This window comes from Ruegeria sp. AE4, from assembly GCF_056542185.1.
On the sequence record NZ_JBQFZK010000005.1, the window covers coordinates 112,044 to 168,290 of the forward strand.

The 56,247-nt window shown below is 59.9% G+C and carries 56 protein-coding genes and 1 riboswitch (2 of these 57 running past the window's edge); of the genes, 35 read left to right on the plus strand and 21 right to left on the minus strand.

From position 1 onward, the window contains the following. The 4 genes from nthB to ACR0EK_RS09660 all read left to right on the plus strand — a co-directional run. Nucleotides 1–504 carry the 3' portion of a nitrile hydratase subunit beta gene (gene nthB, locus ACR0EK_RS09645; protein WP_480967769.1) on the plus strand. Its footprint begins 174 nt before the window's first position, so the window shows 504 of its 678 coding nt (coding positions 175–678); its start codon lies off the left edge, out of view; it ends in the stop codon at nt 502–504. Next, on the plus strand, nt 501–830 hold the full coding sequence (locus ACR0EK_RS09650) for a nitrile hydratase accessory protein (protein WP_480481538.1): 330 nt from the start codon (nt 501–503) through the stop codon (nt 828–830). The genes nthB and ACR0EK_RS09650 overlap by 4 nt, the downstream gene beginning before the upstream one ends. A gap of 223 nt (nt 831–1,053) precedes the next feature. Further along, on the plus strand, nt 1,054–2,349 hold the full coding sequence (locus ACR0EK_RS09655) for an adenylosuccinate synthase (RefSeq protein WP_209504287.1): 1,296 nt from the start codon (nt 1,054–1,056) through the stop codon (nt 2,347–2,349). After that, entirely contained in the window at nt 2,349–2,585 is a 237-nt protein-coding gene (locus ACR0EK_RS09660) for a DUF2842 domain-containing protein (protein WP_480476464.1), read from the plus strand. The genes ACR0EK_RS09655 and ACR0EK_RS09660 overlap by 1 nt, the downstream gene beginning before the upstream one ends. Before the next feature lie 200 nt (nt 2,586–2,785). Here ACR0EK_RS09660 and ACR0EK_RS09665 read toward each other — a convergent pair whose 3' ends face one another. Further along, nucleotides 2,786–4,489, minus strand: coding sequence for a hypothetical protein (locus ACR0EK_RS09665; protein WP_480967770.1), 1,704 nt, complete (start codon nt 4,487–4,489; stop codon nt 2,786–2,788). Nucleotides 4,490–4,612: 123 nt separating this feature from the next. Here ACR0EK_RS09665 and ACR0EK_RS09670 point away from each other — a divergent pair, with 123 nt between their 5' ends. After that, nucleotides 4,613–5,320, plus strand: coding sequence for a thiamine diphosphokinase (locus tag ACR0EK_RS09670; protein WP_480967771.1), 708 nt, complete (start codon nt 4,613–4,615; stop codon nt 5,318–5,320). Here ACR0EK_RS09670 and ACR0EK_RS09675 read toward each other — a convergent pair. The 4 genes from ACR0EK_RS09675 to ACR0EK_RS09690 are packed head-to-tail and all read right to left on the minus strand — an operon-like array spanning nt 5,265 to nt 8,738. Beyond that, the gene (locus ACR0EK_RS09675) at nt 5,265–6,179 is read right to left on the minus strand and encodes a DMT family transporter (protein ID WP_480831746.1); all 915 of its coding nucleotides are present in this window, start codon (nt 6,177–6,179) and stop codon (nt 5,265–5,267) included. The genes ACR0EK_RS09670 and ACR0EK_RS09675 overlap by 56 nt on opposite strands. Before the next feature lie 45 nt (nt 6,180–6,224). Beyond that, the gene (locus ACR0EK_RS09680; RefSeq protein ID WP_480899602.1) at nt 6,225–6,641 is read right to left on the minus strand and encodes a GFA family protein; all 417 of its coding nucleotides are present in this window, start codon (nt 6,639–6,641) and stop codon (nt 6,225–6,227) included. Nucleotides 6,642–6,661: 20 nt separating this feature from the next. Then, nucleotides 6,662–8,035, minus strand: coding sequence for an L-serine ammonia-lyase (locus tag ACR0EK_RS09685; protein WP_480537543.1), 1,374 nt, complete (start codon nt 8,033–8,035; stop codon nt 6,662–6,664). A gap of 1 nt (nt 8,036) precedes the next feature. Next, nucleotides 8,037–8,738: a glutathione S-transferase family protein gene (locus ACR0EK_RS09690; RefSeq protein WP_480486041.1), complete on the minus strand. Its 702-nt coding sequence runs from the start codon at nt 8,736–8,738 to the stop codon at nt 8,037–8,039. Between the two features lie 167 nt (nt 8,739–8,905). Here ACR0EK_RS09690 and rpiA point away from each other — a divergent pair, with 167 nt between their 5' ends. The 6 genes from rpiA (at nt 8,906) to ACR0EK_RS09720 (ending at nt 15,107) form a co-directional block, all read left to right on the plus strand. Next, nucleotides 8,906–9,694, plus strand: coding sequence for a ribose-5-phosphate isomerase RpiA (rpiA, locus tag ACR0EK_RS09695; protein WP_480899604.1), 789 nt, complete (start codon nt 8,906–8,908; stop codon nt 9,692–9,694). Between the two features lie 124 nt (nt 9,695–9,818). After that, nucleotides 9,819–11,177, plus strand: a complete 1,359-nt coding sequence (gor, locus tag ACR0EK_RS09700; protein WP_480773611.1) for a glutathione-disulfide reductase — start codon at nt 9,819–9,821, stop codon at nt 11,175–11,177. Nucleotides 11,178–11,249: 72 nt separating this feature from the next. Further along, nucleotides 11,250–12,392, plus strand: coding sequence for an FtsH protease activity modulator HflK (gene hflK / locus ACR0EK_RS09705; protein WP_267363979.1), 1,143 nt, complete (start codon nt 11,250–11,252; stop codon nt 12,390–12,392). A gap of 3 nt (nt 12,393–12,395) precedes the next feature. Then, nucleotides 12,396–13,292 (plus strand): protease modulator HflC, encoded by an 897-nt coding sequence (gene hflC, locus ACR0EK_RS09710; protein WP_480919412.1) that lies wholly within the window; start codon nt 12,396–12,398, stop codon nt 13,290–13,292. Next, nucleotides 13,292–13,486 carry a DUF2065 domain-containing protein gene (locus tag ACR0EK_RS09715; RefSeq protein ID WP_480913984.1) on the plus strand — a complete coding sequence of 65 codons (195 nt, stop codon included), beginning with the start codon at nt 13,292–13,294 and terminating at the stop codon, nt 13,484–13,486. The genes hflC and ACR0EK_RS09715 overlap by 1 nt, the downstream gene beginning before the upstream one ends. Before the next feature lie 127 nt (nt 13,487–13,613). Next, the gene (locus ACR0EK_RS09720; protein WP_480913933.1) at nt 13,614–15,107 is read left to right on the plus strand and encodes a Do family serine endopeptidase; all 1,494 of its coding nucleotides are present in this window, start codon (nt 13,614–13,616) and stop codon (nt 15,105–15,107) included. 218 nt (nt 15,108–15,325) lie between these two features. Here ACR0EK_RS09720 and ACR0EK_RS09725 read toward each other — a convergent pair whose 3' ends face one another. The 5 genes from ACR0EK_RS09725 to ACR0EK_RS09745 all read right to left on the minus strand — a co-directional run bounded on the left by ACR0EK_RS09725 (nt 15,326) and on the right by ACR0EK_RS09745 (nt 19,561). Then, nucleotides 15,326–15,994 (minus strand): Crp/Fnr family transcriptional regulator, encoded by a 669-nt coding sequence (locus tag ACR0EK_RS09725; protein WP_480481510.1) that lies wholly within the window; start codon nt 15,992–15,994, stop codon nt 15,326–15,328. Nucleotides 15,995–16,108: 114 nt separating this feature from the next. Beyond that, complete coding sequence (locus ACR0EK_RS09730; RefSeq protein WP_267363984.1) at nt 16,109–16,714, minus strand: inner membrane-spanning protein YciB; 606 nt, start codon at nt 16,712–16,714, stop codon at nt 16,109–16,111. A gap of 16 nt (nt 16,715–16,730) precedes the next feature. Next, nucleotides 16,731–17,633, minus strand: a complete 903-nt coding sequence (locus ACR0EK_RS09735) for an EamA family transporter (RefSeq protein ID WP_267363986.1) — start codon at nt 17,631–17,633, stop codon at nt 16,731–16,733. 88 nt (nt 17,634–17,721) lie between these two features. Then, nucleotides 17,722–18,864: a signal recognition particle-docking protein FtsY gene (gene ftsY / locus ACR0EK_RS09740; RefSeq protein WP_480481504.1), complete on the minus strand. Its 1,143-nt coding sequence runs from the start codon at nt 18,862–18,864 to the stop codon at nt 17,722–17,724. A 58-nt stretch (nt 18,865–18,922) separates the two neighbouring features. Further along, on the minus strand, nt 18,923–19,561 hold the full coding sequence (locus ACR0EK_RS09745; RefSeq protein WP_480967772.1) for a lysoplasmalogenase family protein: 639 nt from the start codon (nt 19,559–19,561) through the stop codon (nt 18,923–18,925). A gap of 155 nt (nt 19,562–19,716) precedes the next feature. Between ACR0EK_RS09745 and ACR0EK_RS09750 the strand changes: the two genes are divergently transcribed. Continuing rightward, on the plus strand, nt 19,717–20,097 hold the full coding sequence (locus ACR0EK_RS09750) for a hypothetical protein (protein ID WP_267363991.1): 381 nt from the start codon (nt 19,717–19,719) through the stop codon (nt 20,095–20,097). Here the strand turns inward: ACR0EK_RS09750 and ACR0EK_RS09755 are convergent, their stop codons facing one another. Both ACR0EK_RS09755 and xseA read right to left on the minus strand, forming a co-directional pair. Further along, complete coding sequence (locus ACR0EK_RS09755) at nt 20,098–20,739, minus strand: glutathione S-transferase family protein (RefSeq protein ID WP_480773578.1); 642 nt, start codon at nt 20,737–20,739, stop codon at nt 20,098–20,100. A gap of 3 nt (nt 20,740–20,742) precedes the next feature. Continuing rightward, nucleotides 20,743–22,227, minus strand: coding sequence for an exodeoxyribonuclease VII large subunit (xseA, locus tag ACR0EK_RS09760; RefSeq protein WP_480913939.1), 1,485 nt, complete (start codon nt 22,225–22,227; stop codon nt 20,743–20,745). A gap of 76 nt (nt 22,228–22,303) precedes the next feature. Between xseA and purD the strand changes: the two genes are divergently transcribed. After that, entirely contained in the window at nt 22,304–23,572 is a 1,269-nt protein-coding gene (purD, locus tag ACR0EK_RS09765; RefSeq protein WP_480967773.1) for a phosphoribosylamine--glycine ligase, read from the plus strand. Nucleotides 23,573–23,707: 135 nt separating this feature from the next. Here purD and ACR0EK_RS09770 read toward each other — a convergent pair whose 3' ends face one another. Both ACR0EK_RS09770 and ACR0EK_RS09775 read right to left on the minus strand, forming a co-directional pair. Further along, on the minus strand, nt 23,708–24,451 hold the full coding sequence (locus ACR0EK_RS09770; protein WP_480967774.1) for an FG-GAP repeat domain-containing protein: 744 nt from the start codon (nt 24,449–24,451) through the stop codon (nt 23,708–23,710). Next, on the minus strand, nt 24,451–24,774 hold the full coding sequence (locus ACR0EK_RS09775; protein WP_209504265.1) for a 2Fe-2S iron-sulfur cluster-binding protein: 324 nt from the start codon (nt 24,772–24,774) through the stop codon (nt 24,451–24,453). Before ACR0EK_RS09775 ends, ACR0EK_RS09770 begins: the two co-directional genes overlap by 1 nt. Before the next feature lie 127 nt (nt 24,775–24,901). Here ACR0EK_RS09775 and ACR0EK_RS09780 point away from each other — a divergent pair, with 127 nt between their 5' ends. Beyond that, a complete protein-coding gene (locus tag ACR0EK_RS09780) occupies nt 24,902–25,273 on the plus strand; it encodes an OB-fold nucleic acid binding domain-containing protein (RefSeq protein ID WP_480967775.1) in 372 nt (123 codons plus the stop codon). A gap of 240 nt (nt 25,274–25,513) precedes the next feature. Next, on the plus strand, nt 25,514–26,011 hold the full coding sequence (locus ACR0EK_RS09785) for a hypothetical protein (protein ID WP_480967776.1): 498 nt from the start codon (nt 25,514–25,516) through the stop codon (nt 26,009–26,011). A gap of 149 nt (nt 26,012–26,160) precedes the next feature. On the opposite strand, the gene ACR0EK_RS09790 is transcribed toward ACR0EK_RS09785, so the two are convergent. Further along, a complete protein-coding gene (locus ACR0EK_RS09790; RefSeq protein ID WP_480899620.1) occupies nt 26,161–27,117 on the minus strand; it encodes a calcium/sodium antiporter in 957 nt (318 codons plus the stop codon). 132 nt (nt 27,118–27,249) lie between these two features. Then, complete coding sequence (locus tag ACR0EK_RS09795; protein ID WP_480899622.1) at nt 27,250–27,948, minus strand: glutathione S-transferase N-terminal domain-containing protein; 699 nt, start codon at nt 27,946–27,948, stop codon at nt 27,250–27,252. A 123-nt stretch (nt 27,949–28,071) separates the two neighbouring features. Then, nucleotides 28,072–28,149: riboswitch (SAM riboswitch) on the plus strand. A gap of 61 nt (nt 28,150–28,210) precedes the next feature. On the opposite strand from ACR0EK_RS09795, the gene metZ reads away from it, so the two are divergent. The 5 genes from metZ to ACR0EK_RS09820 all read left to right on the plus strand — a co-directional run bounded on the left by metZ (nt 28,211) and on the right by ACR0EK_RS09820 (nt 34,750). Continuing rightward, nucleotides 28,211–29,401, plus strand: a complete 1,191-nt coding sequence (gene metZ, locus ACR0EK_RS09800) for an O-succinylhomoserine sulfhydrylase (protein ID WP_480557305.1) — start codon at nt 28,211–28,213, stop codon at nt 29,399–29,401. A 241-nt stretch (nt 29,402–29,642) separates the two neighbouring features. Continuing rightward, the gene (gene folE2, locus ACR0EK_RS09805; RefSeq protein WP_480481445.1) at nt 29,643–30,746 is read left to right on the plus strand and encodes a GTP cyclohydrolase FolE2; all 1,104 of its coding nucleotides are present in this window, start codon (nt 29,643–29,645) and stop codon (nt 30,744–30,746) included. A 283-nt stretch (nt 30,747–31,029) separates the two neighbouring features. Beyond that, on the plus strand, nt 31,030–31,668 hold the full coding sequence (locus ACR0EK_RS09810) for a hypothetical protein (protein ID WP_480537566.1): 639 nt from the start codon (nt 31,030–31,032) through the stop codon (nt 31,666–31,668). Between the two features lie 59 nt (nt 31,669–31,727). Then, entirely contained in the window at nt 31,728–33,176 is a 1,449-nt protein-coding gene (locus ACR0EK_RS09815; protein ID WP_480773586.1) for a TrkH family potassium uptake protein, read from the plus strand. Continuing rightward, nucleotides 33,176–34,750: a thiamine pyrophosphate-binding protein gene (locus tag ACR0EK_RS09820; protein WP_480967777.1), complete on the plus strand. Its 1,575-nt coding sequence runs from the start codon at nt 33,176–33,178 to the stop codon at nt 34,748–34,750. The genes ACR0EK_RS09815 and ACR0EK_RS09820 overlap by 1 nt, the downstream gene beginning before the upstream one ends. Before the next feature lie 67 nt (nt 34,751–34,817). On the opposite strand, the gene ACR0EK_RS09825 is transcribed toward ACR0EK_RS09820, so the two are convergent. After that, nucleotides 34,818–36,557, minus strand: a complete 1,740-nt coding sequence (locus ACR0EK_RS09825) for a serine protease (RefSeq protein WP_480967778.1) — start codon at nt 36,555–36,557, stop codon at nt 34,818–34,820. Nucleotides 36,558–36,763: 206 nt separating this feature from the next. On the opposite strand from ACR0EK_RS09825, the gene ACR0EK_RS09830 reads away from it, so the two are divergent. Beyond that, nucleotides 36,764–37,696: a glycine--tRNA ligase subunit alpha gene (locus ACR0EK_RS09830; RefSeq protein WP_480967779.1), complete on the plus strand. Its 933-nt coding sequence runs from the start codon at nt 36,764–36,766 to the stop codon at nt 37,694–37,696. Nucleotides 37,697–37,701: 5 nt separating this feature from the next. On the opposite strand, the gene ACR0EK_RS09835 is transcribed toward ACR0EK_RS09830, so the two are convergent. Beyond that, nucleotides 37,702–38,334 carry a MarC family protein gene (locus tag ACR0EK_RS09835; protein ID WP_480481435.1) on the minus strand — a complete coding sequence of 211 codons (633 nt, stop codon included), beginning with the start codon at nt 38,332–38,334 and terminating at the stop codon, nt 37,702–37,704. Nucleotides 38,335–38,412: 78 nt separating this feature from the next. Here ACR0EK_RS09835 and ACR0EK_RS09840 point away from each other — a divergent pair, with 78 nt between their 5' ends. The 9 genes from ACR0EK_RS09840 to glmM all read left to right on the plus strand — a co-directional run bounded on the left by ACR0EK_RS09840 (nt 38,413) and on the right by glmM (nt 50,685). Next, nucleotides 38,413–38,934 carry a DUF6446 family protein gene (locus tag ACR0EK_RS09840; protein WP_480481433.1) on the plus strand — a complete coding sequence of 174 codons (522 nt, stop codon included), beginning with the start codon at nt 38,413–38,415 and terminating at the stop codon, nt 38,932–38,934. Further along, nucleotides 38,910–40,157, plus strand: a complete 1,248-nt coding sequence (gltS, locus tag ACR0EK_RS09845; RefSeq protein ID WP_480899628.1) for a sodium/glutamate symporter — start codon at nt 38,910–38,912, stop codon at nt 40,155–40,157. The genes ACR0EK_RS09840 and gltS overlap by 25 nt, the downstream gene beginning before the upstream one ends. Nucleotides 40,158–40,166: 9 nt before the next feature. Next, the gene (glyS, locus tag ACR0EK_RS09850; protein ID WP_480899630.1) at nt 40,167–42,386 is read left to right on the plus strand and encodes a glycine--tRNA ligase subunit beta; all 2,220 of its coding nucleotides are present in this window, start codon (nt 40,167–40,169) and stop codon (nt 42,384–42,386) included. 89 nt (nt 42,387–42,475) lie between these two features. Beyond that, on the plus strand, nt 42,476–45,016 hold the full coding sequence (locus ACR0EK_RS09855; protein WP_480899659.1) for a putative PEP-binding protein: 2,541 nt from the start codon (nt 42,476–42,478) through the stop codon (nt 45,014–45,016). Between the two features lie 187 nt (nt 45,017–45,203). Further along, nucleotides 45,204–45,845, plus strand: a complete 642-nt coding sequence (locus tag ACR0EK_RS09860) for a cell wall hydrolase (RefSeq protein ID WP_480485995.1) — start codon at nt 45,204–45,206, stop codon at nt 45,843–45,845. Nucleotides 45,846–45,918: 73 nt separating this feature from the next. Then, entirely contained in the window at nt 45,919–47,292 is a 1,374-nt protein-coding gene (locus ACR0EK_RS09865; RefSeq protein WP_480899632.1) for a multicopper oxidase family protein, read from the plus strand. Between the two features lie 100 nt (nt 47,293–47,392). Beyond that, nucleotides 47,393–48,313, plus strand: a complete 921-nt coding sequence (locus ACR0EK_RS09870) for a dihydroneopterin aldolase (protein WP_480870275.1) — start codon at nt 47,393–47,395, stop codon at nt 48,311–48,313. Next, nucleotides 48,310–49,308: a dihydropteroate synthase gene (gene folP / locus ACR0EK_RS09875; RefSeq protein ID WP_480967780.1), complete on the plus strand. Its 999-nt coding sequence runs from the start codon at nt 48,310–48,312 to the stop codon at nt 49,306–49,308. Before ACR0EK_RS09870 ends, folP begins: the two co-directional genes overlap by 4 nt. Before the next feature lie 33 nt (nt 49,309–49,341). Next, nucleotides 49,342–50,685, plus strand: coding sequence for a phosphoglucosamine mutase (gene glmM, locus ACR0EK_RS09880; protein WP_480899634.1), 1,344 nt, complete (start codon nt 49,342–49,344; stop codon nt 50,683–50,685). Here the strand turns inward: glmM and ACR0EK_RS09885 are convergent. After that, nucleotides 50,682–51,584 carry a DMT family transporter gene (locus ACR0EK_RS09885; RefSeq protein ID WP_480967781.1) on the minus strand — a complete coding sequence of 301 codons (903 nt, stop codon included), beginning with the start codon at nt 51,582–51,584 and terminating at the stop codon, nt 50,682–50,684. The two genes, glmM and ACR0EK_RS09885, sit on opposite strands and share 4 nt — an antisense overlap. 90 nt (nt 51,585–51,674) lie before the next feature. On the opposite strand from ACR0EK_RS09885, the gene ACR0EK_RS09890 reads away from it, so the two are divergent. Both ACR0EK_RS09890 and ACR0EK_RS09895 read left to right on the plus strand, forming a co-directional pair. Next, nucleotides 51,675–51,974, plus strand: coding sequence for an ArsR/SmtB family transcription factor (locus tag ACR0EK_RS09890; RefSeq protein ID WP_480967782.1), 300 nt, complete (start codon nt 51,675–51,677; stop codon nt 51,972–51,974). Beyond that, nucleotides 51,971–52,420, plus strand: coding sequence for an SRPBCC domain-containing protein (locus tag ACR0EK_RS09895; protein ID WP_480967783.1), 450 nt, complete (start codon nt 51,971–51,973; stop codon nt 52,418–52,420). The genes ACR0EK_RS09890 and ACR0EK_RS09895 overlap by 4 nt, the downstream gene beginning before the upstream one ends. A gap of 52 nt (nt 52,421–52,472) precedes the next feature. On the opposite strand, the gene ilvC is transcribed toward ACR0EK_RS09895, so the two are convergent. Continuing rightward, nucleotides 52,473–53,495, minus strand: a complete 1,023-nt coding sequence (gene ilvC / locus ACR0EK_RS09900) for a ketol-acid reductoisomerase (protein WP_480967784.1) — start codon at nt 53,493–53,495, stop codon at nt 52,473–52,475. 131 nt (nt 53,496–53,626) lie between these two features. On the opposite strand from ilvC, the gene ACR0EK_RS09905 reads away from it, so the two are divergent. After that, entirely contained in the window at nt 53,627–54,082 is a 456-nt protein-coding gene (locus tag ACR0EK_RS09905) for an Lrp/AsnC family transcriptional regulator (RefSeq protein WP_267363387.1), read from the plus strand. Beyond that, entirely contained in the window at nt 54,079–54,537 is a 459-nt protein-coding gene (locus ACR0EK_RS09910; RefSeq protein WP_209504239.1) for an Lrp/AsnC family transcriptional regulator, read from the plus strand. The genes ACR0EK_RS09905 and ACR0EK_RS09910 overlap by 4 nt, the downstream gene beginning before the upstream one ends. Nucleotides 54,538–54,543: 6 nt before the next feature. On the opposite strand, the gene ACR0EK_RS09915 is transcribed toward ACR0EK_RS09910, so the two are convergent. Then, on the minus strand, nt 54,544–55,245 hold the full coding sequence (locus ACR0EK_RS09915) for a GntR family transcriptional regulator (protein WP_209595877.1): 702 nt from the start codon (nt 55,243–55,245) through the stop codon (nt 54,544–54,546). A gap of 230 nt (nt 55,246–55,475) precedes the next feature. Between ACR0EK_RS09915 and ACR0EK_RS09920 the strand changes: the two genes are divergently transcribed. After that, a protein-coding gene (locus ACR0EK_RS09920) for an aminotransferase class V-fold PLP-dependent enzyme (RefSeq protein ID WP_480831836.1) crosses the window boundary here: on the plus strand, nt 55,476–56,247 show its 5' portion. Its footprint extends 356 nt past the window's final position; the window shows 772 of its 1,128 coding nt (coding positions 1–772); it begins with the start codon at nt 55,476–55,478; its stop codon lies off the right edge, out of view.

Sequence of the window (56,247 nt, forward strand, 5' to 3'; positions counted from 1 at the left end):
CTGTCCCCGAAGGATTACACCCGGTTATCCTATTATGAGAAATGGATATCCGGTCTGACCGATCTGCTGGTCGAAAAGGGTGTTCTGACATTGGATGATCTGCGTGGCGTGAGCGGCGACGAACCGCACCCCTTGGCGGACAGAGCACTCAAGGCGGAAGCGGTGTCCGCTGCGCTGGCCAAAGGCGGGCCTGCGGACAGGCCTTCCAATGTCGCGGCGCTGTATTCTGTGGGGCAAGAGGTTGTCACGGTCCGACCGGCGGCAAATCGCCTCGTGGATGGAGGTCACACGCGCCTGCCTGTCTATGCATCCGGTGCCAGGGGCCGAATCCTGCGCCTGCACGGAACCCATGTTCTGCCCGATTCCAATGCGCATGGGTTGGGTGAGGCGCCAGAGCCGATTTATGCAGTGGTCTTTGCGGCATCAGAACTCTGGGCCGCCCCCGAACATCCCGCTGACCAGGTGGTTCTGGACCTCTGGCAAAGCTACCTGCAACCGGAATGAACGACTGCATCACATACGGAGCCCCCGAGCCGGTTTTTGCTGAGCCCTGGCACGCTCAGGTCTTTGCCGTCACAGTCGCGCTGAACGAGGCCGGGCGGTTCGAATGGGCGGATTGGGCGGCGCGTTTTTCAGCGACATTGAAACGCAACGGGCTTGCCCGGGAACTGGATGGCGGTGACGATTACTTCCACGCATGGCTGGAAACGCTTGAGGCATTGCTGGTCGAACAGGGCGCTGCCATGCCGAAAGATGTGCAGGATCTGCATAAGGCCTGGGAAGAGGCTTACCTGACCACTCCGCACGGACAACCTGTCCACTTACGATGACAGGGTAGGGGGCTCTGCCCCCGCCGCCCGTTCCGGGCGCCTCCCCCGGGATATTTAAAGCCAGATGAAGCAGGGGATCCGCTCTTCATCTGGCTACAAATATCCCCGCCGGAGGCATCGCGCGCCTGCGCGATTTTCCTCTGCGGCGAAATATCGGTTTCCCTGCCGTTTTTGCCCCGCTATATGAGCCGGGTTTGATCACTCAGCACGAAAAGGACCGGATATGGCCAACGTGGTTGTTGTCGGCGCCCAATGGGGCGACGAAGGAAAAGGCAAGATTGTCGACTGGCTCAGCGAAAGGGCGGACGTAATCGCGCGTTTTCAGGGCGGTCACAATGCCGGTCATACGCTGGTGATCGACGGCGAGGTCTATAAGCTGCACGCGCTTCCTTCGGGTGTGGTACGCGGCGGCAAGTTGAGCGTTATTGGCAATGGGGTGGTTCTGGACCCCTGGCATCTGGTCAATGAGATCGCAACCATCCGGGCGCAGGGTGTTGAGATTACGCCCGACACGCTGATGATTGCCGAAAACACACCGTTGATTCTACCGATTCACGGCGAGTTGGATCGTGCGCGCGAGGAAGCTGCGAGCAAAGGCACCAAGATCGGAACAACCGGTCGTGGAATTGGCCCGGCCTATGAAGACAAGGTTGGGCGGCGTTCCGTTCGCGTTGCCGATCTGGCGGACGAAGCCACGCTGGAGGCCCGCGTGGACCGCGCATTGCAACATCACGATCCGTTGCGCAAGGGTCTGGGTATCGAACCGGTTGACCGCGACGCGCTGATTGCCCAGCTCAAAGAGATCGCGCAACAAATTCTGCCGTTTGCGGCACCTGTCTGGAAAGTGCTGAACGAAAAGCGCAAGGCCGGGAAACGCATCCTGTTTGAAGGGGCGCAGGGCGCGCTGCTGGATATCGATTTTGGCACCTATCCCTTTGTGACGTCGTCGAACGTGATTGCGGGGCAGGCGGCAACCGGTGTTGGAATCGGACCGGGCTCGATCAATTTCGTGCTTGGCATTGTTAAGGCCTATACCACCCGCGTTGGAGAAGGGCCGTTCCCGACCGAGTTGGAAGACGCAGACGGTCAGCGTCTGGGTGAACGCGGGCACGAATTCGGCACGACAACCGGCCGCAAGCGCCGCTGCGGCTGGTTCGACGCCTGTCTGGTGCGCCAGACCTGCGCCACCAGCGGCGTGAACGGCATTTCGCTGACAAAGCTGGATGTTCTGGACGGGTTTGAGACCCTTAAGATCTGCACCGGGTATGAGCTGGATGGCGAGCGTTTGGATTACCTTCCGACCGCAGCTGATCAGCAAGCCCGCTGTACCCCGATTTACGAAGAAATGCCGGGGTGGAGCGAATCGACCGAGGGCGCGCGCAGCTGGGCGGATTTACCTGCAAATGCGATCAAATATGTACGTCGGGTCGAAGAACTGATCGAGTGCCCGGTAGCGCTTTTGTCCACCAGCCCGGAGCGGGATGACACCATTCTGGTGACAGACCCCTTTGCCGACTGATGCGCGAGAAACAGAAGACAGGGTTGAGTTACAAGGCACGCCGGCGCTGGTCGCTGGTGATCCTTGTGCTTGGCCTTCCGCTGTACATCATCGCTGTTGTGACGATCGTGAACTTGCTGGGGCGTCCTCCGATTTGGATTGAGTTACTGGTTTATATCGTGCTGGGCATCCTTTGGGCCCTGCCGTTCAAGTTTGTGTTTCGCGGCGTCGGTAAAGAAGACCCCGATCAGTCCTAGCGCTCGTCAGGTACGTGTAAATGACCGGGCCTGCTGAGCACTGCGCAGGATTACGCGCGGTCCTCGGAGGTATTTTGTCGGCTGTCTGGTATCAGTCGAAACGCTCGGGCTTTGTCATTCAGGGCAGGAGTATGGTCCAACGGCAAAAAGCAAAAAGGCCGGGGGTAAACCCGGCCTCGCTTGTGAACCTTCCAGTGTGATCAGCCAACGGCACGCTCGTCATCGGGGCGAAAACCGATCAGGTTGGACGCCGCGAAACGCCCGCCTCCGGCTTTCTCGATCTTGCCATCGCGCAGCAACTGTCCAAAAGAACGCAGGCTTTCTTCGCGATTGAACTCGTCCTGTTTCAGTGAACGCACCTTGTTCATCAGCTGCGGGCGCGAAAACTGCTCCTGACCTTCGATGAAGGACAGATATGCGGCAGCCGCTTCCAGAAGATCAGGCAGCGATTGCGCACCCTGTTCCTGTGCAAACTGTGCGAAACCGCCTTCCTCGGACCCGGTTGCGTCCTGGTCTGCGGTGACACGACGTGGCGAGACCGGGCTTGCGGATGTTCCGTGTTCATCCACCCGCTGCTCGGCCACCAGCTTGAGCGGCGCCGGAGCTTCCGGTGCCGGACGCATGCTGGTTACCTTGATTTCGGGTCGCCGTGGGCTGACCACGGATGCCAGATCGCCGCGATATTCCCGGTCGGCCGCCTCATCCGAGCGTGCCTGACCGTCGCGGTCGGCTTCGGTGGCTGCGACGGCGGTGCGCAGGTGCGAATAGGTTTCGCGCGCATCGCTGCTGCTGGGGTCATCCATATGCTCACCGGTCTTTGCCATCAGGCGCGACATATCCTGATCGGGATCCGCATCGTCCGCCAGTTTTTGGCTCGAACGGCCGGACAGGTGCTGTTCGATCTCGGAAATTTCGGTCAACAGGTGCATTTCGTCGTCTGCCGTCAAAACACCCTGCGCCAGATCGTCCTCGACCGGTTCATCGTCGGATTCAATTGCGACGTCTTCTACGTTGAGGATGTTGGGGGCATCCTCTTCGTCGAAATCGTCTTCGGCAACGTCTGCAAGATCAGCGAACAGAGGCTCGGCGGCGGTCTGATCCGGCACCGGTGTGTCTTCGATCTCGTCGATTTGCAAGGGCTGGGGGGTCAGGGGCGCCTGCAGGTCAACGTCTTCTTCGATCTGAGTTTCAGCAACTTCGGGGATCAGCGCATCAGCTGTCTCAGCCGCTTGTGGTTCCGCGGCCTCCTCGTCAAGCGCCTCGTCAACCGCAGGTGCCGCCAATTCTTCGGTTTCCTGGGCTTCAGGCTCTTTGGGTTCGGCAAAGTCATCCGCGCTGAGAGCACCAGCCTCAAACGCGGCGGCCACAGCATCTACCGGAGGAGCGGATTTGGCCATCAGAGACGAGTCTTCGTCTTCGGAATACTCGGCAGCGGGCACATCGGAATGAGAGACGACCGCGCGAATACGCTGCAGTTTCGCCGCGATGCTGTCAGCAGCCGGGGGCGGGGTGTCTGCGACAGGTTCTGCCTCGGCGAACCCGGTCTGCGCAGGGGTCGGTTGTGGCTGAACATGAGCGGGAGTTTCGGCCACATTGACCGCGGCCGTGTGCGGGGCCGGTTTTTCAGCAGCAACTGGCGCTTCGGTTGTCTGAGTGGCACGCAGCAACAGGCCGGATTCGTTCTGACGGGCTTCGACGCGCTGTGATGCATCACGCCGGGCGATGCGGGTCAGCATTTCGGCATCAGGTTGCGGGGGTTCCGAACCGAAGTACCGGTCATCCGCTGCGAGATCGCGGAAATACTCGGCGATGGCTTTCATCGTTTCAAAGGAATCATCAAATCCTTCCAAAGTGCAGGAGAAGGTTCCATATGAAACGGTTAATACCTTGTTATTCTGTACCATCAGACGCACGTCCTTTACAAACTACGAGAGCCCACTTACCCGGAATCGGGAGCACACGAAGGCTCTGAACTTTATGCATGAACCTATCATTTTGTGGTCTTAATGTGTCCAAATCCGGGAAAAATGGCCAATCTTAGGAAAATCGAGCCAATTGTACGCTCTATCGATCCAATCGGGCTGTTCGGAGGGGGATTTATCGGATCTGGAGACCTGAATCTGGTGCTGAATCGCGTCAATTCGGTCGTTGCCGCCGATGGCGGAGCGGACATTTTGACAGAATCAGGCCGGATTCCCGATGCGGTGATTGGTGACTTCGATTCGCTGAGCAAAGCGACGCAAGCTAAAATTCCCACGGATCGCCTGTTTGCCATCCGCGAACAGGACAGCACCGATTTCGACAAGGCCCTGCGCAATCTGCACGCTCCTCTGGTTCTGGGGGCTGGGTTTCTTGGCGGGCGACTTGATCATCAACTGGCCGTTCTGAACGTTCTGGTCCGGCGGCAGGATCAGGCCTGCATATTGCTGGGCGAACGTGAACTGGTTTTTCATGCGCCGCCAGAGATCAAGCTGCCGGTTGCGCCCGGCGATGTGGTCTCGCTGTTTCCGATGCAGCCGGTGACGGGGCGCAGTACCGGGCTGGAATGGCCGATTGATAATCTGGCCTTTCAGCCGGACGGGCAGGTGGGAACATCCAACCGTGCACTGGCGCCTGTCGAGCTGAACATGGATGGGCCGGGCCTGCTGGTGATGATCCCGCGCGCGGCACTCGATCCGCTTATGCAGGTGTTTCTGTCGGGGCGGACCGGGCGCTGGCCCGCTCGCGCAGAATGACGTACAGGCCTGCGGCAATGGTTATGACGATGCCAACCGCAGCCAATCCATCGGGCAGGTCGCTGAAAATCACCCATCCGATCAGGGTTGCAACCGGGATTTCCAGATATTGCATCGGGGCCAGTGTGGCAGAGGGCGCATAGCGCAGCGACCACGTCATCAGCAGATGCGCGACCGTACCCAACACCCCGATCGCAATCAGCAGCCAGTTCAGATCGCTGGATGGCAGGGTCATCGAGAGCTCCTGAATGTTCATTTGCGTGCCAATCAGAAGGAGCGGTGCCAGAAGGATCGTCGCAAATACGCCGGACACGGCTTGCAACGACACCGGGTCGGTCTCTTTCGCGACTTGCCGGGTGACCAGCATGAACAAGGCAAACACCACGGCAACGATCAGTGGCAGCAACGCAGGTGCACCCACCTCGGCAAAGCTGGGTTGAATGACCAGTAACGTGCCAATGAACCCGACGATGCAGGCAGCAAGACGGCGGGAACCGACCTCTTCCTCCAGAACATATTTGCCCAGCAGCAGCATGATGAATGGCATGACGAAGGCAATTGCAACGGCATCCGCCAATGGCAGGAATTGCAGCGCGCTGAACATGGCTGAAATGCCGATGATATGCAGCAGCGTCCGTAGCAGGGTCAGCCGCAGGATGCGTCCGCGCATCCGCCAGGGTCGCCCGGTCACCGCAACCAGCGGGATCAGGATCACCGCTTGCACCGCGAAACGGACCATGACCAGCAGACCCAGCGGTGTGGTCTCGCCCAACAGCTTCGCCATCGCATCCCCCAAGGGCGCGAGCACGCAGAAACCAAGCATCAAGAAGATGCCAAAGACGGGTCTGTCCTGAGTCATGAGCGCGACGCTAACTGTTTCGCGACGCAGAGGGAAGCGCTGTTGTTAGCGGTCGGGCAGGGGCTGAACCTTGGTGTAATCCGGCCCGATGCAGGTGGGCAAACCATCCTCCAATTTCAGCCATTTCAGCTTTTCTTCATGCGCGACATGCAACGTAGGTTCCAGTGTGTCAGGAGAGTCCAGTGTCGCGACATAAAGGTGCATCACATCCGACATGGCGGTTGAACGGAAGGACATTGGCGTGCCGCAGTGCGGGCAGAAGCTGCGCTCGACACCGGGAGAGGAGTTGAAATGCTTGGGCTCTTCACCGGTCCACCGCCAATGGCCATCCCGAACTCCGAAATACGTTGTCATCGGCGCTGCGCATTGGCGACGGCAACTGTCGCAATGGCAGGTGACGCATGACAGTACCGGAGGGTCGACCTCGAACCGGATCTTGCCGCACAGACAATGTCCACGCATGTCGCCCCTCGCTTTCTGTTTCAGCAATTCGGTACGTTCACAGCCAGACCACCCAGCGACGTTTCCTTGTATTTCTCATGCATGTCATGGCCGGTCTGGCGCATCGTCTCGATCACTGCGTCCAGCGGCACGAAATGCTGACCATCCCCGCGCAAGGCCAGCGAGGCGGCTGAGACCGCTTTGATGGCCCCCAGCCCGTTACGTTCGATACAAGGAACCTGAACCAAACCGGCAACAGGGTCGCAGGTCATGCCCAGATGATGCTCCAGCGCGATCTCAGCGGCATTTTCCACTTGCTCGGGGGTTCCCCCCATCACGGCGCAAAGCCCGGCTGCCGCCATGGCAGCCGCGCTGCCAACTTCGGCCTGACATCCCGCTTCGGCACCCGAGATCGAGGCGTTGTATTTCACCAACCCGCCAATGGCCGCTGCGGTCAGCAGGAAATCTTCGATATGGCTTTCGGACGCGCCCGGTACGTGATCCAGGTAATAGCGCAGAACAGCGGGCAGAACACCTGCGGCCCCGTTGGTGGGCGCGGTGACAACCTGCCCGCCCGCCGCGTTTTCCTCGTTGACCGCCATGGCATAGACGCTCATCCAGTCGTTGATCGTGTGCGGCGCGGTCAGGTTCATGCCGCGCTCGGCCATCAGCGCATCATAGATGCCTTTCGCGCGGCGGCGCACTTTCAAACCGCCCGGAAGGATGCCGTCGGTGGTCAAGCCGCGTTCGATACAGGCGTTCATGACGTCCCACAAACGGGCCGATCCTTTCGCGAAACTGTCGGCGCAGCCCCGCGCGATCTCGTTTGCGCGCTTCATCCCGGCTATGGTCTTGCCACTGGATTTGGCCATCTCAAGCATTTCTGCGGCGGATTTGAACGGGAACGGGACCGGGTCGCCTTCATTGGTGTCTTTCCCCTCGGCCAGTTCTTCCTCGGTCAGGACAAAGCCGCCGCCGATCGAATAATACACCTGCCGCAGGATCACATCGCCCTGCGCGTCGGTGGCCATCAGGATCATCCCGTTAGCGTGCCCGGGCAAATTGTTGTCGTAGTCAAAGATCAGATCCGCCTTGGGATCGAAATGAAGCGTCGGCAGGCCTTCGGGCGTTACGGTGTGCGTGCGTGCGATATCGGCCAGCGCTGCCTCGGCCTTTTCGTTGTCATAGGTGTCGGGAACAAAGCCCGCCAGACCCAGAATGGTCGCCCGATCGGTCGCGTGGCCGACGCCGGTGAAGGCCAGCGAGCCGTGCAGTGAACCTTTCAGACCCGTAAATTCAAAGGGGGACGCGCGCATCATGTCCAGAAAGCGCGCAGCAGCCACCATCGGGCCCATTGTGTGAGATGAAGACGGGCCAATGCCCACTTTGAACATATCGAAGACAGATAGGAACATATCAGATAGCCGAGCCTTCCGGGGGATTAGCGTAAGTAGGGGATGTGAAGGGTGTAACGCCCAAACCTTCCGCAGCGATTGCCGAACGGGTGGCGGGGCATGTCTCAAGGTGCAGAAGCACTTTCTGCAGATGCGGCGTGTCGGCCAGTTGATACCAGCTGCGGTCAGTACTTACAGGGTACAGGGCCATCCAGCGCATCATGCAGGCGACATAATAGGTCAGAACCGATGGGACACCTGCGCGAAACCACTCAGGCCCGCGTTGCGCCAGCGCATCCAGCAACCGCAGGTGCTGCAGCAACCGGGGTCGGATGCCCGCGCGCAGCGTGTCGGCCTGTGAGGCGTCTATGTATTTTTCAGCGTAGAACAGGATGCGCAGATCCGCATGCAACGTGTTGGACGCGAAGAACAGCCATTTCAGAAATCCGGCGCGTTCAGGATCATCCACCGCCGGGGCCAGTTGACCATGGCGCTCTGTCAGCCAAAGCAGGATCGCCGCAGTTTCAAAGATCGGGCCCTGCGGCGTTTCCAGAACCGGGATCAGCCCGTTGGGATTAAGCGACCGATACGCGTCGCTGTCCTGCTCGTTCTGGCGGCGGTCCACCAGCACGGTTTCATAAGCCACGCCCATCTCGTCCAGCGCCAGCCGGATCACCAGCGAGGCGTTGTCAGGGGCATAATGCAGGCGGTACGGGGTCAACATGCGCGCAACTTACAGCGCAAAGATGTGGGTGTAAGACATGATTGCGACTTTTCCGACAGGAAACGCGTAGTCCTGAGACATCTTAACACCTGTCGGATCGCAAAATGGGGTCGCAGTCGTCTGACGCATTCCCTATAACTCCGTCAGAATAAACTGGGAAAGCTGCCATGACCAGAGATCTGTCGCCAATCGACACCGCGAAATACGTTGCCGCGTTCCGTGCCGCCGACATGGTCGAAGACGGGATGCGCGTCGGTCTTGGCACAGGATCGACAGCCGCCTGGCTGGTGCGCCGCCTGGGCGAACGGGTGCGCGAAGAAGGCCTGCGGATCAAGGGTGTTCCAACCTCGACCCGCACGGCGCAGCTTGCCCGCGAGGTTGGCATCGACGTCATCTCATTGGATCAGGCCGGTTGGCTGGACATGACCATCGACGGCGCGGATGAGTTCGATCAGGACCTGAACCTGATCAAGGGGGGCGGCGGTGCGCATCTGCAGGAAAAGATTGTGGCCACCGCCAGTGACCAGATGATCGTCATCGCCGATGCAGGCAAAGAAGTTGAAACTCTGGGGGCCTTTCCGCTGCCTGTCGAGGTCATTCCCTTTGGCTGGCAGACAACGCGCACATTGATCGAGGAAGCGCTGGATACGATGGATGTGCTTGGGACATCTTCGGCGCTGCGCATGAATGGCGAGGCTCCGTTTGTGACCGATGAGGGCAACCACATCCTTGACCTGCACCTCAAGCGCATCGGCAACCCGCGCCAGATGGCGCTGATCCTGAACCAGGTGCCCGGTGTTGTGGAAAATGGCCTGTTCATCGACATCTGCGACAAGGTCGTGATCGGCCATGGCGATGGCCGGGTCGAGCTGCGGGATATCAACGCGGGTACGGTCGCAATGGATCAGCTGCTCAGCGGATCGCGCGATAACCTGTTTTCCGATTTTTCGGACTGAGTATCGTGCAGGTCCCTCCGGCAAGTGGCTATGAAAGTTCGAATTTTCCGCGCCGGGGGTTGGCACAGGGTTTTTTACGCCCAGATATCCAGAGAATTTTGCAAGTTGAATGAAGGAACCCGGCATGAGCTTTGACTATGATCTTTTTGTCATCGGCGGAGGTTCGGGCGGGGTCCGCGCGGCGCGTGTTGCGGCGGGCGAAACCGGTGCCAAGGTCGCGCTGGCCGAAGAAGACCGGTATGGCGGCACCTGTGTGATCCGGGGCTGCGTGCCAAAGAAGCTGATGGTCTTTGCCAGCGAATACTCGGGCATGGTCGGGGATGCGCAGGCCTATGGCTGGGACATTCAGCCCGGCGCGTTCAACTGGAACACTTTCCACGGCAAGCTGGTGGCCGAGCTTGATCGGTTGGAAGGGATATATCGCAATATCCTGAAGAACAACGGCGTCGAAAGCTTTGACCAGCGTGCGCGCCTTGTGGATGCCCACACGGTCGAGCTGGCCGACGGAACCCGCAAAACGGCCAAACACATTCTGGTCGCCACCGGCGGTCGCCCGGTTGTTCCGGATTTCCCGGGCTCGGAACTGGCGATTACGTCGAACGAGATATTCCACCTGGACAAGCTGCCTGAAAGCATCCTGATCGTAGGGGGCGGTTATATCGCCTGTGAATTTGCCGGGATCATGAACGGGCTGGGGGTCAGGACGACTCAGTTCTATCGCGGCGCACAGATCCTTCGGGGGTTTGATGACGAGGCGCGTGGACTGATCAGCGAAGAAATGTGTCAGAACGGCATCGACCTGCATCTGGGCACCAATGTGCTCGAGATGAAAAAGCAGGGCGACAAGATCTGGGTCAAGGCCACCAACGGCTCCGAGCAGAGTTTTGATGTGGTAATGTATGCCACGGGCCGTGCGCCGAATGCCGATAACCTTGGGCTGGAGGCTTTGGGCGTTGAACGCGGCCGTAAGGGCGAGATCATCGTGGATGAATACAGCCAGACCGCTGTGCCTTCGATCTTTGCCATTGGCGATGTGACGGACCGGGTGAACCTGACACCGGTTGCGATCCGCGAGGGGATGGCCTTTGTGGAAACCGTGTTCAAGGGCAATCCGACACCGGTGGATCACGACTTGATTCCGACCGCGATCTTCACTCAGCCTGAGATGGGAACTGTCGGCCTCAGCGAAGAAGAGGCAGCAGAACAGGAACCGATCGAGGTCTATGCCACATCTTTCAAGCCGATGCAGAAATCCTTTGCTGGCGGCACGCAGCGGGTACTGATGAAACTCATCGTCTCTCAGGCCACGCGCAAGGTGCTGGGTTGCCATATTGTCGCCCCCGGTGCCGGCGAGATGATCCAGCTGGCGGGAATCGCTGTAAAGATGGGCGCGACCAAGGAAGATTTTGACCGAACGGTTGCAGTTCACCCGGTCATGGCCGAAGAACTGGTGACAATGCGGCAACCTGTGCGCACGGCTTGATTTGCAAGCGCGCGCACACACGTTACAAGGGAACCCGTGATCACACGGTCCAAAACGAAGGAAAAGATACATATGGCGGGCAATAGCGGAGGCCCCTGGGGGGGCGGAGGCTCATCCGGTGGCGGAGGAAATCGGGGTAACAACGGGGACGGGCGCAAGCCCCCCGAAAGCGATGGCCCGCATATCCCCGAGATCGACGAACTGATGAAAAAAGGCCAGGAACAGCTGCGCGTCCTCATGGGCGGCCGTGGCGGCGGTGGCCGTGGTACCAATGGCTCGGGTGGCGGTGGTGGCCCGGCCTTTACCAAAGGCACCCTGCTGCTGGGTGGCGTCGCCGCTCTGGTGATGTGGGGCGTGGCCAGCGCCTATACGGTCAAACCCGAAGAGCAATCAGTTGAACTGCTGTTTGGCCGCTTCTCGGGGATCGGTACAGAAGGTCTCAACTTTGCCCCATGGCCGGTTGTGACGGCCGAAGTTATTCCGGTGAAGGTCGAACAGACGGAAACCATCGGCTCGGGTGGTCGTGGAAGCGATGCGGGTCTGATGCTGACGGGCGATGAAAACATCGTCGATATCGATTTTCAGGTGGTCTGGAACATCTCGAATCCGGCAGATTTCCTCTTCAACCTGCGTGATCCCAGACAAACGATTCAGGCGGTTTCGGAATCCGCGATGCGCGAAATTATCGCGCAGTCTTCGCTTGCGCCGATCCTGAACCGCGACCGTGCGGTTATCGCTGAACGGCTTGAGGAACTGATCCAATCCACGCTCGACAGCTATAGTTCAGGCATCAATATTGTTCGTGTGAACTTTGATGGTGCCGACCCGCCAGAACCGGTCAAGGACGCATTCCGCGAAGTTCAGTCAGCGGGTCAGGAACGTGACCGGCTTGAAAAGCAGGCTGATGCCTATGCCAACCGGGTTCTCGCCGGTGCCCGTGGTGAAGCGGCGCAGGTTCTGGAAGAAGCCGAAGCCTATCGCGCCCAGGTCGTGAATGAGGCACAGGGTGAGGCCAGCCGCTTCAGCGCGGTTTTGGCGGAATACGCCAAAGCGCCGGACGTGACGCGCAAGCGTCTGTATCTTGAGCGGATGGAGCAGGTTCTTGGCGACGTAAACAAGATCATTCTGGATGAGAATGCCGGTGGGCAGGGGCAGGGCGTTGTCCCGTATCTGCCGCTGAACGAATTGCGCCGCAACTCGGGCGAGGGGAACTAAAAGATGCGTAAATCAACTTTTGTTCTGCCTGTCATTTTTGTTCTTGTGGTGGCTGCGCTATCGTCGATCTTCATCGTCGACGAACGGGAAAAAGCACTGGTTCTGCAATTCGGTCGCGTCATTGATGTCAAGGAAGATCCGGGTCTTGCGTTCAAGATTCCGGTCATTCAGGAAGTCGTCCGCTATGACGACCGTATTCTGAGCCGCGAGGTCGGACCACTGGAGGTGACACCTCTGGATGACCGTCGTCTGGTGGTTGACGCGTTTGCACGCTATCGGATTACCGACGTGCGCCAGTTCCGCGAAGCGGTGGGTGCGGGCGGTATCGATACCGCAGAACAGCGGCTGGATTCCATTTTGCGGGCGAAAACGCGCGAAGTTCTGGGTTCCGTCAGCTCGAACGATATCCTCAGCTCGGATCGGGCGGCGCTGATGCTGCGCATCCGCAATGGGGCCATTACCGAAGCGCGTGATCTGGGGCTCGAGGTGATCGACGTCCGGCTCAAACGCACTGACCTGCCGCAAGCCAACCTCGAAGCCACCTTTGCGCGTATGCGTGCCGAACGCGAGCGTGAAGCGGCAGATGAAGTGGCCCGTGGTGAGGAAGCTGCACAGCGTATCCGCGCGCAAGCCGATCGTACAGTGGTGGAACTGGTGTCGGATGCCCGCCGCGAATCTGAAATTGTTCGTGGTGAGGCCGACGCCGAACGCAACGCGATCTTTGCGGATGCCTACGGAGCAGACCCCGAGTTCTTTGAGTTCTACCGCTCTCTGTCAGCCTATGAAAATGCGCTTCAGGGCGGAAACAGCTCGTTGGTGCTAAGCCCGGATTCGGACTTCTTCAACTACCTCAGTTCGCCATCAGGTCGGCGGGCACCGGTGGCGGCGCCGTCCGAATGATGGGCATGATCCTTCTGGCCTTCGGGCTGGTACTGATTGTCGAGGGGCTGGCCTATGCGCTGGCCCCTTCGCTTATCGAGCGGATGCTGGAGGCGTTGCGCGCCATGCCCGAACAGGCCCGGCGTCTGGCCGGGTTGCTTTGTGTTATCAGCGGTTTGATCCTGCTCTGGGGAGCATATCAACTGGGCTTTTGACGGGGCGGTTTCACGTGCGGGTTATTTCCCTGCGATCCCGAGTTGCTCACCGGGTTAAACTGACTACATTGGAAACTAAGAAAGGCCGAAACAGGCCTTGGCAAGATTGTCGACAAGGAGAGCTCAAGTGCAGGCGAAAGCGCGCAGTTTATCCGTCCGGTGGGACGACGTGAGTGTTTGGATGCGGCTGTTGTGGCTGGCCTTTGCCGGTACGCTGCTTGTGCTGGCGCAGTCGGTTTCCGCTCAGGCCAGAGGTGAAAGCCTGGCGCCCTTGGCCGAAAAGATCAGCCCGGCCGTGGTGAACATCACCACAAGCACCCTGATCGAAGGTCAGACAGGTCCGCAGGGTATCGTGCCCGAGGGGTCTCCGTTCGAGGATTTCTTTCGCGATTTTCAGGATCGCAATGGCGGCAATGACAACAGCCCGCCCCGACGCAGCAACGCCCTTGGGTCGGGTTTTGTGATCTCTGAAGATGGCTTCATTGTCACCAACAATCACGTCATTGCGGAAGCTGATGAAATCCTTGTGGAATTCTTCCCCGGCGACGGGCAGCCCAAAAAAGAACTGGTGGCCAAAGTCATCGGAACCGATGAGAAAACCGATATTGCACTGCTCAAGGTCGAAGCGTCCGGCCCCTTGAAATACGTGCAATTTGGCGACAGCGACGTGGCGCGTGTGGGGGACTGGGTGATTGCCATGGGCAACCCGCTGGGCCAGGGCTTTTCTGTATCCGCTGGTATCGTATCGGCCCGCAACCGGGCGCTCAGCGGATCATATGACGATTACATCCAGACAGATGCGGCGATCAACCGGGGCAACTCGGGCGGTCCATTGTTCAACATGGACGGCGAAGTGATCGGCGTGAACACAGCCATCCTGTCACCCAACGGTGGCTCGATCGGCATCGGCTTTTCGATGGCATCAAACGTGGTGGTGAAGGTCGTCGATCAGCTGCGCGAATTTGGCGAAACCCGGCGCGGCTGGCTGGGTGTCCGCATTCAGGACGTGACCGAAGACATGGCCGAGGCCATGGGGCTGGAGAAACCCGGCGGCGCGCTGATCAGCGATGTCCCAGAAGGCCCCGCCCAGGAGGCCGGTCTGAAAGCGGGCGACGTGATCATCAGCTTTGACGGCGTCGAAGTCGAAGACACCCGAGGTCTGGTCCGTCAGGTCGGCGAAACAGAAGTCGGCAAAGCCGTTCGGGTCATTGTGCACCGCGATGGCGGCACACAGACAATTCTGGTCACGCTGGGACGCCGCGAAGACGCAGAAAGCAAAGAAGATGACGAAGAAGAAACGCAGGATGCTCCGGTCGAAGAAAACGCCGATATTCTCGGGCTGACCATCTCCCCGCTCACAGATACGCTGCGTGCGGATATGGGATTGGATGCAGATGCCCAAGGTCTGGTGATTTCGAATGTCGATGAAGCGTCTGAGGCTTACGCGAAAGGGTTGCGTGCGGGTGACCTGATCACGGAAGCGGGTCAGCAAAAGGTGGAAACCATCGCGGACCTGGAAGCCCGAATGGACCAATCGCGAGAGGCTGGGCGGAAATCCCTGCTGCTTTTGGTCCGCAGGGGGGGCGAGCCGCGATTTGTGGCGCTAAGCCTGGAAGAGTGATTTGAATAGGCCGGGACAAGCGCCCGGCCTTTTTCATTGCCTGAACACCTGAAGAGGCATGCAGAAAGAAAATGAGCCATACGCAGTAATTGCGTATGGCTCAGATACAGGGAGAGATCAGTGGACAGATATCGGGGATGATTCTCTGACCTCCTACGGTAACAACTTCACCTTAGGTCAACACAAACCCTCTCGTATGTGAACCAGATCACACTGGTTCAGATAAGTTCGGAATCGGCCAGTTCCCGCAAAGCATCGAAATCCTGAATCAGCAATCCGCCGCGCGAGGATTCGACAATATTGTCGCGTTTCCAGATCGAGATTGTCTTGGAAACGGCCTCGCGCGTGGCCCCGACAAATTCGGCAAGTTCGCTCTGCGACAGGGTGATGCGCTGCGTTGGGTCGTCCTGCAATTCCGACAGATGCAGCAGCTTTCGGGCCAGTCGAATGGGCATGGGCAAAAAGACCTGCTCGTTCAGCTGCAACCCCATCCATCGCATCCGCAGCCCGGCCAACCGGATCAGATCCACGGCAAGGTCAGGCTGTTTTCTGATCTGGTTCATGACGTCATTGCGACGCACACGCAGGACGCGCGATGGCTCGGCCGCCGCAATGGTTGCCGTGCGCGGGCCGTTGTCAAACAGAGCGATCTCGCCAAAAACTTCACCTGGGCGCATCAGCGTCAATGTCAGCTTTCGACCGCTCATCGCCAGAAAGGACACTTCAAGCGTGCCTTCCAGAATGGCATAGAGCGAATCCCCTTCATCGCCTTGTTCGAAAAGGGTTTCTCCTTGAGCCAGCGAGATGTCGGTCGCTTGCGCCGAAAGCATCTCTCTAAGCCCGTCGGAGGCTTCGGAAAGGAAGCCGCTGGTGGGAAAGGCCGTCATGTATACACCGATCTTGGGCAAGGTGTGAGTGTGGGTGGTGATACAACTTCCCATAGCTCGGCGGCTAAGCCAAGAATTTTGTTTGTTTTTGCAGGTATGGCGACGTCAGGGCAGTTATTTCTGTTCCGGGTCGTCCATGTAGCGTTGCAAGATGCTGAATTGCAGCATCAGGAAGGCCATCAGCGCGATGGGAAATCCGAAGGTTTCGATCTTGACCCAAAGGTCGGTCGACATGGTGCGCCAGACAAACTCGTTTGCGGCGGCCAGAACAGCGAAACAGGCGCATAGGCGGCGCGTCAGAATCATCCAGCCCTCGTGCTTCATCGGCAGCATTTCATCCAATACGTAGGCCAGATAAGATTTCTTTTGCAGCAAGCCGATGCCAAGGATCAGGGCGAACAGGCCATAGACAAGCGTGGTTTTCATCTTGAAAAACCGCTCGTCATTGAACCATGCGGTCAGGCCGCCAAAGAAAATGACCATGAAGGCCGTGAAAATCTGCATCCGGCTAAGCTGGCCGGTGAGGTACCACAGGATACCCATTGCCCCCAGCATCAGGGGGACGAAGATAATCGTGGCGATGATAAAGCCGGAATATTCGGTACCACCGATCAGAAAGCTGTCATCACGCAAGCGCAGGTAGATGAAGAAGAAGGCCAGCGGCGGGCCAAGCTCCAGCACCTGTTTCAGAAATGGGTTGATGTCTTTTTTGCCTGTCATCGGTATGTCCTGCTGCTTACCCGCCCATTTCAACTATTACTGCGCCGAGTGCAATCAATGCCATCAATGCAATGCGTCTTGGGCCAACGGTCTCCTTCAGGACAAGCCAGCCGATCAGCGCCGCAAAGACGGTTGAGGTTTCGCGCAGCACGGCGGCTTCGCCGACTTTGTCCAGCCGCGTGGCCAGCATGATCGACCCAAAGGACAAAGGCGCGATGATGCCGCCGGCCAGACCCCGCAGCATCAGTGGGCCGGGCGCAGGGCGATGTGTCATCGCGCGCCATCTGAGGAAGGCGTAGACCGGCATCGCCGCGCCGTCGATCATGAAGAACCAGGCCAGAAATGTGAACGGGTCGGCGGTGGCGCGTATGCCATAGGCGTCATAGGTGGTGTAAAGGGCGACAAACAGCCCCGTGATGATCGCCAGGACCAGCGCAATCCCCAGCGTGTCCCGGTTGGTTTCAAGAAACCGGAAATTATAGGCGGCCAGGCCGAATATCCCGGCCAGCAGGGTTGCGACGCCCAGCCACTGCACGGTCGAGAATGTTTCTCCGAACAGAAGATAGGCACCGATGACAGTGAACAGCGGACCCGTACCACGCACCACCGGATAGACGACCGTGTAAGAACCCTTGGTGTACGCCGCGGCCTGCAGCGTCTTGTAGGCAATGTGGATCAGCCAGGCGAGGGCGAAGATCGGCCACATATGAGGTTCAGGCCAGGGCACCACGAAAAAGGCAAACGGGGCGGCCATCAGACCATAGCTGGCGTCAATAGCGCCGCGGGACAGCCATGGATCATGACGGCCTTTCTGCAGCGCTCCGAACGCGGCGTGCAGGAAAGCGGCCATCAACGCCAGTGCCAGCGCCAGTTGGTGACCGGCTTCGGTGCCTTCAAGTGAGATCAGCCAGTCGCTCAAATACGCAGACCTTTTGTAGGGCGGAGAGGGGTGGGGGCTGTCTGCCCCCACACCCCCAAGGATATTTGGGGCCAGATGAAGTGGCGGATCAGCCCTTGTCGAGCCCGGTCAGGGCGGCGGCGAATTCTTCGGGATCGAAGGGGGCAAGGTCATCGATCTGTTCTCCCACCCCGATAGCGTGGATCGGCAGGCCGAACTTGTCGGCCAGCGCGACCAGCACACCGCCCTTGGCGGTTCCGTCCAGCTTGGTCATGATCAGGCCCGAGACATCGGCCAGCTTGCGAAAGGTTTCCACCTGGCTCAGCGCGTTCTGACCTGTGGTGGCGTCAAGGACCAGCAAGGTGTTGTGCGGTGCGGTCTCGTCAACCTTGCGGATGACGCGGACGATCTTGGCAAGTTCCTCCATCAGGTCGGTGCGGTTTTGCAGGCGTCCGGCGGTATCGATCATCAGCAGATCCGCGCCTTCGGCCTGAGCCCGGGTCAGCGCGTCAAAGGCGAGGCTGGCGGGGTCCGAGCCCTCGGGCGCGGTCAGAACCGGAACCCCGGCGCGATCGCCCCAGACTTGCAATTGTTCGACGGCCGCCGCGCGAAAGGTGTCACCGGCGGCGATGACGACTTTTTTGCCAGCCTGCTTGAACTGGCTGGCCAGTTTGCCGATGGTCGTGGTCTTGCCCGAGCCGTTGACGCCGACGACCAGCACCACTTGCGGGCGTTTGGGATAGATCGGCAGGGGCCTGGCCACGGGCTCCATCACGCGGGCCACTTCCTGCGCCAGCAACTGTTTGATTTCCCGGGTCGAGAGTTTGCGCCCAAAGCGCCCCTCGGCCATGTTCGAGGTGACACGCAGGGCGGTGTCGACGCCCATGTCAGAAGCGATCAGCAGCTCTTCGAGTTGCTCGAGCATGTCGTCATCCAGCGTGCGGCGTATTTCTGTGGCAGCGCTGCCACGGCTGAACAAGCGGTTCAGGATGCCTTTGGATTCAGGGACTTCTGGTGGCGGGGCAGCTGGTGTGGGATCCGCCGGGGCGGGGGCAGGTTGTTCAGCCGGTTCCTGCGCCGGTTCAGGGGTCGGGATTTCGGGAACCGGTTGCGGTTCGGGCTCAGGTTCGGGGAGGACAGGGTCGGGAACGGCGGTTTCCTCGCCACCATCCTCGACGATGGCGTCCAGCCCCTGTTCGAGGCGGGATGAGGATTTGAACAGCTTGTCCTTTAGCTTTGAGAAAAACGCCATATTTGGTCTCCGCAGGTGTTCCTTTCACCTAATGCGGATTTGCGGCAGTTGCAAAGGGTCACGCAAAAGCAAAGACGAAACCAAATTGCGCGCCCCAGTAGAGCGGCCAGATCAGATAGGGCGTCAGCTTGTGGGCGGGGTGGTTCGCAGGCAGCAGGAACTTTTCCGTAGCAAGGATCAGATCGGACGCGATGAAGGCGATTGCAGCCGGGAATGCCCATCGCAAGGCACTTGTCTGGGGCAGCGCCAGCACGGTGATCCCCATGCCAAGGATGATCGGGATATAGGCCAGAACAGGGCCTTTCAGGTCTCCGGCGCGGGGGGCAAGCAGTGTGGCCATGACAATGCCCAGAATGACCAGAGACCACACGATCGCGGGGGCATCCCAGATCAGGCTGGCGGAGCTGGCAGGATGCGACAGGAACAGGGCGATATAGGCCAGATGCCCGGCGGCAAAAGCGGCAATGCCGGCCATGAACGTGGCATCCGTTTCACGCGACAACAGCGCGTCCCCGGTTGCGCACAGGGCAAGCGCAGCGGCAAGCATCCATGGGCTGCCCTGCAGAACCGCAATGACTGCCAGCGCGGCGACCGAGGAGGTTTTCAGCACAGTGCGCAAGGAACTGGCTGGTCGGGCCGTCAGGGGCAGGTATCCCAATGCGCAGCCAAGGGCGATCCAGAAGAGAAAGGTTGTCATGTCACCTCACCGCGGTTTTCGAATACCTTCATCCCGAGCGCGGCATATAATCAAGCGCTTACGTTGAGTTAAGCGTGTTTCCCCAAGCCCTGGCCAAAGGGTGAATGGCATAGCGGGATCGCATCTGACACAATGGGCGTATGTTCCGAGCGCTGATGATTCTCGCCTGCTTTGCCGCACCGCCCGCTGCGGCCCAGACCCCTTTGTCCGGCCCCGAATTCGACACCTATACGCAGGGCAAGACCCTGTTTTACGGTTTCGAAGGGCAGGTTTACGGGGTCGAACGCTATTTGCCCAACCGCCGCGTGATCTGGTCATTTCTGGATGGCGATTGCAAGGAAGGTGTATGGTATCAGCAGGAAGAGCAGATTTGTTTCATCTACGAAGACCGGTTTGATCCGCAATGCTGGGTCTTTACGCGATCCGGCGGTGGCCTTGTCGCGCAGTTTGAAGGCGACCCGCAGGCGACCGAACTGTACGAGGCGGAAGATATCGGGGAAGAAATGGTGTGTTATGGCCCCGACGTCGGTGTCTGACTAGGTCACCCGAAGCTCATCATAGCTGAGCATGACATGCTGCTGATATGCAGGTCTTTCTGTCAGCTTATCGTAATAGCGCCGCAGGTTGGGCAGGACCGCGCGGGATATCGCGATGTCGTAATAGCGATAAAGGATATGTCCCAGCTGAATATCGGCCAGCGTCAGATCGGGCCCGCACAGGTAGGTGTTTTCTGACAGCCGGGTATCGGCAAGTACCAGTTTGCTATCCAGCGCGGCAACGGCCTGCTCAATCGCGTTTTGGTCCTGCTCTGCCGGGGCGGTCCGGACAACCTGCCAGAACACGGGCACCGTGAAATCCATCGCAACGTTGATCTTGGCCCATTCCGCCCATTTGTCGATTTCAGCCCGTTGGACCGGGTCGCGTGGCCAGAACGCATTCCCGCCATAGGCATTCGCCAGGTAGCGCAGGATTGCGCCGGTTTCCCACAGCGGTGGGTGATCGCCATCCTGTAGCACTGGGATGGTGCCGTTCGGGTTCAGCTTGCGAAAGGCATCGGTGTCCAGCCCGCCGAATCTGTGCCCTGCATCGTGGCGGTGAAAGCGCAGATCCATCTCTCCGACGCACCACATCAGGGCCTGAACATTCGATGACGTTTTGCGGCCCCAGATTGTCAGCATGGCTTAGAACAACGATCCTTGATCTGGTGTATCCGGTTTGGATTTCCGGTTGGTCTGCTTTGCGGCTGTCCCGGTGCCAAGAATGCCATCGGCGAATTCGATGTCCAGCACCGTGTGTTTTGCGGCCTCGGCCTTGGTCGTGATGACATTCCCATCTGCGCGAACCACGGCATATCCGCGTTCCAGCGTCGCCTTGTAGCTGAGCGTTTCGCGCAGGCGGTCTGTGGCCTCAAGCTGATGTTTCAGACGATCCAGCCGCGTGGTCTGCGCCGCGTTCATCCGGTCACCAAGCCGGGCAAGGTTTTGCGCGTGCTGGCCGATCTCGCGTTGAATTGGGCGCAGGGACAGGCGCGACGACAGGTTGCGCAGTGATTCCTGCCGGGCCGAGACCAGACCGCGCAGAGTTGACGGGCGCAGATGGGCTGACAGTTCCACAACTTGCAGGCGGCGGTTTTGCACTCCTCGCGTCAAAGCCGGGGTCAGGCGATCCGCAATCAAATCAAGGCGTTGCCGGGGGGAGTTCAACAGGCTGTCCGGGCGCGGCAGGGCGCGGGACAAATCGCGCAGCCTTTGCGAACGGCGCTGCACCGCGTCCGTTGCCGCGCGCGACAAGCGGGCGCCTTGCTCGCCGGTCCAGGCGAGCAGTTCGATGCGGACCGGCACGGCCAGCTCTGCCGCAGCTGTGGGTGTTGGCGCGCGGCGGTCCGAGACAAAATCGATCAGGGTCGTGTCGGTTTCATGCCCGACGGCCGAAATCAGCGGTATGTCCGATGCGGCGGCGGCGCGCGCGACACTCTCTTCGTTGAAGCCCCAAAGATCTTCGATCGACCCACCGCCACGGGCCACGATGATCAGGTCAGGACGGGGCAGCGCGCCACCGGGTGTCAACTGGTTGAACCCTTCGATGGCGCGGGTAACCTCGGGGGCGCAGTTTGCACCCTGCACGGCCACCGGCCAGATCAGCACCTTGCGCGGGAACCTGTCCCGAAGCCGGTGCAGAATGTCACGGATCACCGCGCCCGAAGGCGATGTCACAACGCCGATGATCTGCGGCAGATACGGCAGGGGCTTCTTGCGCTCGGGTGCAAACAAACCTTCGGCCTCGAGCTGTTTCTTGCGCTTTTCCAGCAAGGCCATAAGCGCGCCCTGACCAGCGACCGCAACTTCATCGACATTCAGGTTGTATTTGGATTGCGCGCCAAAAGCGGTCAGGCGACCGGTGACGACTACCTCCAGCCCTTCCTCTGGCACGACCGAGAGGCTGGAAACCTGACCTTTCCATGTCGTGCAGGCCAAAACGTTCCGGTCGTCCTTGATGTCGTAGTACAGGTGCCCGGACCGGGCCTTAAACACGCGGCCAACTTCGCCGCGCACACGGATTCGCCCGAACGCGCCTTCCAGCGTGCGCTTCACCTCGCCCGATACCTCGGAAACCGTGTATTCAGGGGTGTTTTGGCCCGGAATCGGGTCATCAAGCAGGTCGGACATTTCAGCGCCTTGTTTCAATTGCTCACCCAGCTTAGAACGCCGCGCAGGCGAGGCCAAGCAGATCGGAGACGACCCCATGAACATCCTTATTCTCGGCAGCGGCGGGCGCGAACACAGCCTGGCCTGGGCAGTGATGCAAAACCCAAAATGCGACCGTCTGATCGTGGCGCCGGGCAATGCCGGGATCGCTCAGATCGCGGAGTGTGCCGCTCTGGATATCGACAACGGCGGGGCCGTCGTCAGCTTTGCCGAGGAAAACGCGATTGATTTCGTGATTGTCGGTCCCGAGGCCCCCTTGGCCGCCGGAGTGGCGGATCGCCTGCGCGAAGCCGGGGTGCTGGTTTTCGGACCGTCTGCCGAAGCGGCCCGGCTGGAAGCCTCGAAAAGCTTTACCAAGGAAATCTGCGACGCGGCACATGCGCCCACCGCTGCCTATGCGCGGTTCACCGCGCCCGAGCCCGCCAAGGCCTATATCCGCGAACAGGGCGCGCCCATCGTGGTCAAGGCCGATGGTCTGGCCGCCGGCAAGGGCGTGATCGTGGCCATGGACGAAGACACGGCGCTTGACGCCATTGACGACATGTTCGGCGGTGCCTTTGGTGGCGCGGGGGCCGAGGTCGTGATCGAAGAGTTTATGGACGGTGAAGAAGCGTCTTTGTTTGTTCTGTGCGACGGCCAAAACACCCTGTCCATCGGCACGGCCCAAGACCACAAGCGGGTGGGCGAAGGGGATACCGGCCTGAACACCGGGGGGATGGGTGCCTATTCTCCGGCGCCGGTTCTGAGCGCGGAAGTTGAAGCGCGTGCAATGGAAGAGATCGTGCGCCCCACCATCGCCGAGATGAAGCGCCGGGGCACACCGTTTCAGGGAGTTCTTTATGCGGGGCTGATGATCAAGGACGGCCAGCCGCGCCTTGTGGAATACAACGTCCGTTTTGGGGACCCGGAATGTCAGGTCCTGATGATGCGTCTGGGCGCGCAGGCGATGGACCTGTTGCATGCCACTGCCGAAGGGCGCCTGGGTGATATGCGGGTCAACTGGGCTGACGATCACGCGATGACGGTCGTGATGGCGGCCAAAGGTTATCCGGGAACCTACGAGAAGGGCACGGTCATCAAAGGGTTGGACAGCTTGCCCGAGGACAGCAGCAACATGGTGTTTCATGCGGGCACAAGCGAGGCTGCGGGGCAGGTGCAGGCCGTCGGCGGGCGCGTTCTGAACGTGACCGCGCGCGGAAAAACGCTGCAAGAGGCGCGCGACCGGGCGTATCAGATGGTTGATGCCGTGGATTGGCCCGAAGGGTTCTATCGCAGCGATATCGGCTGGCGCGCTTTGGAGGGATGATTGGGCAGGGGGCTTTGCCCCCTCGGCCTTGCGGCCTCCCGGCGCTGCGCGGGTTCGCGGTCGAAATCGTCCGCTGGACGATTTCTTTTCAACCACTCACCCTCCAGGATCTTTTTGGCCAGATGAAGAGGCGGATCAGCAATTCAGGGCTGATGTGAGATTGTCGCGCTGTTTGAGCGGGCCCAAGTCCGTCAGGTGCCAGCCATCCTGATAGGAAACACGGATGATCCGCGACCAGTCGGCGCTGGCGAGGATCATTTCGGGATGGTCGCCGCAGCTCCGCAGGCCGCCGGAAATGAAATCCTCACCGATCTTGTGGTTGGTCAGGCCGGGCAGAGCGGCGATTTCGGTCAGTCCGCCATCTTTGAAGCGCCAGATGCGCAGGGTTTTGGCCAGGTGGGGGCGGTCGATATAGGCGATTTCGATATTGCCATCACCATCCAGATCAGCAGCACCGACCGGGGCGAGCCAGCGGAAACGTGCGCCGATATGAGGAGTGGCCGCTATCTTTTCGCCAGCGGCGTTGTAGATCGCAAGCTGAGCGCCTGTTGTGTTCTGCGTTTCGACGACAATTGCTTCAACCGCGCCGTCCCTGTCGATGTCTGCCAGACGCGGCGCAAGGTCTTCGAATACACGGTCCTGTGGCAGACGAACCGTTACGACTGTGTCATCGACCACAAGTTCCAAAGCGCCGTATTCGATATTGTCGCCCAAAACACCATGCGCGTATCGCGTGGTTGGTTCCGTGAAGCGGGCGTCGGTGATGGTATCCGCCGCGACAGCGATTGGCAGCGCGCACCACAGGCCAAAAGGGAGCAAAGCGCTGCGCACCCGACGTTGCCACAGGCGGGCGGGCTGACGCGGCGCTTTGTTGGGCATCAGATCTGCTTTTCGGGCATCTGGACAATCAAGCCGTCCAGCGCGTCGGTCACCTTGATCTGGCAGGTCAGGCGCGAGCGGGCCGGGTCGGGCTCATAGGCGAAATCCAGCATGTCTTCTTCCATGTCGTCCTTGGCCGGGATCTTCTCGACCCAGTCGGGATGGACATAGACATGGCAAGTCGAGCAGGCGCAGGCACCGCCGCAATCGGCCTCGATGCCGGGAATATTGTTGTCACGGGCCCCTTCCATGACGGTCAGTCCGTTGGCGACCTCGACAGTGTGCTCGGTACCGCCATGCTCGACATAGGTGATCTTTGCCATTGCGTGCGTCTTCCTTTTGCGATGTTCGAAACCTTCCTTAGTGAAGGGAGTTAGGTGTTTCCAGCCTCATTTGCGACTCCTTACGCCGTGTCTGGACTTTCCTGTATTTTGTTCTATTTTTGTTCTCATGCTTGTTGCCCCTTTTCACCGCGCGGTTTCAAACCGGGACTGGCCGCGACCGCCGTCCTGTCTGCCCTCCGCCCAGCTGGAGGCCCCGCCCGAAGGGGCGCGTGTGGCCGTGGCCGGGCTGGTGATCCTGCGGCAGCGGCCGGGGACGGCCAAAGGCGTGATCTTTCTGACGCTTGAGGATGAGACTGGGATCGTCAACGTGGTGGTCTGGCGCAAAATCTACGAACGCTTCCGCCGTGCGGTGATCTCGGGGCGATTGCTGAAGGTGACGGGTCGGATGCAGCGGGCGCATTCGGTGACCCACGTGATCGCGGAAGAGATCGAGGATATCTCGGACATGCTGGACCTGCTGGTGCAGGGGCAGGGTTAGGTCTGTCATGCGGATCAATCCGACATAGTCCGTCGCAGTGCCGCAAACCCGCGCCTGAAGAACGGGCGATATGTTTTCTTTACTTCAAATGCGCGTTTAAGGCGCTTTTCCGCCACTTGAACGCGGGGTGGTCGACTCTCCGGCGCCGGGCGCGTAGTGACACGCATCTTTGCGCATCGGCTTGTGTCAAAGCTCGGGCCGGATTGCGCATCACTCAACGTCTTTTCAGAGTCAGTTCGGATGCCCAACGCAACGCACCAAGGATCGCTCGAAAATACCGTCTCTCGAGACGAAAGCCGGATTTCCGACCGTCTGGCAGAGCTCTCGGAACTCACGCGTTCAGCGGGATATGTTCATACTGCCCGAATGATTGATGAGGCGTTAAGCGCTTATTCCTTTGAACACAGACAGGCTGAGACTGCAAAAAGGCTTCGGTCAGAGTTGCAGCAACTCAAGCGGATTGAAGCGTCGCGCTCGTCTGACGAAACGGATCGAAAGCCGCATTTGGTTCCGAACTTTCGATCCCGGCGGTCGGCAAAACCCGATGGAATGCTGTTCGACAGGGCCGAGCGTTCTGACGACGCAGCCCAGAAAGCCGGGGCGCGCAAAGGGCAGGCCGCATTTGTCCTGACGACCCGGATGCGTGTTGACGGGCGGAACGTTGCAAGGCTGCGCAATGGGCACTGGACAGGAATTTCCATGTCTTTCCCCGCGGAACCTGAATTCCAGTTTCGCTGACAGGTCGCGCCGCCGCCACGGATCCGCCACCGGGGGTGCTGGTCGTGTTGGTGCGGGGCGGAGTAACCTGGTACGGGGACAAAGCGGGCCATAACTGCACCGCTGTAACGGTCGGTTTCACTAAACAGCCAGGCTATCCGAGTGAATGGTTACCGAACCAGAAGCACACCAAGATAGACAATGTAAGCAAGCACAAAGAGCCCGCCCTCGCGCCGACTGATTGACCAGCCGCTTCGGGCAAACCCGATAAGGACAAGCGTTGAGGCACACAGAACCCAGATATCGAGACGAATAATCTCGCCAGGGATGACCATAGGTTGCACCAGAACGGTTACGCCAAGGATACCCAAGATGTTGAAGATGTTACTGCCCAAGACGTTCCCGAGTGCGACATCTCCCTCACCTTTCCGAACTGCGATGATTGAAGTGACGAGCTCCGGCATTGAGGTTCCGATTGCAACAATCGTCAGCCCGATTACCGTCTCCGAAAGCCCCGCTGTCTCAGCAAGAGACACGGCACCTGTCACCAAGAACTTTGCCCCAAATATCGTAATCGCCAGCCCTGCAACGGTGATCAGCAACGACACGGCAAGCGATGTTTCTGGGCCGACTACGGCTTCTGCTTCGTTCTCGTAGACAGCTGCGGCTGGCGTGCCTTCGGACCTATACTCAGACCACAGCGTGAAGCCCAGATAGGCCGCCAACGTGACGACAAGCCCTGCGCCGATCAACCGGCTGATTTCGCAGTATAGAACTACGCTTAAACAAACGAGAGTTACTATCACAACCGCCGTACCATCCCGGCGGAGTGCTCTCGGATTCACGGCGATAGGCGCGATGAGTGCTGCGATGCCGAGTATCAGAAGAACGTTTCCAATGTTGCTGCCGACAACATTCCCAATCGAAATGCCTGAAGAACCGGAAAGCGCGGCTTGCAAGCTTGTAACCAGTTCCGGTGTTGACGTTCCGAAGCCGACCAGTGTCAGTCCGATGACCATCGGTGATATACCGAACGACTTGGCAGCAGAAACCGATCCGCGCACTACCAATTCGCCACCGATCACTAAGCCAACAAGGCCAAATACGACAAATAACGCCGCGTACATCTTGAGTGGGTCTTTCTGAAGGATTTCCGTCGCTCATGTAATGATTTGCCAAACCTATACAATAGCAAAGGCGGATATTCGCGCATCACGCAGCACACGTAAGATTGGCCGCAAACCGGCCATGGAACAAACCTACTGCTTGAACAAAACGCTCTGTGCCTGTTTGTCCCGATGATCCCCTCGCAACTCGGCATACAGCGCGCGTCCGGCCTGAACGGCTGGGCGGGCGCTGACGGTCTCCAGCCAGCGGGCAAAGTGCGGTTTGTCCTCCAGCACCTGCTGCTGGCCTTCCCACAGGCTGGCCCAGCCCCAGATCGACATGTCGGCGATGGAATAGAAATCGCCCGCGACATACTCGTTTTCGGCCAGCCGCCGGTCCAGTACGCCGTAAAGCCGCGCGACCTCGGTGCGGTAGCGGTCCTTGGCATAGGGCAGGTCCTGCGGCGGGTCCAGTTGCGGGGCGTATTTCAGGAAGTGATGCGCCTGACCGGCCATCGGGCCAACGCCGCCCATCTGCCACATCAGCCATTCCTCGACCGCGATCCGGTCGCGTTCGGTCGTGCCATAGAACCGCCCGGTCTTGCGGGCCAGATACATCAGGATCGCGCCGCTTTCAAAAACCGAAACAGGTGCGCCGTCCGGCCCGTCGGGATCGACGATGGCGGGCATCCGGTTGTTGGGCGCGATTTTCAGGAACGCGGGGTCGAACTGGTCACCCTTGCCGATATTGATCAGATGGGTGGTGTAGGGCAGCTCCATCTCCTCCAGAGCGATGGAAACTTTCCAGCCATTCGGTGTCGGCCAGAAATACAGATCAATCGGGTCAGCCATGTGTTCTCCTGATGTTGACGGGGATCATGCGGGTTTCTGCCGGTTCGGCAAGTACCGCTTACGAAAGCGTGACCAACGCGCAGGCCGGGCTTGACCGCGAACCGCCCGAGGCGTATTGCGATCCTGAAGCTACGTGGCGATTTGTTACCGGATTGCGGGCCACGCTAAACAACACCGCTAAAAGGTCAGGATGAAAGACCCCTTTCGCTTGGCCGCGTCTGGGGTTTTTTGTTTGCCTCCACCCGAGGCTGAAAGGATTGAGATGAGCGAGAACTGGAACAAACGCACCCAAGCCGTCCATGGCGGCATCCGTCGCAGCCAGTATAACGAGGTGAGCGAGGCGATTTTTCTGACGCAGGGTTTCGTCTACGAAAACGCTGAACAGGCCGAGGCCCGGTTTCTGGAATGTGGCCCGGACGAGTTCATCTATGCCCGTTACGGCAACCCGACCGTGTCCATGTTCGAGCAGCGCATCGCGGCGCTGGAAGGCGGCGAAGATGCGTTTGCGACGGCCTCGGGTATGGCCGCCGTCAACGGCGCGCTGACCTCGATGCTGAAGGCCGGGGACCATGTCGTTTCGGCCAAGGCGCTGTTCGGCTCGTGCCTCTATATCCTTGAAAACATCCTGAGCCGCTATGGCGTGGACGTGACCTTTGTTGACGGCACCGATCTGGAACAGTGGAAGGCTGCGATCCGCCCGGACACCAAGGCCGTTTTCTTTGAATCCATGTCGAACCCCACGCTTGAGGTGATCGATATCGCCGCCGTGGCCGATCTGGCCCATGCGGTCGGAGCCGTTGTCGTGGTGGACAACGTGTTCTCGACCCCGGTGTTCTCGCGCGCGATCCAGCAGGGTGCGGATGTGGTCGTCTATTCAGCGACCAAGCATATCGATGGGCAGGGCCGTGCGCTGGGCGGTGTGATCATCGGAACCAAGGACTTCATCCGAGGAACAGTTGAACCCTATCTTAAGCATACCGGCGGCGCGCTGAGCCCGTTCAATGCGTGGATCATGCTCAAGGGTCTTGAGACGATGGCGCTGCGGGTCAATGCTCAAGCCGAAAGCGCGCAAAAGATTGCCGAGGCGCTGGAAGGGCACCCGGCATTGGAACGGACGCTTTATCCCGGTTTGAAAACCCACGCCCAGAACGCACTGGTTCAGACCCAGTTGGGCGGCAAGGGCGGAACCGTGTTGTCGCTGGACATCAAGGGCGGCAAGGATGCAGCGTTTGCCTTCCTGAATGCGATGACCATCCCGGTGATTTCGAACAATCTGGGCGATGCCAAATCCATCGCGACGCACCCGGCGACAACAACGCACCAGCGTCTCAGCGACGCGCAGAAGGACCAACTGGGCATTACACCGGGTCTGATCCGCTTTTCCGTCGGGCTTGAGGATGCCGGTGACTTGCTGGCCGACCTTCGGCAAGCGTTGGAAGCCTCGCAGAAATAAACCAAAGCCCCCCGCTTTTTGTACTGGGGGGCAGGCTGCGTGCCTAAGCGGCCACTTTGTTTCGGGCGGCAGCCAGGCGCGCCGCCCGCTGTTCCCACCTTCAAAAGGCGCTAACTGTTGCGAGATGACGGTTTTGCGCCGGATTTTTCAATCCGGGCTGCTATTGCCGACGTATCGGGTTAGACTGGTAATAGACCATCAGTCATATATAGTCCGACGACCAACCAAGGAACTGCCGCTGATGAATGTTCACCCGCGCGACATTGATGAAAAACCAGATCGGGACAAAGCTGCCGAGGCTTTGAACGTTCTGCGGCAATGGGCCAAATCTGCCTCGGAAGCCGAGATAAACCAGCTTGACCCGGCTGTGGCCCGGCTGCTGCCCGGTTTGGCAGCGGGCAACTATCCGCCTTTTTCGCGCGCTTACCCCGATGACTTTACCGTCGATGCGGCGTACCGCGCATCCTTGCCGGATTTGCAGAACGGCCCGTCCAGCCTGATCCGTGGGGCCAAACAGCAGATCCAACATGTGGGTATTTCGAACTTCCGCCTGCCGATCCGGTTCCACCGGAAAGAGGGCGAAGACCTGACGCTGGAAACCTCGATCACCGGCACGGTCAGCCTCGAGGCCGAGAAAAAGGGCATCAACATGTCCCGGATCATGCGGTCTTTCTACAAACATGCGGAACGGACCTTCAGCTTTGAGGTCATGGAATCCGCCCTGGACGATTACATGTCCGATCTGGACAGCTTCGACGCCCGTATCCAGATGCGCTTTTCCTACCCGGACAGGATCAAAAGCCTGCGCTCGGGCCTTGAGGGGTATCAGTATTACGATATCGCGCTGGAACTGGTCGAACAGAACGGTGTGCGTCAGAAGATCATGCACCTTGACTATGTCTATTCCTCGACCTGCCCCTGTTCGCTGGAACTCAGCGAACATGCCCGGTCGATGCGCGGTCAGCTGGCGACGCCGCATTCGCAGCGCTCCGTCGCACGGATCTCGGTTGTCGTGGACTGTGATGCGGATTGCCTTTGGTTTGAAGACCTGATTGCGCTGTGCCGCCGTGCGGTTCCGACGGAAACGCAGGTGATGGTGAAGCGCGAAGATGAACAGGCTTTCGCCGAATTGAACGCAGCCAATCCGATCTTCGTCGAAGATGCCGCGCGCCTGTTTTGTGCCGAGTTGCTGGCAGATCATCACGTCGGTGATTTTCGCGTTGTCGCAAGCCATCAGGAAAGCCTGCACAGCCATGACGCCGTGTCGATTCTGACCGAAGGCCCAACCTTCGCCGCGTCCAGCCTTGACCCGAAACTGTTTACGACCCTGTTTCACGTTGGCTGAACGTCTCGGGTAAGTGGCTAGAATTTAATCAGAGATTTACCTGATCGGCGCTCATTCGCCGCAGTGCAGCAAAAATGCTGCAATTGCGTGAAAAACTCCTGTATCCTGACGGGGAATGCAGCTTCGGCACACCGGCGCGCTCAATGGTGTGTCACCCGAAAGGAAGCCGAGACGTGAGACGCCTTGGACTGCAAGACCCCAACCTCCGCCCGGACCCCCCGAGCGGGCAGGGCGCTTTACCCTTACTTTTCTGGCTGCATCGTTTTCACAGGAGATCTATGGAATGAATCCGATTACCCAACCGCTGGAGCTTCAGGCCGCGGCTATACGCATGGCTGGCTATGCGATCGTCAACCAGATCAAGATTGCACAGATCATGACCCGTTCGGCGCTTGAACTGCCGATGGTGCCGGTCCACGCCCTGCATCTGGCAGCATCAGCACCGGGTCCAGTGGTAGAAGCTCCGGCGGAAAAACCGGCGGCCAAACCCAAACCTGCCGTGGCGCGCGCGAAACGCGTACCGGTGAAATCGTCAACGGCCAAGAAAAAGCTGGCCCGCAAACCTGCGCCGGCCAAGCCGGTAGCCAAACCTGTTGAGTTTTCAGCCAGTCCGCGGCCCACGGCGGCACCCCCGGCGGCAGCCAAACCGACACCAGCGGTTAGTGATGAAAAAGCAGTGAAGCCTGTTGAATCCGCGGCGACACCTGCGACCGAAACCGTGTCGCCCGTAACGCCCAAGCCCACCCCTGCGACACCGGCGCCCGTTCAGGCAGCGCAGGTCAGGCCGACACAGGCCGATCCTGCCCCGGCCAAGGTGCAGGCGAAACCAGCCCCGGCGACGGAACCGCGCAAACCGCAGGCGCGAAAATCACGCGCCCCGTCCAAACCGCCTGTGATGCCCGGAACAGATGTCAAAAACTGACAGGTAAACCGGGATCATCTGCTTGACACGGTCGGGTTGGCACGCCAACCCTGCGCGTCATGATGGATCTTCGCCCGGTCGGATATGTGATTGGCTTGCTGGTCGCCATTCTTGGGGCGACCATGCTGCTGCCTATGCTCGCGGACCTGATCGAGGGGCGCGGCGAATGGCCGGTATTTCTGGAAAGCGCCATTATCACGACGCTGACCGGGACCGTTCTGGCGATGAGCTGCTCGAACGGTGTGGGCGAAGGGCTGACCATCCGCCAGACCTTCCTGTTGACAACCGGTGTTTGGGCGGCGCTGCCCCTGTTTGGGGCAATTCCGTTTCTGTTCGGTGAAACCGAGCTGCGCTTTGTCGACGCGTATTTCGAGGCGATGTCCGGCCTGACAACAACAGGTTCAACGGTGATTTCCGGGTTGGATACCCTGCCGCAGGGGCTATTGCTGTGGCGTGGTATCCTGCAATGGCTGGGGGGTATCGGGATCATCGTTGTCGCCATGGTGTTCCTGCCCGAACTGCGTGTCGGCGGCATGCAGATCTTCCGCTCGGAAGGCTTTGAAACAATGGGTAAAATCCTGCCTCGCGCGCAAGAGATCGCGGGTCAGATTTCGCTCATCTATGTTTTCCTGACACTGGTTTGCGCGCTGGTTTACGCCGGTCTGGGAATGAACTTTTTCGATGCGCTGGTACATGCGTTGACAACGCTTTCGACCGGTGGGTTCTCGAACTATGACGCCTCGTTCGGAACCTTTTCGGGCCCCGCCGAATATGCGGCGTCGGTGTTCATGATATTGGCGGCGCTTCCTTTTGTGCGCTATGTCCAGCTGGCAAACGGCCATACAGCGTCCTTGTGGAAAGACAGTCAAATTCGCGCGTTTCTGGCGACCATTCTGGTTCTGGTCATCATCATGTCGATTTTCCTGACATCGGTCTTTCCGCATCACTGGGAACAGGCGTTTCGGGAATCTCTGTTCAACATCACCTCGATCATCTCGGGCACCGGCTATGCCAGTGTCGATTACATGGGTTGGGGCAGCTTTCCGATCATGATGTTCTTCCTGATCGGCCTGATTGGCGGCTGCGCGGGTTCGACCGCATGCTCGATCAAGATATTCCGCTACCAGCTGCTGTTTGCCTCGATCAAAAGTCAGATCAAACGGATCAGGTCTCCGCATGGCGTGTTCGTGCCGCTCTATGATGGGCGGCCCGTGGGGCAGGGTGTTCTGACCTCGGTGATGAGCTTTTTCATGTTCTTCGTCCTGTCGATGGGCGTGCTGTCCTGGGCGCTGGCGCTGACCGGTCTGGACTTCATCACAGCCGTTTCAGGGGCGGCGACCGCGCTGGCCAATGTCGGCCCCGGTCTGGGCGATCAGATCGGACCAGCGGGCAATTTCGCAAATCTCAACGACACGGCCAAATGGTTTCTGACAATCGGGATGCTGGTCGGGCGGCTCGAGCTGTTGGCCGTTTACGCGATCTTCACCGTTCAATTCTGGAGAGGCTGATGAAAAGACCCCTTGGCGCGCAGATTTCGCATATGCTCAAGGATCGTGGCGTAGACGTGATTTTCGGCATACCCGGCGTTCACAATCAGGAAATGTACCGCGGCATCGAAGAGGCTGGCATCCAACATGTTCTGGCCCGTCACGAACAGGGGGCGGGGTTCATGGCCGATGGGTATGCCCGCGCAACCGGCAAGCCGGGGGTTGCCTATGTGATCACCGGGCCCGGCCTGTGCAACATCATGACGCCGATCGGGCAAGCCTACAGCGACTCGGTGCCGATGCTGGTGGTGTCGTCCTGCCTTGATGAAACACAAGCCTTGCGCGGCCAGTTGCACCAGATGAAGGACCAGCGCCTTGCGGCCGGAACCGTTGCCGACTGGTCGGCACAGGCCAATACGGCCGAGGCCGCCTATGCGCTGGTCGAACGCGCTTTTGAAGAATTCGAGCTGTCGCGCCCGCGCCCCAAGCACATTCAGGTGCCAATCGCGCAGTTGCAGGCCGAGGCTGATCCGGCACCTTTCCCCAACCAGCCCGCGTTGCGCACCAAGGCGTTGCCGCCTGACGTATCGCCTGTTGTCTCGATGCTGAACCTTGCGCACAGGCCGCTGTTCATTCTGGGGGGCGGTTGCAAATCCAACGACTGGCGGCAGATTCTGGCACAGCTTGGAGCTGCCTGCTTTACCACATACGCAGGGCGCGGGCTGCCGGGCGCAAACTATCCGCTGGATTTCGGGGCGTCGCTGCCGCGCCCCGGCAGCGCCGAGGTTATCGCCTCAGCGGATCTGGTCATCGCGGTCGGCGCCGAACTGGGCGAGGTCGATCTGTGGCGCAGCGACCTTGGGCATTCGGCAACGCTGATCCGGGTTGACCTTGATCCCGAAGTCCTGTCCGACCACCATCGCGCCGCGATCAAACTGCAAACCGACAGCGAAAGCTTTGCCCGCGCCTTGTGGCAGGCGACCGAAAACCTGAAACCGGCAACCGGCTGGTCGCCCGACGAAATTTCCGAAACCCGTGCCCGGTGGCGGGCCGAGGTGGATGCCGAACGGCCCGGAATTGTATCAGTGGCCGATGCGCTGCGCGCGGCGATGCCTGCTGATACCATGATCTATTCCGACATGACCCAATTCGCCTATGTCGCGAAAGAGGTGTGGGACATGGCCTATCCGCATCACTGGCACCATCCGACCGGGTTCGGAACGCTGGGCTATGGTCTGCCGGCCGGAATTGGCGGCGCGGTGGCGCGGCGCGGCAAACCAACGGCGGTAATCGCCGGGGATTACGGGTTCCACTATACGATGCAGGAACTGGGTGTTGCGGTCGAACTGGGATTGTCGCTGCCGATCATCCTGTGGGACAATGGCAAGCTGAAAGAAATCGAAGACAGCATGGTCCGCAGCCAGATCGCGCCCAATGCGGTGGTGGCGCATAACCCGGATTTCTGCAAACTGGCCGAGGCTTTTGGCGCGCTTTCCTCAGCCCCTTCATCTCTGGCTGAGATGCAGAGCGCGGTTCGCGCGGCGTTCGATGCGCCTGTCCCGACCTTGATCCACGTGACCCCGGACATTCTGTAACAAAAAGCGCCGCATCTTCATGCGGCGCTTTGGTGTTTCAACGTCTGGTTTCAATGTCTGCGCGGGCTCAGTCCCAGCAGTGTACCAGAACCGTCATTCCGGTCGCGCGCCGGTTCAGCTCGTTAGGGGAAATCCGGGTGGTTTCCTCGCTCGACTGCCCGGAAACACCGGCTTTCGTCAGGATTTCTGTCAACCGCTCGACCGTCGCCGCAAGGCTGACAGACGCGGGCAGGGTGCGCCCCTCTGACGGTGTCGGCAGCAACATGCCAACCACGTTGCCGCTGTCGTTGAAGACCGGTCCGCCCGCATCGCCGGGCTGTGCGTTCAGGGCCAGCCGTTTGATACCTGTCTCGCCGTTCAGGCCACGGATATCCGCGATTTGACCGTAGGTCAGCGTCGGTGCGCCCAAAGCGCCCTGATAGGAAAAGCCGGATACGGCCACTTCGGACTGAATGCGCGGCTGGGTGGTGCTGAAAGCAGCAACACTCATGGGTGCAAGGGCTTTTGCAGGGCGCAGGACCGAAACACCAAGCTCCGGGTCGGTCAGCGCCAGTTGAACCTCCTGATCCCCCTCCAGGGTGATCCGGGTGCAGCTTTCGGCGGCTTCGGATACCGTCAGAACCGTACCGTCCGCGCCAACGAAAAAGCCCGACCGCGACAACCGGGGCTTGCGGATCTGAAGACCCGAGACCAGATCGATGCGCTGTTCCGCATCCGCACCGGCGGCGGCATCCAGAACCGCGTCCGTTGTGCTCAGGCTGGTCGCCATCGCAGCCAGAACACGCAGGCGGCGCGCCTCGTCCCCTTCGGGCCAGACGAGTGTAAAGCCCTTGATCTTTCCATCGGCCAGCCGCGCCTGCGTGAATGACACGATCCCATTGCCGTGCCCTTCAAGGGTAAACTGGTCGCGACCCAGCTCACGCGGGCCGTTCAGCGGAACAATTTCAAGCGACTGCATCACTTGGTAAAGGGCGCGCAGCGTGTTCTTGTCACCCTCCTGACTGATCAAAAGGGCCTGGGTGTTCAGATCCGAGGCGCTTTTGAAATGTACGAACGGAGCTTCATAGCGGTCAAAGCTGACTGTACCCAACGGCATGTCCAGCGCAATTCCGGCCGCGTCATCTGAATACCGGTCCATCCCGGCCGAGATTAGCGGCGCGTTGTATTCATCCATCAGGGCCTTGCGCTGCACCGTGGTTAGAACGCCCGTCGCTTCATACCCGTTGAACCGCTGCCAATCGCCCATCGACCGGCGGGTTCCCTGACCGAAAGCACCATCAATGGTCGAATTATAGAAACCCGCCGCCTGAAGGGCCGTTTGCAGGTCTTTCCGTTCCTGCGCGGTCAAAAGGCGCTCGGATTGCAGCGCTTGTGCGCGGGTTTCATCCGAAACCTGCGGGGTCGTAACCGCCACGGATTCTTCCGCCTGTGCTGCCGGTTCCGTCGGCGCGCTTACGACGTCGCGGTTTACCGCGTTTTCGCCGACAGGCCAGAACTGTTGCCCCAACGCGCTTGAAAACGCGACAAAGCTGTCACGCGGGATCTGCCCCTCGGCCCGGTATACACGCAATACCTGCTCGGCATCCCCGCGTGCATAAGGGCCGATCACGATGGCATACCAGCCACTGTTCAGCCGAAACCCGTTCACGTCGGGCAGGGTGCTGGCATAGGCTTGCGCCCGGTCCTGCGCTTCGCGCAGCGACGGCTGCGCCTCGACCTGAACCCAGACGCCGGGGTCTTGTTGAGCGGTCGCGGCGCGCAGGCCGACCAGAAGAAACAAAAGAATTGCTGAAAATACGCGTGTCATAGTCTGCCCGTGTTATGCGGTGTTTGTACTGAGGGGCAGAATACGCGATTTCATTTGCCAAATACCATGCTGTGAATGCGGGGAATTTGTGGTGTGGCCGCGCAGATACAGCCGCAGCCCAAAGCCCCGTTGACGCCCCTCGGCCCCTTGCATAGGAAGGGCCAAACCGACCGGAACCGGGCGCAGGGGCGCCCAGAGGGAATGTCATGACCGAACCGACCAGCGCACCGCGTTCATTTCAGGAAATCATCCTCAGGCTTCAGTCCTACTGGGCCTCGAAAGGCTGCGCGATTCTGCAACCCTATGACATGGAGGTCGGGGCAGGAACGTTCCATCCCGCAACCACCTTGCGGGCGCTGGGGTCCAAGGCATGGGCCGCAGCCTATGTTCAGCCGTCGCGCCGCCCCACGGACGGGCGCTATGGCGAAAACCCCAACCGGCTCCAGCATTACTACCAGTATCAGGTGCTGATCAAACCCAGCCCGCCGGATTTGCAGGATCTGTATCTGGGCAGCCTTCAGGCTATCGGCATCGACATGGATCTGCACGACATCCGCTTTGTCGAAGACGACTGGGAAAGCCCGACACTCGGCGCGTGGGGGCTTGGCTGGGAGGTTTGGTGTGACGGAATGGAAGTCAGCCAGTTCACCTACTTCCAGCAGGTCGGCGGCCATGACTGCGCGCCTGTCTCGGGCGAGCTGACTTATGGTCTCGAGCGTCTGGCCATGTATGTGCTGGGCATCGACCACGTGATGGACATGCCGTTCAACGATCCGCAATCGCCCAGCCCGCTGAAATACGGCGATATCTTCAAACAGACGGAAGAGGAATACGCCCGCTGGAACTTTGACGTGGCCAATACCGAGGTTCTGTTGCGCCATTTCGAAGAGGCCGAGGCTGAATGCGCCACTATCCTGGCGCAGGCGCATGACGATCCGAAAACTGGCAAGCGCATCATCATGGCGCACCCGGCTTATGACCAATGCATCAAGGCGTCACACATCTTCAACCTGCTGGATGCGCGGGGCGTGATCTCGGTCACCGAACGACAGGCCTATATCGGACGCGTGCGGGCGCTGGCCAAGCAATGCGCGGATGCCTTTGTGCAGACCGAGGCCGCCGGGTTCAGCGCCGGATGAGGCGATCAGGCCAGCCCCGGCAACAGGGCTTTCAGGCCGTCCGCGATCATGCTGACGGCGATAGCCGCCAGAATCATCCCCATAAAGCGGCTCATGATCACGCGCGCGGTGTCGGACAGGCGTTGGGCCAGCCAGGCCGCGTTCCAGAACGTGATCAGAAGCAGGCCAACAACGGCAAGGAATACGCCTGCATAAACAAGGGCTTCTATGGGCTTCTTGATCTGGTGTGCATACAGGATCAGCGTGGTGATGGTGCCGGGGCCGACCAGAATGGGAAAGGCCAGCGGATAAAAGGCGACGGTGTCGGGTTCGGGGTAAGCGTCCTTCTCCCCCTTCGTCCCGTGATGAGAGGTGCTTTCGTGCCCGTTCAGCATGTTCAGACCGATCATCATGACAACCAGACCACCGGCGACGCGCAGATGATTGACGCTGATGCCAAAAAGGCCAAGCGCCTGACTGCCGACCAGGGCAAAGGCACCGCCAAGGATCAGGCAGTAGATCACGGTTTTGACCGCTATCTTGCGCTGTTCGGCGGCGGACAGGTCCTGAGTGACGCTCAGAAACACCGGCAGGTTGGTGACCGGGTTCATGATCGCAAACAATGCGCCGAAAAATCCGACGGCAAGGGTGGATTCCATCGTGTTGACCTCGTTTCTGCCTGTTCCCCGATGAAACCTGTCCTATTTTACAAGAACTTGAAAGAGGCGGCCTGAAAGATGACGGGAAAACTGCTGGCAATTCTTCTGCTGCTGTCGGCCATCGTGGCAGGCCTCGGCATGTATTATCTACAGGTCTACGGCTATTATTATGAGGTCGAACCGCAACCGGGGCAGGACGTTGCCCTGATGACGGATGCAGGCGGTGTGCCGGAACCCATCGCCTATTCCGGGTTTCAGGCAATCGACGCCGACAGTTCGCCTATCCGGTATCGCGCCTGTTTCGAGACCGAATTGTCGCCGGACCAGATGGCTGGATACGTGCCTGTCGAAAACTCCGAACCCCTGACCGCACCGGGATGGTTTGAATGCTACGATGCGGTGTCTTTGGCGGAAGCGCTTGAATCCGGGCAGGCGCGGGCGTTCATGGGGGTGAAGAACATCCATTTCGGTGTCGACCGGATTGTGGCGATCACCGCGGATGGCAAGGGCTATGTCTGGCATGCGTTGAACAATTGCGGTGAAAAAGCCTATGACGGTACCGTCGTGGGCGAGGAATGTCCGCCGCGCCCGGAAAACTGAAGGAGCAGACCGTGGGCCATGTCATAGAAATCCCCGATTTCCTGACGGCCACTCTGGGGTTTGCGGTCTATCTGATCGGGGCCGAGATCAACGCACGTGTGACAACCCTGCGCAATTTCAACATCCCCGAACCCGTAACAGGGGGCCTGCTGGCCTCGCTGGTGGTTCTGACGCTCTATCTGGTCTTCGGGATCGAACTGTCCTTTGGCTTGACAGCCCGCGATTTCCTGCTGGTCCTGTTTTTTGCCGGGATCGGCCTGAACGCCCGTCTGTCTGACCTCATTGCGGGCGGTAAGCCGTTAATCTTGCTTTTGATTCTCACTCTGGCGACGATTATCTTTCAGAATGTGATTGGCGCGGCTGGGGCGGTGATCTTCGGCTATCCCACACAGGCCGGTGTGTTGTTCGGATCGGCCGCTCTGATCGGTGGGCACGGTACGGCAATCGCATGGGCGCCGGACGTGGCGCAGGCAACGGGGCTTGACGGCGCGACCGAACTGGGTGTGGCCGTCGCAACCCTTGGATTGGTGCTTGCCGCGCTGGTTGGCGGCCCGATTGCGCGCCTGCTGGTGGAACGGCGCGGCCTGACGCCTGACCGCCCCGACGAAGAACACAGCATCGGATTGCCGGATGAGCATGACGGGCACACCGCAAACATCGATCATCTGACCGTCATGCGCGTCTTGCTGCACCTGAACCTGGCGATCATCTCGGGATATGCGCTGAATGAATCAATTGCCGCCGCCGGGCTGAAACTGCCGCTGTTCGTGCCCTGCCTGATCATGGGCATCGTGATCGCCAATCTGCGGGACGCGCTGTTTCCCGATGCTCCGAAAGTGTCGCGCACACCGTCGCTGGCGCTGATTTCGGAATTTGCGCTGGGCGCGTTTCTGGCAATGTCGCTGATGAGCCTGCAACTCTGGACCATCGCGCAGCTGGGCATGGCCATTGCCGTGATCATGACGGCGCAGACGGTGTTCGCGGTGCTGTTCGTCCTCTGGGTGCTGTTCCCGGTCATGGGGTCCAACTATCGCGCCGCAGTACTGGCCGCCGGGTTTGGCGGCTTTGCGTTGGGGGCCACACCCACCGCTATCGCAAATATGACAGCCGTGACCAAGCGATATGGCCCATCGCCTATTGCCTTTATCGTGCTGCCCCTTGTATCCGCCTTCTTTGTGGATATCGCCAATGCCATCGTCATTCAGACGATCGTCAATTTCTAAGGACCGACAATGCCCGACCTGCTGATCGAACTGTTCTCCGAAGAGATCCCCGCACGGATGCAAGCCCGTGCCGGCGAGGATCTTAAAAAGCGGATTACCGATGGTCTGGTCGAGGCCGGTCTGACCTATGCAAACGCCGCCGCCCTGACCACGCCCCGCCGCCTGACGCTGGCGGTCGAGGGGCTGCTGGCGAAAAGCCCCACCATCCGGGAAGAACGCAAGGGCCCAAAGGTCGGCGCGCCCGACAAGGCAATCGAAGGGTTCCTGCGCGGCGCGGGCCTGACCCGTGATCAGCTGGAAGAACGCGAAACGCCCAAGGGGGCCATCTATTTCGCCACCATCGAAAAGGCCGGTCGCCCCGCGGCTGAGATCATTGCTGAAGTGCTCGAAACCACCATCCGCAATTTCCCTTGGCCTAAGTCCATGCGCTGGGGCAGTGGCAGCTTGCGCTGGGTGCGCCCGCTGCATTCGATCCTGTGCATTCTGACGGATGAGGCCGGGGCGCAGGTCGTGCCAATGGATGTCGATGGCATTTCGTCCGGCGACACCACAGCAGGCCACCGCTTTATGGCGCCCAACCGGTTTTCGGTCACGTCTTTCGACGATTACGCGGCCAAGCTGAAGCGGGCTTTTGTCGTCCTGTCCCCCGAGGAACGCGCCCGGCACATCTGGAACGACGCCCAGAACATGGCCTTTGCCGCCGGTCTTGAACTGGTCGAAGATCAGGGCCTGCTGGCCGAGGTCGCCGGGCTGGTCGAATGGCCGGTTGTCCTGATGGGGCGGATCGACGACGAATTCCTCGACCTGCCGCCCGAGGTGCTGCAAACCTCGATGAAAGAACACCAAAAGTTCTTCTCGGTCCGCAATCCCAAAACGGGCCGGATTGAACGGTTCGTCACTGTTGCGAACCGCGAAACCGCTGACAATGGCGCGACCATTCTGGCGGGCAATCAGAAAGTGCTCTCAGCCCGTCTTGCCGATGCCAAGTTCTTTTGGGAAAATGACCTGCGCATCGCCAAATCGGACATTGCACAATGGACCCGCGCGCTGGAAAACGTCACCTTCCACAACAAACTGGGAACGCAGGCCGACCGGATCGGGCGCATCGCCGCGTTGGCCCGCGAACTGGCGTCAGTGACCGGTGCCGATGCGGATCAGGCTGAAAAAGCCGCGCGCCTGGCCAAGGCCGACCTCAGCTCGGAAATGGTCTACGAATTCCCCGAGCTTCAGGGCCTTATGGGGCGGTATTACATCGAAGCGGCAGGTGAAGATGCCGCCGTGGCTGCTGTCGCGCAAGAGCACTACTCGCCTTTGGGGCCATCAGACGACGTGCCCACGGCTCCGCTGTCGGTAACCGTTGCATTGGCCGACAAGCTGGACACGCTGGCGGGGTTCTGGGCGATTGATGAAAAGCCTACCGGCTCAAAAGACCCGTTTGCCCTGCGCCGTGCTGCGTTGGGGGTTATTCGGTTGGTGCTCGACAATGACCTGCGCCTGCATCTGGATCGGTTTTTCGACGGACAGCTGCTGCGTGCTGAAAGCGCTGCAAACGAGGCGCTGGCGGCGGAAAACGTTGACGAACTTTTGGATGAAATCGCAGATCACGGCGTGTTTGGCGCAGCCTTCCAGACTGTCAAGGAAAGGCTGGGCGAAGTGTCGGGTGCCGATTTCCTGAGCCTTGAAAAGAAGATCCCCGACGCATCCGACGATCTCCTTTCCTTCTTCCACGACCGCCTCAAGGTCTTCCTCCGCGACGAGGGCATCCGTCACGACGTCATTGACGCCTGTATCGCGATGGAGGGCAATGACGACCTCAATCTGCTGGTCAAACGTGCCCGCGCGCTGAACGCGGTGATCGCGACTGAAGATGGCGAAAACCTCGTGCAGGGTTTCAAGCGCGCAAACAACATCCTGACCCAGGCCGAGGAAAAGGATGGGGTGGAATATTCCTACGGTGCGGATGTGAAATTCGCCGAAACCGACAGCGAAAAGGCATTGTTTGCGGCCTTGAACGCAGCACAGGCAAAAATCGAACCCGCGCTGAAATCCGAAGATTTCCCCACGGCCATGGCCGCCATGGCGGGGCTGCGCGGGCCGGTGGATGCGTTCTTTGAGGATGTGCAGGTCAACACCGACAATGACATTGTTCGTCGCAATCGGCTGAACCTGCTCAGCCAGATCCGGCAGATCTGCTCCAGTGTGGCCGATCTGACCCGGATCGAAGGGTAAACGACCGGGCGCGCTGGCAAGCGCGCCCACAACGCACTTGCGTGAAGGGCGCAAGCGCTTATGCTGCACGCAAACCAAAAGGTGCCGCAGTGCAGAATAATCCGAATACGACGCTCATTACATCCGACGCGCCTGTCACCGCCCATAGGCATGGCGGGCGGGCCAAATGTCTGCAACGTCTGGTCCGGCTGGACCTGCCGGTGCCCCGAACCGTTGCGTTGTCATTTGATGCCGTTCACCAGATCGCAGAAGGGACAACCCCGGATATTGCGGCGATCCTCGAACAGTTCGATCCGACCTCGTTGCTATGCGTCCGGCCCAGTTCCGAAGATCCCGATTGGGGCGGTCCCGGCGCGGTTCTCAATATCGGAATGAACGATGCCCGTTATGTCGACCTGTCAGACACCATGGGGGCCGAGGCCGCCGCAGCCCTGTATCTGAGGTTCGTTCAAAGCTATGCGATCCACGTGGCGCGGCTGGATGCGGATGTGTTTGATGACATTGACGCCGACGGCCGCGAAGGGCTGCGCCATTCGCTGCGCGCCTACGAGGACGAAACCGACGAGGTCTTTCCGCAGGACAGGGGCGAACAGCTGATCGGTGTTCTGCGCTCGATGGCACGTGCATGGGACGGGACGTCCGCGCGCTTGCTGCGGCAGGCCAAGGGGGCACCCGCTGATGCCGGGCTTGGGTTGGTCATCCAAGAGATGATCCCCGGCGTCGGCAAAGGGGAATGCGGATCGGGTGTTCTGCAACTGGTTGATTCCACAACTGGAATGCCGCAGATCACCGGTCGCTACCTCAGCCAGAGCCAGGGGCGCGATGCGTTGGGCAAAGATGTGGCCGCCCTGTTTCTGGAAAAAGACCCGCGCGGCCCCTCGCTGGAAGAGGTCGCGCCCAAAGCTTTTGCCGATGTCAAAGCGCATGCCGCCCTGATGCGCCAGAAACTGCGCGAAGAGATGCAGGTCGAATTCGTCATTCAGGATGGCACTGTGCATATTCTGGATGGCGTCCGGGTGCAGCGATCGGCCCGCGCGGCCATGCGCATTGCCGTACGTCTTGCCGAAGACGGTATCATACCGCCGCAAGAGGCGGTGATGCGTGTCGACCCGCACGCGCTGAACGAACTACTGCACCGTCAGGTCCACCCCGATGCGCGCCGCGATGTGCTGACCACGGCCATTGGTGCCAGCCCCGGTGCCTCGACCGGCAAGATCGTGTTCACCTCGGCCGAAGCACAGGCCAGTGCCGCCCGTGGCGAGGCGTGTGTTCTGGTGCGCCGGGAAACCTCGCCCGAGGATGTGCGCGGGATGCACGCCGCTGTTGCGGTTCTGACGGAAAAGGGCGGCATGACCAGCCACGCGGCCGTGATCGGGCGCGGATTGGGTCTGCCCTGTATCGTCGGGGCCTCGGAAATGCGGTTTCAGACGAAAGACAAGATGCTAACCGCACCGGATGGGCGGGTATTTAAAACCGGCGATATTGTCACCATTGATGGCAGCTCGGGTCAGGTGCTGGCCGGTCAGCCCGCCATGCTCGAGGCCGCGTTGGATGACTGCTTCCAGACGCTGATGGGCTGGGCCGATGCCGAGCGTGACATCGACATCCGCGCCAATGCCGACACACCGGCTGATGCGCAGACGGCCCGGAACTTTCAGGCTCAGGGGATCGGTCTGTGCCGGACCGAACATATGTTCTTTGATCCCGGCCGTCTGATCGTGATGCGCGAAATGATCTTTGCGCAAACCTCGGCGGGCAGGGCGGCAGTGCTGGAACGCCTGCTTCCGATGCAGCGCGAGGATTTTGTTCAGCTGTTCAGGATCATGGAAGGCCAGCCTGTCTGCATCCGCCTGTTCGATCCACCCTTGCATGAATTCCTGCCGACAACGCGCACCGGGCAACGGGAACTAGCTGAGGCGCTGGACCTGCCCGTGTCCGACGTCGAACGCCGGGTTGAGGCGATGACCGAATACAACCCCATGCTGGGACTGCGCGGCGTTCGTCTGGGTGTCACTGTGCCCGAGATCTACGACATGCAGGCGCGCGCGATCTTCGAAGCCACACTTGAGGCCCGAAAAAACGGTGCCCCGGTGGTGCCCGAAGTGATGATCCCGCTGGTATCCGCCAAGCGCGAGGTTGAACTGGTCAAATCCCGCATCGACTCGGTCGCCGCCGCGGTTGAATCGGAACGCGGGCAGAAATTTGAATATCGGCTGGGCGTCATGGTCGAAACACCACGCGCCTGTCTGCGCGCGGAAGAGATCGCGCCGCAGACCGCGTTCATGAGTTTTGGTACAAATGACCTGACCCAGATGACCTACGGTCTGTCCCGCGACGATGCCGGTCGTTTCATGTCCGCTTACGTGCGGCAGGGGGTCTTTACCGAAGATCCGTTCCACGTCCTTGATCCGGACGGGGTGGGCGAGCTGCTGAAACTCGGGGCGGAACGCGGACGGGCCGCGAAGCCGGATGTGACCCTTTCGGTCTGTGGCGAACACGGTGGAAACCCCGAATCAATCGCCATCTGTCGCGATCTTGGATTCGACTATGTGTCATGCTCACCGTTCCGGGTTCCGGTCGCTCGGCTGGCTGCCGCTCAACTGGCGATTTCCTCCAGACTTGGGGGTTGACACTGCGCGGAACCCCTAGGAATAGTGGGTTATCCGGTCACTCGTAGGCGAAAAATATTTTCGCTACGGGCGATTTTCCACTTGCTTTTTTCAAGATACTGGACCTTTGCCTCAGTCTGGGGTATCAGCCTCGTCGCGCCCGCCGGGGGAGGGTATGGCGCGTGATGTGCCTGTGCGAGGTTATCTGATGCTACGTTACATATTGGCTGTTGCCGCAGTGGCGGCAACCGTGCTGCCGAGTGCGTCCTTCGCCGAGAAGGAAGCGACTGATACTGCAAAACAAGAACTTGTCGCCCGCAGTGAACTGCCGGCGCAAAGTTTTCGGGACTATTTCAAGCTGTTCCAGCCCCGCAAGGCGGCTGAACCTGTCGAAGTGTCCTTCTCCAAAGACTGGCTTGACCAGCAACCAAAGGCCTCTGGTGGTGAAAACTGGAAATGCCTGTCCGAAGCCCTGTACTTCGAGGCGCGCGGCGAAAGCGTGCGCGGCCAGTTCGCGGTTGCCGAAGTGATCCTGAACCGGGTCAAAAGCAGCCGTTTCCCGGATTCCCTGTGCGGGGTGATCCATCAGGGGACCGGCAAGAAATACCAGTGCCAGTTCACATACACCTGCGATGGCCGCAAAGAGGTCATCCACGAGAAAACGGCGTATGAGCGTGTGGCAAAAGTCGCGCGGGCAGCCATTGATGGCGTGGCGGATGAGTTGACCGAAGGGGCGACGCACTATCACACGACGTCGGTTCGCCCATCCTGGTCGCGGGTCTATAAACAGACGGCGAAAATCGGCGTGCACGTTTTTTACCGCCACAACTACCGGACAGCGAGCAACTGATTGACGCACCCGCGCTGGAAGCTTGCTGGCGCGGGGCAGGTTGCATCCTATATTGCGGGCCAGGAGGCCCGTAATGATTTTGAACCGCAGACACCTTTTGCAAACGGCTGCAGCAGCATTGCTGATGCCGCGTGTGGCCAGCGCGGGTTTTGCACCGCTTAATGCGCGTGTAACCAAACACCCGATCGCGCCTGCAAGTTATCCTGAAACGGAAGTCTGGACATATGACGGGTCTGTCCCCGGCGTTGAACTGCGCGTCAGGCAGGGCGACCGCATCCAGCGCACCCTGATGAACCAGCTTCCGCAAGCAACTTCGGTCCATTGGCACGGCATTCGCATTGAAAACGCCATGGACGGCGTGCCCGGCCTGACACAGGACGCGGTCGAGACGGACGCAAGCTTTGATTACTCCTTCGTCGTTCCCGACGCAGGGACCTATTGGTATCATGCGCATAACCAGTCGATGGAACAGGTTGCGCGCGGGCTTTACGGGCCGCTGATCGTCGAAGAAACCGCGGCCTCCGATGTGGATCAGGATCTGGTGCTGATGCTGGACGACTGGAGGCTTGATCCTGAAACCGCCCAGATCACGGATGATTTCGACAATGGCCATGATCTCAGCCACGCTGGCCGACTGGGGAATATCATCACTGTTAACGGATCCCTTGACCCGCGCGTTCAGGCGCGACGGAACGACCGTCTCCGGCTACGCCTGATCAACGCCTCCAACGCGCGGATTTTTGACCTGAATCTCGATGGGTTGTCAGGGTGGATCGTCGCCCTTGACGGTATGCCACTGGAAACGCCGATCCCATTGTCGGGGGCTTTCCCAATCGCCCCTGCACAACGCATCGATCTTGTTGTGGATGTCGTGGCTGCGGGTGATACGGCAAGTCTGGTGAGTGTTGAACGCGACGGTGCCTTTGGCATCGTTCGGTTCGATGTCGACGAACTTCTCGCACCCGCGCCACGACAAGGCGTGGCAGCGCTGCCGCCCAACCCTTTGCCAGTCATCGAGGATGTCTCATCCGCACCATTGCACCGGATGTCCCTGCAAGGCGGGGCGATGCGCTGGCTGGACAACGCCCGGATCGGGGACACTGAATTGTCAGGCCAGGAACTGGCGCAGTTGGGCCGGTTCTGGGCCCTGAACGGTTATGCGGAACGCCCGTCCGATCCGTTTCTGGACGCCCGGACCGGCGGCCTTCACAGGATCGAGTTCGTCAATGAAACAGTCTTTCCACATGCCATGCATTTGCACGGCCACCACTTCCGACTGATCCAGCCGGACGGATCGCTTGGCCCGTGGCGCGACACTGTTTTGGTTGATCGCGGACAAACCCGCCAGATCGCGCTGGTCGCGGATAATCCGGGGGACTGGCTGTTGCATTGCCATATGCTGGGCCATGCCGCTTCGGGTATGATGAGCTGGTTTCGCGTCACATGACGCCGCATTCGGCGGTTGGAATGGCGTTTGTTTGAATGTTATAGGCCCTTGCAACGCCTATAGTGGGCAAGCCCTGCAACAAGCCGAAAAGGCCGGACCCATGAGTTCTGAAATCCGACTGGCATTTGCGCACCCGTCCGAACGGTCCGAGGCGACCTCGCCCCGAGAGCCGCTGGACCGCATTTCCCTGCGCGACCATATTGTCGAGGTTGAAATCGGTGCGTTTCAGGCCGAGCGGGGAACAACCCAGCGGATCTGTTTCAATATCGTCGTCGAAGTCCGGCCTCTTACTGACCCCATTGACGACGATGTGGATCGCATCCTGTCTTATGACCGGGTGACGGAATCCATTGCCTATGAGCTCGCGGCCGAGCGTCTGAACCTGCTTGAAACCCTGGCCGAACGTGTGGCCGAACGTATCTTGCATGAACCTCAGGCTGTAAGGGTCTTTGTTCGCATCGAAAAACTGGATCGTGGTCCGGGCGCTCTTGGGGTTGAGATCGTACGCGGGAAAGACTCGGTTCATCACGACGTGACCGAGGAAGACCGCCCGCATCCCCGTCTGGTCTACCTATCGAATGACGCCATCGCCTCGGACAATCTGACCGGGTGGATCGACCAGTTGCAGAACCGCCAGCGCCCGCTGATCCTGTGTGTGGGGGCGTCAGACCTGGCTGCGCCGCAAACCGGCCACGCAATGACACAGCGCCGGATTGACCTGCTTGCGATCGAGCAAAACGCGTGGGTTCTGGCCGCACGCGATCACCGCTGCAAGGTGGTTTCAACTCGGACGGAACTGGACTGGGCCATGAAGAACGGCCAGATCTGCGTCTGGGCCCCGTCCAAGATCGTTCTGGACGCGGTGGATGGCCCTTCTGCCGCGCCCTCCGACGCCGTGGCTCTGGCCGCATGGTTTGCCGCGACCTTTGAAGCCAGTGAGATGATGGTCATCGGCGGCGAATTGCCGAAAGCGCCCAAAACCCCCCTGCGGGCTGTGGCCGTGGATCAGGCCCAATTGTGAGCATCTATTTCAGACCGCTGGTTCAGCACGGCCAGACCCGGCCCGCTGGCGCGTATTCTCTGGCCGGTCAGCCCCTGTGGTTTACCCATGTCGAAACGCTTGGGCGCGATACTACACCGCAGATCATGTCGGCATCGGATATTCCCGGTGGGGCGCTGGCGCGTTTGACCGGCCCGCGCGCACCCATCGCCGGGCTGGATATGCAGGTGCCGCATGTCATGGGCATTCTCAACACCACGCCTGACAGTTTCTCGGACGGGGGCGTTCACAGCTCGGTCGAGGCCGCCCGCGATGCCGCTGCAAGGATGGTGGCGCATGGGGCCACCATTCTGGATATCGGCGGGGAATCAACGCGCCCGGGCGCGGATTTCATTCCGGCAGATCAGGAAATTACCCGCACCCGCCCGGTGATCGAGGCGATTCGCGCTCAAACGGATGCCCTAATTTCAATCGACACCCGCAAAGCCAGCGTCGCCAAAGCGGCGTATGCGGCGGGCGCGGGGCTGGTCAACGACGTCTCGGGGTTCACCTTCGATCCCGAACTGGCGCCGTTTTGCGCCGCCAAGGGCACACCAGTTTGCGTCATGCATATGCAGAGCGATCCGGCCACGATGCAGGAAAACCCCAGCTACGACAACGTGTTGCTGGATGTTTACGACTTCCTCGAATCCCAGATCGCTCTGCTGGAAAGCCTGGGGCTTCGGCGCGACCTGATCATGGTCGATCCGGGCATCGGTTTCGGCAAGACCGAGGATCATAACCTGACCTTGCTGCGCAATCTCAGCCTGTTTCACGGGCTTGGCTGCCCGATCCTGCTGGGTGTGTCCCGCAAGGGCTTTATCGGAACGATTGGACAGGAGCCTGACAAGACTGCCCGCGCGCCGGGTTCAATTGCCGTGGCTTTGGCCGGATTGTCTCAGGGCGTGCAGATCATTCGCGTTCACGACGTCGCCGAGACCGCTCAGGCCTTGCGCCTATGGGCTGCTGTCCGGTAATCCGGTCTCACGGAAAATCACGGAGTGACACCAATGCGCAAGCTGTTCGGAACCGACGGGGTGCGGGGCACGGCCAACACGCATCCGATGACGGCGGAAATGGCGTTGCGCATCGGGGCTGCGGTGGGGCGCTATTTCCGGCGTGACGCGACCGGTGTGCACCGGGTCGTCATCGGCAAGGACACGCGCCTGTCCGGCTATATGCTGGAAAACGCGCTGACCGCCGGTTTGACGTCGACGGGAATGAATGTGCTGTTGCTGGGGCCGGTCCCCACGCCTGCGGTGGGTCTGATGACCCGGTCGATGCGGGCCGATCTGGGTGTCATGATCTCGGCCAGCCACAACCCGGCAGAGGACAACGGCATCAAGTTCTTTGGCCCAGACGGCTATAAACTGTCCGATCAGGCCGAGATCGACATCGAAAAGCTGATCGACGAAGGTGTCCGGCCTGCTCAGGCCCAGAATATCGGACGGGCGCGTCGTGTTGATGACGCCCGGTTCAGATATGGCGAGCGTGTGAAATCCTCGCTGCCGCGCGATGTGCGTCTGGATGGCCTGAAGGTGGTGATCGACTGTGCCAATGGCGCCGCCCACCGCACCGCGCCCGAGGTTCTTTGGGAACTGGGCGCAGACGTGATCCCGATCGGGATTTCGCCCAACGGGAAGAACATCAACCTCAACTGCGGATCGACCAAGCCGCAGCTGGCCGCCGAAACCGTCGTGGCGCATGGCGCTGACGTTGGTGTCTGTCTGGACGGCGACGCGGATCGGGTCGTTATCGTCGACGAAACCGGTCAGGTCGCCGATGGCGATCAGCTTATGGCGTTGCTGGCGACGGCCTGGAAAAAATCCGGGCAGTTGAAAGGCAATGCCCTTGTGGCCACCGTGATGTCCAATCTCGGGCTCGAACGGCACCTGTCGTCACACGGTATGCGGCTGGAACGCACAGCTGTCGGCGACCGCTATGTGGTCGAACGTATGCGCGAAGGTGGCTTCAACCTGGGCGGTGAACAATCCGGTCATATCGTGATGAGCGATTATGCCACCACCGGCGATGGCCTGATGGCCGGTCTGCATTTCCTGGCCGAGATGGTTCTGTCCGGTCGCAAAGCCTCGGACTTGTCCAAGCAATTCGAAACCGTGCCGCAGCTGCTGAAGAACGTCCGCTATGCCAACGGCCAAACTCCGCTTGAAGTTCAAAGCGTTAAAGCCGCCATTGCCGATGCCGAGGCGCGGCTGAACGGGCATGGCCGGTTGCTGATCCGCAAATCCGGTACCGAACCGCTGATCCGTGTTATGGCCGAATGCGAGGATGACGCGCTGCTGGTGCAGGTCGTCGACAGTATCGTGGCCGAGGTCGAAGCCGCCGCAGGCTAGCGCCCGAACAGAACCTTGCGCAGGCTGAACCATTGGCTGATGGCCATGCCTGTCAGGATCAGGGCCAGGGCGACGTAGAACCGCAGGGGCAGGGCCTCGGACAGGATCCAGGCCCCGAACACCATCGACCAGATCGGCACCTGATAATTCACCAGTGTCAGGAACACCGACCCGGCGCTGCGGGTGATCGAAACCCGCAGCAAATTGGCGAATGCTGTGGGGATCAGGCCAAGCACGATCAGGGCCAGCGATGGGCGGTTGCCCTGCCATGTGGGGATGCCTTCGACCAGCAGCATGATGGGCACCAGCAGAACAGCGCCGACCAGCAGGGTCAGCGCGGCCAGCGCCAGCGGCTCGACCGGCGGGCAACGCCGCGTCAGGATCGATGTCGAGGCATAGCAGAGGGCGGCCGAGATACAGGCCAGCTGCGCCAGCGGCTCGGTTCCTTGACCCAGCTTTGCTAGACCGGGTCCGATCAGGACCAATGCGCCGGAAAACCCAAGGCACACGCCCAGAAACCGACGCAGGTTCAGCGGCTCATCTGAAAAGAAATGCGCCAGCGGCAACACCATCAGCGGAATTGCAGCCATGGACAACCCTGCAAAAGCCGAGGGTACATATTGCTGCCCCCAGCTGAGCAGCATGAAAGGCACCGCAGTCGACAGCACGCCAATCAGCAGGATTGATGTAGTCAGCGCGGGTGTCAAAACCGGCATGCGGCGCCCGGTGATCCGCATCAGGACAAGCAACGTCACCGCCCCCAATGTGGTGCGCGATGTCGCCACGGTAATCGGGCCATAGCCTTCCAAAGCCATCGCGACGACCATGAATGTGCCGCCCCAAATAAGCCCCAGCGTGAAAACGCCGCTCCAGTCCTGCTTCGTGGGTTGTTCAACCATTCCATCCCCTTATCCCGCGTGCGCGCCGGTGTCACGGGCTGATCTTGACTTAACGTTAGTTTGTACTTACCGTAAGCAATGACTTACGAAATGACATTTTCAGCCTTAGGCGATGCAACCCGCAGGCAGGTGTTCGAAGCCGTCGCCAGCCAGCCTCAGGCAGTGGGCGAACTTGCGTCAAAGCTGCCGGTAAGCCGACCGGCCGTCTCGCAACATCTCAAGGTGCTGTCGGATGCCGGGCTGGTGACATGCCACGCGAAAGGGACGCGCCGGATCTATGCGGTGCGCCCCGAGGGGCTGGCAGAGCTGCGCTCATGGCTCGACCGGTACTGGACCGACGTGATGAACAGCTTTGCAGATGAGGTGACCAGAGCAGGAGAGAGGCCATGACAGACCCGATTGTCAAAACAATTGTCGTAAGTGCCTCAGCTGCGCGTGCTTTCGACATCTTCGTCAACCGCATCAGTACATGGTGGCCGCTGGACAGCCACGCGGTGTCCGCATCGCAGGGACAACCGGCAAGGGACGTGGTTTTTGAACCCCGGATCGGTGGCGCGGTCTATGAGGTCATGTTCGACGGAACCCGTGCTGACTGGGGTCAGGTGCTGGCAATCGATCCCGGCCGATCCGTGGCATTCACCTGGCATCCGGGCACCAACAGCGGGTCTCCTACGCGCGTCGATGTGCGTTTTGAGGATTGCGGTTCGGGGCAGGCCAAAGTCACCTTGACGCATTCCGGCTGGGACGTCTGGGCAGATGAAGCGCCCCAAAAGCGCGGCGGCTACGATACGGGATGGGATTTGGTGCTGGGCGAATGTTTTGCCAATGCAGTCTGAAAATGAAAAAGGGCGACCGCCTGGGCCGCCCTTTGCCTGACATCGGTCAGACTTAGTTCTTTTCTTTGTCGACCATCTTGCCGGCCGAGATCCACGGCATCATGCCGCGCAGCTTGGCGCCGGTCGCTTCGATCATATGCTCGTCATTGGCGCGGCGCGACGCTTTGATGGTCGGCTGGCCAACGGCGTTTTCCAGCATGAAGTCACGGACGAATTTGCCCTGCTGGATGTCGTCCAGAACCGCTTTCATGCGGGCCTTGGTCTCGTCGTATTTCAGGATGCGCGGACCGGTGACATACTGGCCATACTCAGCCGTGTTCGAGATCGAGTAATCCATGTTGGCAATGCCACCTTCATAGATCAGGTCAACGATCAGCTTCACTTCGTGCAGACACTCGAAATAGGCCATCTCGGGTGCGTAACCGGCCTCGACCAGAGTTTCAAAGCCGCAGCGGATCAGTTCGACCAGACCACCGCACAGAACGGCCTGTTCGCCGAACAGGTCGGTTTCGCATTCTTCGCGGAAGTTGGTCTCGATGATGCCCGAGCGGCCGCCACCGATGGCCGAGCAGTAGGACAGGCCGATTTCCAGCGCCTTGCCGGTTGCATCATTGTGAACCGCGACCAGGCAGGGCACGCCGCCGCCTTTGGTGTATTCGCCGCGCACGGTGTGGCCAGGGCCTTTGGGGGCCATCATGATGACGTCAACACCGTCTTTTGGCTCGATCAGGCCGAAGTGGACGTTCAGGCCGTGGGCAAAGGCGATGGCGGCACCAGGCTTGATGTTGTCATGGACGTATTTCTTGTAGGTTTCGGCCTGCAACTCGTCGGGCATGGTGAACATGATGACGTCGCACCAGGCAGCCGCTTCGGCGATGCCCATCACTTGTAGACCTTCCGCTTCGGCTTTCTTGGCCGAGGGCGAGCCTTCGCGCAGGGCGATGACCAGGTTCTTGGCACCCGAGTCGCGCAGGTTCAGCGCGTGGGCGTGACCCTGGCTGCCATAGCCCAGGATAGCCACTTTCTTGTCTTTGATCAGGTTGATGTCGCAATCGCGATCGTAATAGACGCGCATTTTGCCGGTCCTTTCTGGTTTGGTTGGGGCGGTTCTACCTGCCGTGCGTCGGATTGGCGATAGGGTTGGGCTTGAGTATTTGTAAAAAAGATGAAGAATAATTCTTGAAAACGGAAAATACTGAAAAAATCATGCTTGACGATATCGACCGGCGCATTTTGCGTCACTTTCAGGCGAACCCCAGCCTGACCACCGCGGAACTTGCCGATCTGTGCCGGATCAGCGCAGGTGTCTGTTGGCGCAGGCTGGAAAAGATGCAGGCAGCCGGGATCATCGAAGGGCAGGAGGCGGTGATCGACTGGACCGCGATGGGCTATGCTGTCGAAGTCTCGCTTCGGATCACCCTGGACAAGACACAGGCCCGCGCCTTTGACGAGTTTATGGAAGAGGCCCGCAACGTGGCCGAGGTGATCGAAATCCAGACATTTCTGGGACGGGTGGATGTCCGGCTGTCCGTTATAGCGCGGGATATGAAGCACTATCAGCAGCTTTATCGGGACCGGATCCTGACCCTGCCGCATATCGCCGATATCGAAGCGCTGATGCATATCGCGCGGGTCAAGCGGGACGAGGTGTTACCGGTATGATCGAGCTGGACGAGATTGACCGCCGTCTGCTGCGTGCGTTGCAACAGGACGCCACCCAAAGCGCAGGTGCCCTGGGTCGGAGGTTCAACCTGTCTCAGCCCGCCACCTGGCGGCGTATCCGCAGGTTGGAGGACGCCGGGATCATCAAGGGCCGGCGGCTGCGTCTGAATGCCGAGGCGCTGGGATTCGGTGTGACCGTGTTTCTGGGGGTCAAGCTGGCGCGCAAGGGACAGATCAGCCTTGAGGATTTCGAACGCGCCGTAAGTGCCATCCCCGAAGTGCAGACCGTCGAGCATGTTCTGGGATTGTACGACTACCGCTTGCGCGTCGTGGCGCGGGACCTGTCCGATTTCGAACGCGTGTTGCGGCGCCGGATCATGACGCTGCCCGGCGCAGGCGATGTCGAGGCGAACGTCCTGCTGAGCGAGGAACGGCTGCCCGGTCCGATTGGGTGACGTGCCTTAATATCTGGTGCGGATGTAATATCCGGGATGATGGGTCAGGCGGGCAAACGTGATCGGTTTGTCTTCTTTCCAGGTGGTGCGCTCCATCTGGATCATCGACGCGCCCGCCGTGGTGCCCATGAATTCCGCCAGCCTTGCGTCAGCGGAAATCGCGCAGAACGCAACCTCGGCATCGTTGAACGGAGCGGCATTCAGCAACCACTCATGCGGTCCTTGCTGGGTCAGGTCGGCGTTTTCCACATCGGGGACGGTTTCGATATTGATCCAGCGCTCTTCAAGCTGGAACGGGCGGTTGTCCGCGTAATGCATACAGACGACATGCAGAACCCGCGTCTCGGCGGGGACATCAAGCTGAGAGGACAGCCAGCGGGGGCAGGCCTCGACAGTCCGTTCCACCAGCGCATAGCGATAGACGGCATTCTGGCTTTCGACCATCTGCCGCGCCAGCGAGAATTCCAGCTTGGCGTGTTTGCTGGGCTCTTTCTTGACCCGCGTCCCGCTTTTGCGCTTGCGTTCGATGAAACCCTGATCGGCCAGTTCCCTGAGGGCACGGTTCACCGTCGCGCGGGCGCAATTGAATTCTTCGGCCAGTTGCGTTTCGGTCGGCAGTAATGATCCCTGAGGCCACACGCGGCTTTCAATACGTCGTTTTACTTCATCTCGAACGGACTGGAAGTTAATACGCTTTTGTATCGTCACAGGAAAAATATCCCTTCAAGTAAAAAGTGTGCGCATCTGTTCAGAAGCAAGCAGAAGTGTAAAGGGGAAGTGACACTGGTTGGCGTCATTTTCTTGTGTTCCCAGTGTTATACAGCACCGAATGGGTCGATTTTACCCGCATTCCGTCGCGTCACTTTTTGTCGCGAAATGGCTTTACTGGCCAAGGTAAAGAGACCAAGACTGCACTGACGATATTGAAAGGACGCCATATGCCTGCCTTGCTGAAGAACGTTGACCCGAACGGGCTCGAAGAATTCTCGGTCGTATTCACCGATCGCTCGCTGAACCACATGTCCCAAAAGTTTCAGGGGGTAATGCGCGACATCTCGGCCATGCTGAAAGAGGTGTACAAGGCAGACGGGGTGGCCATCATTCCGGGCGGCGGTACCTATGCGATGGAGGCGGTTGCCCGGCAATTCGCGCGCGGGGCGGATGTTCTTGTGGTCCGGAACGGGTGGTTTTCGTACCGCTGGAGCCAGATCATCGAAAGCGGCGCCCTGACCAGCTCGACCACCGTGATGAAGGCGCGCGAGACCGGAAATGCCAGCCCGTCCCCCTTTGCGCCCGCACCGATTGACGAAGTCGTCGCAACGATTCGCGAACAGAAACCCGGCGTTGTGTTCGCACCGCATGTTGAAACGGCGGCGGGTGTCATCCTGCCGGATGACTATGTGACCGCCCTGGCCAGCGCGGCGCATGAGGTGGGTGCATTGATGGTGCTGGATTGCATCGCATCCGGGTGTGCCTGGGTGGATATGAAAGCCACCGGCGTCGACGTCCTGATCTCGGCCCCGCAAAAGGGCTGGAGCGCATCGCCTTGCGCCGGTCTGGTCATGCTGTCCGAACGGGGCGAGGCGCGTCTGGAACAGACAAGCTCGGACAGTTTCGCCATCGACCTGAAGAAGTGGCGCCAGATCATGCAGGCCTATGAAAACGGTGGTCACGCCTATCACGCCACAATGCCCACCGATGCGCTGCTGG

Coding starts and splice junctions, on each gene's coding strand:
- ACR0EK_RS09650 (WP_480481538.1), top strand. CDS start 501: ATGAACGACTGCATCACATACGGAGCCCCCGAGCCGGTTTTTGCTGAG.
- ACR0EK_RS09655 (WP_209504287.1), top strand. CDS start 1,054: ATGGCCAACGTGGTTGTTGTCGGCGCCCAATGGGGCGACGAAGGAAAA.
- ACR0EK_RS09660 (WP_480476464.1), top strand. CDS start 2,349: ATGCGCGAGAAACAGAAGACAGGGTTGAGTTACAAGGCACGCCGGCGC.
- ACR0EK_RS09665 (WP_480967770.1), bottom strand. CDS start 4,489: ATGGTACAGAATAACAAGGTATTAACCGTTTCATATGGAACCTTCTCC.
- ACR0EK_RS09670 (WP_480967771.1), top strand. CDS start 4,613: ATGGCCAATCTTAGGAAAATCGAGCCAATTGTACGCTCTATCGATCCA.
- ACR0EK_RS09675 (WP_480831746.1), bottom strand. CDS start 6,179: ATGACTCAGGACAGACCCGTCTTTGGCATCTTCTTGATGCTTGGTTTC.
- ACR0EK_RS09680 (WP_480899602.1), bottom strand. CDS start 6,641: ATGCGTGGACATTGTCTGTGCGGCAAGATCCGGTTCGAGGTCGACCCT.
- ACR0EK_RS09685 (WP_480537543.1), bottom strand. CDS start 8,035: ATGTTCCTATCTGTCTTCGATATGTTCAAAGTGGGCATTGGCCCGTCT.
- ACR0EK_RS09690 (WP_480486041.1), bottom strand. CDS start 8,738: ATGTTGACCCCGTACCGCCTGCATTATGCCCCTGACAACGCCTCGCTG.
- rpiA (WP_480899604.1), top strand. CDS start 8,906: ATGACCAGAGATCTGTCGCCAATCGACACCGCGAAATACGTTGCCGCG.
- gor (WP_480773611.1), top strand. CDS start 9,819: ATGAGCTTTGACTATGATCTTTTTGTCATCGGCGGAGGTTCGGGCGGG.
- hflK (WP_267363979.1), top strand. CDS start 11,250: ATGGCGGGCAATAGCGGAGGCCCCTGGGGGGGCGGAGGCTCATCCGGT.
- hflC (WP_480919412.1), top strand. CDS start 12,396: ATGCGTAAATCAACTTTTGTTCTGCCTGTCATTTTTGTTCTTGTGGTG.
- ACR0EK_RS09715 (WP_480913984.1), top strand. CDS start 13,292: ATGGGCATGATCCTTCTGGCCTTCGGGCTGGTACTGATTGTCGAGGGG.
- ACR0EK_RS09725 (WP_480481510.1), bottom strand. CDS start 15,994: ATGACGGCCTTTCCCACCAGCGGCTTCCTTTCCGAAGCCTCCGACGGG.
- ACR0EK_RS09730 (WP_267363984.1), bottom strand. CDS start 16,714: ATGACAGGCAAAAAAGACATCAACCCATTTCTGAAACAGGTGCTGGAG.
- ftsY (WP_480481504.1), bottom strand. CDS start 18,864: ATGGCGTTTTTCTCAAAGCTAAAGGACAAGCTGTTCAAATCCTCATCC.
- ACR0EK_RS09745 (WP_480967772.1), bottom strand. CDS start 19,561: ATGACAACCTTTCTCTTCTGGATCGCCCTTGGCTGCGCATTGGGATAC.
- ACR0EK_RS09750 (WP_267363991.1), top strand. CDS start 19,717: ATGATTCTCGCCTGCTTTGCCGCACCGCCCGCTGCGGCCCAGACCCCT.
- ACR0EK_RS09755 (WP_480773578.1), bottom strand. CDS start 20,739: ATGCTGACAATCTGGGGCCGCAAAACGTCATCGAATGTTCAGGCCCTG.
- xseA (WP_480913939.1), bottom strand. CDS start 22,227: ATGTCCGACCTGCTTGATGACCCGATTCCGGGCCAAAACACCCCTGAA.
- purD (WP_480967773.1), top strand. CDS start 22,304: ATGAACATCCTTATTCTCGGCAGCGGCGGGCGCGAACACAGCCTGGCC.
- ACR0EK_RS09770 (WP_480967774.1), bottom strand. CDS start 24,451: ATGCCCAACAAAGCGCCGCGTCAGCCCGCCCGCCTGTGGCAACGTCGG.
- ACR0EK_RS09775 (WP_209504265.1), bottom strand. CDS start 24,774: ATGGCAAAGATCACCTATGTCGAGCATGGCGGTACCGAGCACACTGTC.
- ACR0EK_RS09780 (WP_480967775.1), top strand. CDS start 24,902: ATGCTTGTTGCCCCTTTTCACCGCGCGGTTTCAAACCGGGACTGGCCG.
- ACR0EK_RS09785 (WP_480967776.1), top strand. CDS start 25,514: ATGCCCAACGCAACGCACCAAGGATCGCTCGAAAATACCGTCTCTCGA.
- ACR0EK_RS09790 (WP_480899620.1), bottom strand. CDS start 27,117: ATGTACGCGGCGTTATTTGTCGTATTTGGCCTTGTTGGCTTAGTGATC.
- ACR0EK_RS09795 (WP_480899622.1), bottom strand. CDS start 27,948: ATGGCTGACCCGATTGATCTGTATTTCTGGCCGACACCGAATGGCTGG.
- metZ (WP_480557305.1), top strand. CDS start 28,211: ATGAGCGAGAACTGGAACAAACGCACCCAAGCCGTCCATGGCGGCATC.
- folE2 (WP_480481445.1), top strand. CDS start 29,643: ATGAATGTTCACCCGCGCGACATTGATGAAAAACCAGATCGGGACAAA.
- ACR0EK_RS09810 (WP_480537566.1), top strand. CDS start 31,030: ATGAATCCGATTACCCAACCGCTGGAGCTTCAGGCCGCGGCTATACGC.
- ACR0EK_RS09815 (WP_480773586.1), top strand. CDS start 31,728: ATGATGGATCTTCGCCCGGTCGGATATGTGATTGGCTTGCTGGTCGCC.
- ACR0EK_RS09820 (WP_480967777.1), top strand. CDS start 33,176: ATGAAAAGACCCCTTGGCGCGCAGATTTCGCATATGCTCAAGGATCGT.
- ACR0EK_RS09825 (WP_480967778.1), bottom strand. CDS start 36,557: ATGACACGCGTATTTTCAGCAATTCTTTTGTTTCTTCTGGTCGGCCTG.
- ACR0EK_RS09830 (WP_480967779.1), top strand. CDS start 36,764: ATGACCGAACCGACCAGCGCACCGCGTTCATTTCAGGAAATCATCCTC.
- ACR0EK_RS09835 (WP_480481435.1), bottom strand. CDS start 38,334: ATGGAATCCACCCTTGCCGTCGGATTTTTCGGCGCATTGTTTGCGATC.
- ACR0EK_RS09840 (WP_480481433.1), top strand. CDS start 38,413: ATGACGGGAAAACTGCTGGCAATTCTTCTGCTGCTGTCGGCCATCGTG.
- gltS (WP_480899628.1), top strand. CDS start 38,910: ATGTCCGCCGCGCCCGGAAAACTGAAGGAGCAGACCGTGGGCCATGTC.
- glyS (WP_480899630.1), top strand. CDS start 40,167: ATGCCCGACCTGCTGATCGAACTGTTCTCCGAAGAGATCCCCGCACGG.
- ACR0EK_RS09860 (WP_480485995.1), top strand. CDS start 45,204: ATGCTACGTTACATATTGGCTGTTGCCGCAGTGGCGGCAACCGTGCTG.
- ACR0EK_RS09865 (WP_480899632.1), top strand. CDS start 45,919: ATGATTTTGAACCGCAGACACCTTTTGCAAACGGCTGCAGCAGCATTG.
- ACR0EK_RS09870 (WP_480870275.1), top strand. CDS start 47,393: ATGAGTTCTGAAATCCGACTGGCATTTGCGCACCCGTCCGAACGGTCC.
- glmM (WP_480899634.1), top strand. CDS start 49,342: ATGCGCAAGCTGTTCGGAACCGACGGGGTGCGGGGCACGGCCAACACG.
- ACR0EK_RS09885 (WP_480967781.1), bottom strand. CDS start 51,584: ATGGTTGAACAACCCACGAAGCAGGACTGGAGCGGCGTTTTCACGCTG.
- ACR0EK_RS09890 (WP_480967782.1), top strand. CDS start 51,675: ATGACATTTTCAGCCTTAGGCGATGCAACCCGCAGGCAGGTGTTCGAA.
- ACR0EK_RS09895 (WP_480967783.1), top strand. CDS start 51,971: ATGACAGACCCGATTGTCAAAACAATTGTCGTAAGTGCCTCAGCTGCG.
- ilvC (WP_480967784.1), bottom strand. CDS start 53,495: ATGCGCGTCTATTACGATCGCGATTGCGACATCAACCTGATCAAAGAC.
- ACR0EK_RS09905 (WP_267363387.1), top strand. CDS start 53,627: ATGCTTGACGATATCGACCGGCGCATTTTGCGTCACTTTCAGGCGAAC.
- ACR0EK_RS09910 (WP_209504239.1), top strand. CDS start 54,079: ATGATCGAGCTGGACGAGATTGACCGCCGTCTGCTGCGTGCGTTGCAA.